Annotated in this window: 55 protein-coding genes, 2 tRNA genes, 3 pseudogenes and 2 riboswitches (1 of these 62 running past the window's edge); of the genes and pseudogenes, 50 read left to right on the forward strand and 10 right to left on the reverse strand. The window is 36.6% G+C overall.

The genetic code is table 11. The features are described from left to right. Positions 1–111, reverse strand: a 111-nt coding sequence (locus K5Q12_RS07200; protein WP_220742643.1) for a helix-turn-helix domain-containing protein, incomplete at its 3' end; no start/stop codon positions are given. 288 nt (positions 112–399) lie between these two features. Between K5Q12_RS07200 and K5Q12_RS04670 the strand changes: the two genes are divergently transcribed. Next, a complete protein-coding gene (locus K5Q12_RS04670) occupies positions 400–1,158 on the forward strand; it encodes a helix-turn-helix domain-containing protein (protein WP_220742559.1) in 759 nt (252 codons plus the stop codon). Between the two features lie 33 nt (positions 1,159–1,191). Here the strand turns inward: K5Q12_RS04670 and K5Q12_RS04675 are convergent, their stop codons facing one another. From K5Q12_RS04675 to K5Q12_RS07250, 3 genes are all read right to left on the reverse strand, one after another. Further along, complete coding sequence (locus K5Q12_RS04675; protein WP_220742560.1) at positions 1,192–1,782, reverse strand: site-specific integrase; 591 nt, start codon at positions 1,780–1,782, stop codon at positions 1,192–1,194. Between the two features lie 190 nt (positions 1,783–1,972). Then, positions 1,973–2,182 carry a hypothetical protein gene (locus tag K5Q12_RS04680; protein ID WP_220742561.1) on the reverse strand — a complete coding sequence of 70 codons (210 nt, stop codon included), beginning with the start codon at positions 2,180–2,182 and terminating at the stop codon, positions 1,973–1,975. An 85-nt stretch (positions 2,183–2,267) separates the two neighbouring features. Beyond that, positions 2,268–2,450 (reverse strand): hypothetical protein, encoded by a 183-nt coding sequence (locus K5Q12_RS07250; protein WP_246570496.1) that lies wholly within the window; start codon positions 2,448–2,450, stop codon positions 2,268–2,270. Positions 2,451–2,859: 409 nt separating this feature from the next. Between K5Q12_RS07250 and K5Q12_RS04690 the strand changes: the two genes are divergently transcribed. Together K5Q12_RS04690 and K5Q12_RS04695 are read left to right on the forward strand one after the other, a co-directional pair. After that, positions 2,860–3,120, forward strand: coding sequence for a SemiSWEET family transporter (locus K5Q12_RS04690; RefSeq protein WP_220742562.1), 261 nt, complete (start codon positions 2,860–2,862; stop codon positions 3,118–3,120). Positions 3,121–3,260: 140 nt separating this feature from the next. Further along, positions 3,261–3,923, forward strand: a pseudogene (locus K5Q12_RS04695) (IS6 family transposase). 84 nt (positions 3,924–4,007) lie between these two features. Here the strand turns inward: K5Q12_RS04695 and K5Q12_RS04700 are convergent. Beyond that, a complete protein-coding gene (locus K5Q12_RS04700; RefSeq protein WP_220742563.1) occupies positions 4,008–4,637 on the reverse strand; it encodes an NAD-dependent epimerase/dehydratase family protein in 630 nt (209 codons plus the stop codon). A gap of 217 nt (positions 4,638–4,854) precedes the next feature. Further along, a riboswitch (THF riboswitch) is annotated at positions 4,855–4,952 on the forward strand. A gap of 45 nt (positions 4,953–4,997) precedes the next feature. On the opposite strand from K5Q12_RS04700, the gene K5Q12_RS04705 reads away from it, so the two are divergent. Together K5Q12_RS04705 and K5Q12_RS04710 are read left to right on the forward strand one after the other, a co-directional pair. Continuing rightward, positions 4,998–5,567: a folate family ECF transporter S component gene (locus K5Q12_RS04705; protein WP_220742564.1), complete on the forward strand. Its 570-nt coding sequence runs from the start codon at positions 4,998–5,000 to the stop codon at positions 5,565–5,567. A gap of 92 nt (positions 5,568–5,659) precedes the next feature. Continuing rightward, positions 5,660–6,142, forward strand: coding sequence for a DUF805 domain-containing protein (locus K5Q12_RS04710; RefSeq protein ID WP_220742565.1), 483 nt, complete (start codon positions 5,660–5,662; stop codon positions 6,140–6,142). Positions 6,143–6,170: 28 nt separating this feature from the next. On the opposite strand, the gene K5Q12_RS04715 is transcribed toward K5Q12_RS04710, so the two are convergent. Continuing rightward, positions 6,171–6,851 carry a DUF6198 family protein gene (locus K5Q12_RS04715; RefSeq protein WP_220742566.1) on the reverse strand — a complete coding sequence of 227 codons (681 nt, stop codon included), beginning with the start codon at positions 6,849–6,851 and terminating at the stop codon, positions 6,171–6,173. A gap of 157 nt (positions 6,852–7,008) precedes the next feature. Between K5Q12_RS04715 and K5Q12_RS04720 the strand changes: the two genes are divergently transcribed. The 10 genes and pseudogenes from K5Q12_RS04720 (at position 7,009) to K5Q12_RS04770 (ending at position 17,841) form a co-directional block, all read left to right on the forward strand. Then, positions 7,009–7,779, forward strand: a complete 771-nt coding sequence (locus K5Q12_RS04720; protein ID WP_220742567.1) for a (S)-acetoin forming diacetyl reductase — start codon at positions 7,009–7,011, stop codon at positions 7,777–7,779. Positions 7,780–8,140: 361 nt separating this feature from the next. Continuing rightward, complete coding sequence (gene adhE / locus K5Q12_RS04725) at positions 8,141–10,843, forward strand: bifunctional acetaldehyde-CoA/alcohol dehydrogenase (RefSeq protein WP_220742568.1); 2,703 nt, start codon at positions 8,141–8,143, stop codon at positions 10,841–10,843. Between the two features lie 132 nt (positions 10,844–10,975). Then, positions 10,976–13,351, forward strand: a complete 2,376-nt coding sequence (locus K5Q12_RS04730; RefSeq protein WP_220742569.1) for a YhgE/Pip family protein — start codon at positions 10,976–10,978, stop codon at positions 13,349–13,351. A gap of 52 nt (positions 13,352–13,403) precedes the next feature. Beyond that, positions 13,404–13,892, forward strand: a complete 489-nt coding sequence (locus K5Q12_RS04735) for an RrF2 family transcriptional regulator (RefSeq protein WP_220742570.1) — start codon at positions 13,404–13,406, stop codon at positions 13,890–13,892. Positions 13,893–13,966: 74 nt separating this feature from the next. Beyond that, positions 13,967–14,437, forward strand: a complete 471-nt coding sequence (locus K5Q12_RS04740; RefSeq protein ID WP_220742571.1) for a MarR family winged helix-turn-helix transcriptional regulator — start codon at positions 13,967–13,969, stop codon at positions 14,435–14,437. Positions 14,438–14,583: 146 nt separating this feature from the next. Next, positions 14,584–14,943: pseudogene (locus tag K5Q12_RS04750) on the forward strand (DUF1304 domain-containing protein). Positions 14,944–15,189: 246 nt separating this feature from the next. After that, positions 15,190–15,552: a hypothetical protein gene (locus K5Q12_RS04755; RefSeq protein ID WP_220742572.1), complete on the forward strand. Its 363-nt coding sequence runs from the start codon at positions 15,190–15,192 to the stop codon at positions 15,550–15,552. 133 nt (positions 15,553–15,685) lie between these two features. Further along, complete coding sequence (locus tag K5Q12_RS07255; RefSeq protein ID WP_373306135.1) at positions 15,686–15,970, forward strand: EAL domain-containing protein; 285 nt, start codon at positions 15,686–15,688, stop codon at positions 15,968–15,970. A gap of 22 nt (positions 15,971–15,992) precedes the next feature. Continuing rightward, complete coding sequence (locus tag K5Q12_RS04765; RefSeq protein ID WP_220742573.1) at positions 15,993–17,264, forward strand: chloride channel protein; 1,272 nt, start codon at positions 15,993–15,995, stop codon at positions 17,262–17,264. Positions 17,265–17,439: 175 nt separating this feature from the next. Further along, on the forward strand, positions 17,440–17,841 hold the full coding sequence (locus K5Q12_RS04770) for a helix-turn-helix transcriptional regulator (protein ID WP_220742574.1): 402 nt from the start codon (positions 17,440–17,442) through the stop codon (positions 17,839–17,841). Positions 17,842–17,869: 28 nt separating this feature from the next. On the opposite strand, the gene K5Q12_RS04775 is transcribed toward K5Q12_RS04770, so the two are convergent. Further along, complete coding sequence (locus K5Q12_RS04775) at positions 17,870–18,202, reverse strand: lactoylglutathione lyase (protein ID WP_220742575.1); 333 nt, start codon at positions 18,200–18,202, stop codon at positions 17,870–17,872. Positions 18,203–18,302: 100 nt separating this feature from the next. On the opposite strand from K5Q12_RS04775, the gene K5Q12_RS04780 reads away from it, so the two are divergent. The 19 genes from K5Q12_RS04780 to K5Q12_RS04870 all read left to right on the forward strand — a co-directional run bounded on the left by K5Q12_RS04780 (position 18,303) and on the right by K5Q12_RS04870 (position 38,426). Further along, positions 18,303–19,859 carry an ABC-F family ATP-binding cassette domain-containing protein gene (locus K5Q12_RS04780; RefSeq protein ID WP_220742576.1) on the forward strand — a complete coding sequence of 519 codons (1,557 nt, stop codon included), beginning with the start codon at positions 18,303–18,305 and terminating at the stop codon, positions 19,857–19,859. A 1-nt stretch (position 19,860) separates the two neighbouring features. Next, positions 19,861–20,601 carry a biotin--[acetyl-CoA-carboxylase] ligase gene (locus K5Q12_RS04785; protein ID WP_220742577.1) on the forward strand — a complete coding sequence of 247 codons (741 nt, stop codon included), beginning with the start codon at positions 19,861–19,863 and terminating at the stop codon, positions 20,599–20,601. A 206-nt stretch (positions 20,602–20,807) separates the two neighbouring features. Next, positions 20,808–20,975, forward strand: a riboswitch (Lysine riboswitch). A 78-nt stretch (positions 20,976–21,053) separates the two neighbouring features. Beyond that, a complete protein-coding gene (alr, locus tag K5Q12_RS04790) occupies positions 21,054–22,166 on the forward strand; it encodes an alanine racemase (RefSeq protein WP_220742578.1) in 1,113 nt (370 codons plus the stop codon). A gap of 31 nt (positions 22,167–22,197) precedes the next feature. Beyond that, entirely contained in the window at positions 22,198–23,295 is a 1,098-nt protein-coding gene (locus tag K5Q12_RS04795; protein WP_220742579.1) for an aspartate-semialdehyde dehydrogenase, read from the forward strand. Positions 23,296–23,312: 17 nt separating this feature from the next. After that, complete coding sequence (locus K5Q12_RS04800; RefSeq protein WP_220742580.1) at positions 23,313–24,260, forward strand: ElyC/SanA/YdcF family protein; 948 nt, start codon at positions 23,313–23,315, stop codon at positions 24,258–24,260. Positions 24,261–24,563: 303 nt separating this feature from the next. Continuing rightward, complete coding sequence (locus K5Q12_RS04805) at positions 24,564–25,301, forward strand: amino acid ABC transporter ATP-binding protein (RefSeq protein ID WP_281418946.1); 738 nt, start codon at positions 24,564–24,566, stop codon at positions 25,299–25,301. 45 nt (positions 25,302–25,346) lie between these two features. Beyond that, complete coding sequence (locus K5Q12_RS04810; protein WP_220742581.1) at positions 25,347–26,213, forward strand: transporter substrate-binding domain-containing protein; 867 nt, start codon at positions 25,347–25,349, stop codon at positions 26,211–26,213. Beyond that, entirely contained in the window at positions 26,213–26,854 is a 642-nt protein-coding gene (locus K5Q12_RS04815) for an amino acid ABC transporter permease (protein ID WP_220742646.1), read from the forward strand. Before K5Q12_RS04810 ends, K5Q12_RS04815 begins: the two co-directional genes overlap by 1 nt. A 9-nt stretch (positions 26,855–26,863) precedes the next feature. Next, positions 26,864–27,523 (forward strand): amino acid ABC transporter permease, encoded by a 660-nt coding sequence (locus K5Q12_RS04820; RefSeq protein WP_220742582.1) that lies wholly within the window; start codon positions 26,864–26,866, stop codon positions 27,521–27,523. A gap of 104 nt (positions 27,524–27,627) precedes the next feature. After that, positions 27,628–29,262, forward strand: a complete 1,635-nt coding sequence (locus K5Q12_RS04825; protein WP_220742583.1) for a peptide ABC transporter substrate-binding protein — start codon at positions 27,628–27,630, stop codon at positions 29,260–29,262. 71 nt (positions 29,263–29,333) lie between these two features. After that, positions 29,334–30,251 (forward strand): ABC transporter permease, encoded by a 918-nt coding sequence (locus K5Q12_RS04830; RefSeq protein ID WP_220742584.1) that lies wholly within the window; start codon positions 29,334–29,336, stop codon positions 30,249–30,251. Between the two features lie 11 nt (positions 30,252–30,262). After that, positions 30,263–31,294: an ABC transporter permease gene (locus tag K5Q12_RS04835; protein WP_220742585.1), complete on the forward strand. Its 1,032-nt coding sequence runs from the start codon at positions 30,263–30,265 to the stop codon at positions 31,292–31,294. A 14-nt stretch (positions 31,295–31,308) separates the two neighbouring features. Further along, positions 31,309–32,361, forward strand: a complete 1,053-nt coding sequence (locus K5Q12_RS04840) for an ABC transporter ATP-binding protein (protein ID WP_220742647.1) — start codon at positions 31,309–31,311, stop codon at positions 32,359–32,361. Further along, a complete protein-coding gene (locus tag K5Q12_RS04845; RefSeq protein WP_220742586.1) occupies positions 32,361–33,296 on the forward strand; it encodes an ABC transporter ATP-binding protein in 936 nt (311 codons plus the stop codon). Before K5Q12_RS04840 ends, K5Q12_RS04845 begins: the two co-directional genes overlap by 1 nt. Before the next feature lie 113 nt (positions 33,297–33,409). Then, positions 33,410–35,302 (forward strand): M13-type metalloendopeptidase, encoded by a 1,893-nt coding sequence (locus K5Q12_RS04850; RefSeq protein WP_220742587.1) that lies wholly within the window; start codon positions 33,410–33,412, stop codon positions 35,300–35,302. Positions 35,303–35,405: 103 nt separating this feature from the next. Continuing rightward, a complete protein-coding gene (locus K5Q12_RS04855) occupies positions 35,406–37,178 on the forward strand; it encodes a 6-pyruvoyl-tetrahydropterin synthase-related protein (RefSeq protein ID WP_220742588.1) in 1,773 nt (590 codons plus the stop codon). Between the two features lie 106 nt (positions 37,179–37,284). Further along, positions 37,285–38,178: a sodium:solute symporter gene (locus K5Q12_RS04860; protein ID WP_220742648.1), complete on the forward strand. Its 894-nt coding sequence runs from the start codon at positions 37,285–37,287 to the stop codon at positions 38,176–38,178. A 54-nt stretch (positions 38,179–38,232) separates the two neighbouring features. Beyond that, positions 38,233–38,315, forward strand: a tRNA-Tyr gene (locus K5Q12_RS04865). A 39-nt stretch (positions 38,316–38,354) separates the two neighbouring features. Beyond that, positions 38,355–38,426: transfer RNA gene (locus tag K5Q12_RS04870), tRNA-Gln, on the forward strand. Positions 38,427–38,461: 35 nt separating this feature from the next. On the opposite strand, the gene K5Q12_RS04875 is transcribed toward K5Q12_RS04870, so the two are convergent. The 3 genes from K5Q12_RS04875 to K5Q12_RS04885 all read right to left on the reverse strand — a co-directional run bounded on the left by K5Q12_RS04875 (position 38,462) and on the right by K5Q12_RS04885 (position 41,018). Beyond that, a complete protein-coding gene (locus K5Q12_RS04875) occupies positions 38,462–39,886 on the reverse strand; it encodes an aspartate ammonia-lyase (protein ID WP_220742589.1) in 1,425 nt (474 codons plus the stop codon). 170 nt (positions 39,887–40,056) lie between these two features. Further along, positions 40,057–40,740, reverse strand: a complete 684-nt coding sequence (gene rpiA / locus K5Q12_RS04880; RefSeq protein WP_220742590.1) for a ribose-5-phosphate isomerase RpiA — start codon at positions 40,738–40,740, stop codon at positions 40,057–40,059. Further along, positions 40,737–41,018 carry a GNAT family N-acetyltransferase gene (locus K5Q12_RS04885; protein ID WP_220742591.1) on the reverse strand — a complete coding sequence of 94 codons (282 nt, stop codon included), beginning with the start codon at positions 41,016–41,018 and terminating at the stop codon, positions 40,737–40,739. The genes rpiA and K5Q12_RS04885 overlap by 4 nt, the downstream gene beginning before the upstream one ends. Before the next feature lie 215 nt (positions 41,019–41,233). Between K5Q12_RS04885 and K5Q12_RS04890 the strand changes: the two genes are divergently transcribed. The 16 genes and pseudogenes from K5Q12_RS04890 to dnaB all read left to right on the forward strand — a co-directional run. Further along, on the forward strand, positions 41,234–41,773 hold the full coding sequence (locus K5Q12_RS04890) for a dCTP deaminase/dUTPase family protein (protein WP_220742592.1): 540 nt from the start codon (positions 41,234–41,236) through the stop codon (positions 41,771–41,773). A 17-nt stretch (positions 41,774–41,790) separates the two neighbouring features. After that, positions 41,791–43,158, forward strand: a complete 1,368-nt coding sequence (gene radA / locus K5Q12_RS04895) for a DNA repair protein RadA (RefSeq protein ID WP_220742649.1) — start codon at positions 41,791–41,793, stop codon at positions 43,156–43,158. A 252-nt stretch (positions 43,159–43,410) separates the two neighbouring features. Continuing rightward, complete coding sequence (gene gltX, locus K5Q12_RS04900) at positions 43,411–44,907, forward strand: glutamate--tRNA ligase (RefSeq protein ID WP_220742593.1); 1,497 nt, start codon at positions 43,411–43,413, stop codon at positions 44,905–44,907. A gap of 457 nt (positions 44,908–45,364) precedes the next feature. Continuing rightward, positions 45,365–46,417 (forward strand): alcohol dehydrogenase AdhP, encoded by a 1,053-nt coding sequence (gene adhP / locus K5Q12_RS04905; protein WP_220742594.1) that lies wholly within the window; start codon positions 45,365–45,367, stop codon positions 46,415–46,417. A gap of 153 nt (positions 46,418–46,570) precedes the next feature. Continuing rightward, positions 46,571–47,107, forward strand: coding sequence for a hypothetical protein (locus K5Q12_RS04910; RefSeq protein WP_220742595.1), 537 nt, complete (start codon positions 46,571–46,573; stop codon positions 47,105–47,107). A gap of 357 nt (positions 47,108–47,464) precedes the next feature. Beyond that, positions 47,465–48,328: pseudogene (locus K5Q12_RS04915) on the forward strand (SAM hydrolase/SAM-dependent halogenase family protein). 24 nt (positions 48,329–48,352) lie between these two features. After that, a complete protein-coding gene (locus tag K5Q12_RS04920) occupies positions 48,353–48,913 on the forward strand; it encodes an ECF-type riboflavin transporter substrate-binding protein (RefSeq protein WP_220742596.1) in 561 nt (186 codons plus the stop codon). Positions 48,914–48,966: 53 nt separating this feature from the next. Then, on the forward strand, positions 48,967–50,658 hold the full coding sequence (locus K5Q12_RS04925) for an ABC transporter ATP-binding protein (RefSeq protein ID WP_220742597.1): 1,692 nt from the start codon (positions 48,967–48,969) through the stop codon (positions 50,656–50,658). A gap of 17 nt (positions 50,659–50,675) precedes the next feature. Then, the gene (locus K5Q12_RS04930; protein WP_220742598.1) at positions 50,676–51,500 is read left to right on the forward strand and encodes an energy-coupling factor transporter transmembrane component T family protein; all 825 of its coding nucleotides are present in this window, start codon (positions 50,676–50,678) and stop codon (positions 51,498–51,500) included. A 49-nt stretch (positions 51,501–51,549) separates the two neighbouring features. After that, the gene (pepV, locus tag K5Q12_RS04935; RefSeq protein WP_220742599.1) at positions 51,550–53,001 is read left to right on the forward strand and encodes a dipeptidase PepV; all 1,452 of its coding nucleotides are present in this window, start codon (positions 51,550–51,552) and stop codon (positions 52,999–53,001) included. A 165-nt stretch (positions 53,002–53,166) separates the two neighbouring features. Further along, on the forward strand, positions 53,167–53,463 hold the full coding sequence (rpsF, locus tag K5Q12_RS04940; RefSeq protein WP_220742600.1) for a 30S ribosomal protein S6: 297 nt from the start codon (positions 53,167–53,169) through the stop codon (positions 53,461–53,463). 33 nt (positions 53,464–53,496) lie between these two features. Beyond that, positions 53,497–54,039 (forward strand): single-stranded DNA-binding protein, encoded by a 543-nt coding sequence (gene ssb / locus K5Q12_RS04945; RefSeq protein WP_220742601.1) that lies wholly within the window; start codon positions 53,497–53,499, stop codon positions 54,037–54,039. Between the two features lie 40 nt (positions 54,040–54,079). Then, complete coding sequence (rpsR, locus tag K5Q12_RS04950) at positions 54,080–54,364, forward strand: 30S ribosomal protein S18 (protein WP_004904499.1); 285 nt, start codon at positions 54,080–54,082, stop codon at positions 54,362–54,364. Between the two features lie 141 nt (positions 54,365–54,505). Continuing rightward, entirely contained in the window at positions 54,506–56,536 is a 2,031-nt protein-coding gene (locus K5Q12_RS04955) for a DHH family phosphoesterase (protein WP_220742602.1), read from the forward strand. 35 nt (positions 56,537–56,571) lie between these two features. Next, entirely contained in the window at positions 56,572–57,024 is a 453-nt protein-coding gene (gene rplI / locus K5Q12_RS04960; RefSeq protein WP_220742603.1) for a 50S ribosomal protein L9, read from the forward strand. A gap of 2 nt (positions 57,025–57,026) precedes the next feature. Further along, a protein-coding gene (dnaB, locus tag K5Q12_RS04965; protein ID WP_220742604.1) for a replicative DNA helicase crosses the window boundary here: on the forward strand, positions 57,027–57,671 show its start. Its footprint extends 822 nt past the window's final position; the window shows 645 of its 1,467 coding nt (coding positions 1–645); its start codon is at positions 57,027–57,029; its stop codon lies off the right edge, out of view.

Raw genomic sequence — 57,671 nt, forward strand, 5'->3', positions numbered from 1 at the left:
TGTCTCCCAATTAGATATGGTTTTATTAGAGACCAACAATTTATTAGCCAAATCCATTTGTGTTAGAGACATTTTTTTCCTCTTTTCCTTTATCAAATTATGGAATATCACGACTATCCTCCCTGTACTTGTTATGACATTAAACATAATACTGTGACATTATTTTAGCAATGGAAAGTCCTTACCAATCCTTATGATAAAGGGTCTTATCATGATTATGATATTTAAATCTAACAAAACTTGATTTGATATTCTTTCATTGCAGTTAATAAACATTATGGTAGATATAATCAATCTTATTCGTTCTAAATACTTTCATATCAACATGCAAAAGGATACTTGCTCGACCTTTACGTGTCTATTTCGTATACTTAATTTCAAGTACAAGGAGAAATTAATATGGAACTCGGTCAAAGACTCAAGGAATGTCGAATTGCTTTAAATAAAACTCAGCAACAGATGGCTATGGACTTACATGTCACTAGGCAAACTGTATCCCATTGGGAAAATAACGATACCTATCCCAGTTTGGATATGTTGGTGACGTTAAGTGATTATTTAGGCTTTTCTTTGGACACCACACTAAAGGAAGAGGGAACAGAAATGATTGACAGCATTAATAAGGAGTTAGTAATGGGGAAGAAATACAAGAAATTTGTTTTGCTAATCGGGGGAATAGCAATTGCTTTTTTACTATTTATCAGTATTTTAACTTATGGTAGAGCGACTCAAAATGGGTTAATCGATCGGTTTAATCCATTTTTAAAGGAAACTTATGGATATGCATTACTACCTGAACAGATAGAAACCAAAAAAGCTAAGGTTCCAGAAACAATTGTTCATAAAGATGGCACAAAGACAACTAAAAATATTATTACTGATGTAGCAAAGCCAGTAGATGCCTTTGTTCTAAGCAATATTTTTGGTGAGGGAGAATGGTTAAAATTTCAAGTAGGCATGATTCCAAAAGGACAGAACTATGCCGTCGTATTACACAAAGGATCTTATGTTAAACGGGCCAAATTGATTACTAAAAATGAAGTCCCATCACTATATCGAAATAATATTGGAAACTCAGATCAGTATATGAAGTACGATAAAAATAATATGGGTCCTCGTAATTCATTTAATCCATTTTCCAATACAAGTGGACTATAACAATAAGAGTTAAATTAATTTTATTGATAACATTTAGCCAAAATTAATTTGATCTAAAATGGTTTCACGGCTCGCTTGATCTAAACCTAAATAAGTTAAAGTCATGGCTTCACTAGAATGATTTAATAATTGCATGACTAAGCCAATATTGTAATTTGACTGTGTATAGACACGATAAGCGCCAGTTTTACGCATGGTATGTGTTCCGAGATAGTTGATACCTAATAGATCACCCACCTTAGCCATAACTTTGTAGAATTGTTTCTCGGTAATATGACGCTCTGAGTGCTGAATTGAAGGGAAAAGCCACTCAGAAATCAGATTTTGTTGCTGAAGCCAATCATAGTAAGCCAGTAAATCAGTGTGAACAGGTTTCAGGTAAAGAGTGTTGGCTTTACCTGTTTTTTGATCGTGGATAAATGTATTTTGCTTAATCGTTCCATCTGCGGTGAATACATCAGACTTTTTCAGCTGCATGACATCACTGACCCGCAGTAGGGTTGCTTTACCCAGTTGAAAAATGGTGTAATTACGCCGACCAGCTCGAAAACTATCCAATAGTGTCTCCTGGACACTTGTTAGGACGTTAGAATCTTTGATTGGTAAAACAAGTTGTTGCACCATAACCTAGTCACCTCTTTTTTAAGCATTAGAATCAAACCATTACAGGCGTTATTTTAAGTATAAGCTAAAAAACAGCCCCTAACAAACCAAGTTGATTTGTTAGGGGCTGTTTTATTAGGTTTTTTAAGGGGTTATTTGTTAATTATGGACCCTAAATTAATTTATATCTGAATAAGCTAGATTATGTTAACTAACTCTTCAACCCATCACGATGACCAGCCATATATTCCGTATTTTTTTTATCATATGATCGCAAGGAATCTTGCACCTTTTTACCTAACTGATAAAAGAATATACGTAAAAAATGCTTCCGATTATCGTCATAGATGTGTTTCTCGATGGTACCATCTTTAAATCCTTTTAAATAACTTTTATTATTAAAATTTTTTTCTATAGACACAATTATTTTCCCCAAAAGATTTTGTTTTAATTATACACCTATGTATATGTTATTAACGAAAAACATATATATTTCATAACAAGCATTAGTCCTTATCAAAATTTAGTTTATAAGAATTATACCCATCAATAAATTCACTAATTTCAGAAGCCTTATTAGAAAATAATTTGTTCAAAATATCAATAGCCAACCTTGGATATGTCGCAAAATATCCATGTTGATCATAATCTGTCTGAGCCTTCTGTACACCCATTTCAAAGTCAGTCATACTAGTTTGTTTATTTTTCTCATATTCCCAAGAAGCATAGGCTGACTTGATATCATCATAGTTGCCAGCCTCATAATTTTTTTCACATAATCATGCAAATCTTTAAACATCATTATTCCCCCATTCACTTTTAGAACCCTCATGATAAAAAGCAATATCAGATGGGTTCTTTTTATTATAAGTCTCAACAATAGCTTTTCGAAAGCCTTTTACATAAACCTTATAAATTATAGTGGACTAAAATAACAATAACAAGGTCAATCATTTCGATTAAAACATCTGCCACCACAACAGTTAAGCTCGCCCGTGGTTATTAAATTTATAGACCCCATAGTCGTTGATACCAGAATACTATTCACTATATTTAATTAAGTATATACTTAATTAAACAGTTCAAGGAGGAAAATAAGTGAAAAACATAATACATAGAAGTATTGGTTCTATTGGTGCATTTATTGGTATTGCTGTTTTTTTAGCGTACATACCACAGATATTTGCTAACTTAAGCGGTGACAAAGGCCAACCTTGGCAACCTGCTATAGCAGCTTTTTCTTGTTTATTATGGGTAATTTATGGTTGGACTAATGAACCAAAAAAAGATTACATATTGATTATTCCCAACATAGCTGGAGTTCTATTTGGGACATTAACTTTTATAACATCTTTTTAGAATAACTAAATTAAAAAAGGAAATCTTTATAAAAAATAAGGATTTCTTTTTTAATCCAATAATTTTTAAATACCTTTATTTATGGTTCTGGTGCAAAAATTTTCAGTTTAAATTATAATTAGCCTAAAAATGAGGTATCTGTGGTGGAAAATTATTTTAAAGGTCGACATTTCCAAAAAGACATTATTTTGGTAGCCGTTGGCTACTATTTTAGGTTTTCATTGAGCTACCGTGACATTGTCGAAATCTTACGTGATCGTGGAATTACAGTTCATCATACGACCGTTATGCGCTGGGTTCACCATTATGGTCCGCTATTCAAGTTATTGTGGCGGAAACAGCGATGCTCACATAGTCAGAGTTAGCGAGTTGATGAGACCTATATCAGAATCAAAGGTCGTTGGTGTTATTTCTATCGTGCCATTGATAGTCATGGATTAACGCTAGACTTTGAGTTACGTAAACATCGTGATTATCAGTCAGTTTATCATTTTTTGAAACGCCTATTAACGACCTATGGTCGTCCTAGTTGTTTGGTCACTGATCAGTATGGTGGGACTTTGAAAGCAATTAAGGATGGCTTATTGGCGAAAGGAAATCACCAATGTTCTAAATATCGAAATAATTTAATTGAACAAGATCATCGGTTCATTAAGCGACATCGGGTTCGCTCAGCTGATTTTCAAACCATCCGAACAGCTACCAGAACTTTATCGGGTGTTGAAGTTGTCCATGCAATTCAAAAAGAAACCCGAAGAAATGTTAGTCTCTTCGGGTTTTCAGTAACCACTGAATTGAAATAACTATTGATGGTGTAAACTTCCAATGGTTAAGAAAAACAGTTAATATACTTTTGTTTTAAATTTTGCACCAGAACCAAATAGACATCATATTGTTCGCTTTTCTAGTGGGCTATTTTTCCCAATTAAAATTTTTTCAATTTCTCTGGCAAATTGTTTTCTAGGCACAGGGCGTAAATTGTAGAAGTAACGAATACTTTTAAGTTTAGACAAAATTAATCCAGGATAATATGAGCTTTTTCTATCTTTATCATAAATAACACCGGGATAGATAGTATAAGCACGATCTGGAATAGCACTGTACATATAGGTTTCAACGTCATGTTTAGCATCAAGATATGATTTCATAAAGAAAGGACCAGTGTTTGCAGAGATAAACAAAAATTTGGGTTTAGTCTCTGTTACTAATACATCAATCAGGTGTTTAGCTGGCTCAAAACTACTGTTTTTATAGGTCTGATTTTTAGAGATACTGGGGAACAGAATGCCAACAGCATCGATAACCCAATCAGCATCAGCAACAATGTTACGCCACTGTTCAGGTTTGCTGAGATCAACAGCGTGATAGGTTGTGGGGTCATTGTTATTAGATTGGTGTGAATGTCTTGATAAACTATGAACCTCAAATTTATCTGGAGAAAGCTGTTTTATAATGCCTTGACCTACAAAACCTGTGCCGCCAGCAATAATCACTTTTTGTTTTTTTGTCTCAGTCATAGTACTATCCTCCATTTTTTTAATATTAAAACAATCATCGTTAATTCTAATCTAATTATATCAATGTTAGGATTAAAACACGATTGATATACGTTATGTGTTTCTGAAATAACCGTTAAACAACTGCTATTGAGACCGTATAAAGAATAAATTTTAAGAAAATACATAATGTTCGTGTTCAATCGTGCTACAATTAGCAAGTCGAAAGACAAATAAAACAGGGGTAGATATTTGTGCGTTAAGTGTGAAGGAGACGGAATGTGAGCCTTCAACGAAATGTCATTGACATGCGATGCAAATATCACATTCACCAATAAATATATTATTTGCGGTGAACACTCCACTCGGAGGTTCAGAACAATGGAAGTTCAGAAAGATTCAAGATTATGGCGTATTCCAAAGTTGGATACACGTCAGTTTGTTGTTTTAGCATTCTTGATGGCATTGTATTTAGCAATTAGTAAGCTAACTGTTGGGACAAACGTGTTAAAAATTAGTTTTGTTTTTATTGTTATGTCACTAATTGCCAAATGGTATGGTCCAATATGGACTGTGTTTACTGCAATTGTCTTAGATATTGTTAACAGTACAATAGTTAATCCAAGTGGGCCGTTTTTTATCGGTTTTACATTTTCGGCTATTGTTACTGCTTTGATTTACGCGATTGGATACTATCATCAATCGCACTTGAGTTGGTTTAGGGTTATTATTACGCAAGGTTTAGTTGTTCTGATTGTGAATATCGTTTTAAATACCATTTGGCTATTTATTATGTACTCCCACGTCCACACTGTTGATACATTTGTCACGTTACTTGGACCAAGGTTTTTAAAATCAGCAATTCTTTATCCTATTGAAGTCATCATTGTTTATGCGTTTTTAAATAATAATGCTGTAAAACAAGCAACACAAAAGATATTTATGTCATAAAATTGGAAACGGCTGACGCCGTTTTTTTATTGTTATCAAAAAAATAGAATGGTAGAATTAAACAAATAATATGAAAAGTATGGGGGAGTTGCATGACAGCATGGCAAGCACTAGGGGATTTTTTCAAAAAATATGCCGTTTTTCAAGGCACTAGTTCACGCAGTGCTTTCAATTGGATTACATGGTTTTGGAGCATCGTGTATTTCATATTAGCTGCTACAATCATTGTAATTGCACTTTTAGGTGCTAATTTTGGTAGCAAAAGTGCTGAACCAATGAACATGTCCTCTGTCTTAGGCACACTTTCTGTTGTGATTGTTGTCTCGTTTTTATTAGCTATCATCATGATAGTGCCAAATATGGCTCTTTATGCACGCCGACTTCATGATGCAGGCTTTTCTGGATGGTGGCAAGCCATTCCAGTCCTTATTGCTGTGGTTGCTTTGATCATTGAGGTTATTTTTCATCCAACAGGGATTTTTTTGCTTACTCTACAAATTGGGCCAATGATTGTGAGTTTGTTTTTTAGAATTTGGTTATCATTGGTTGATAATAAAATAAAAAAATTAATTTAAAAAGCTTGGTATTTATATACCAAGCTTTTTAATCACCTCGAACATCACCATGCACTAAATGTTTAAAAATGTGTTTATCTGCCCAAGCAATATTTTTACCTTGAAAGAAAAACGACACGATAGTGCCAATGCCTAGGGCAACAAACTGATGACTGAATATAAAAGCGACTAAGGAAATTAAAATAGCAACGATGAAGTTACTCATTTGTGCTTTAGAAGCGTTACCGTGAAAATAATCAAATCGGAGGATATTAGTTAAGTCATCTAGAGGATGTAGTACCCAATTCACGCGCTGATAAATAGAAATAGCGACACCAATATTCCAAATGGCAAAAAAGTCGATTGGTAATCTTATCCACCAAGGCAACTGGTGAATGCCGAAACTAATAAAAAATGCCGAAAATAGGCTTACTAGGAAACTAAACGATAAGCCAAAAATAATGTTTCCTGTTAGTCTAGCCCAATTAAAATTCATAGCTAACACCATATTTAAAAAAGCAATAATCGTGGCAAATGCTGCGAGAAAAATACCAATTTGCCAGCCAGTTAAGTTAGCTAAATTTGCAGCACCAGCGGTCCATGGTGCTGAGCCCATACTTGAAGCAACACTCAAACCATTACCAAAAGAATTAATAATAAGAGAAATAATAAAAAAACTGATTTTTTGTTTTAATCCCAGTTGATAAAATTGACCATCGATGTAGTACATATATGTCTCCTGTAAATACAATAGTTTTATTTTATACCAAAGGCAACAAGCAAGTGTGAAATTATTTCAGAATTATGTTTAATATAATGTTTATTTTTTCACAAAATGTAGTATATTACTAAGTGTAAATATTAAAACACAGGGAAGATACATGAGCATGACAAAAGTAGCATTAGTAACAGGCGCTGGACAAGGCATAGGAAAGGCAATTGCAGAACGATTGGCACATGATGGTTTTAAGTTGGCACTGGTTGGTCGTCATTTAGATAAAGTGCAAAAAGTAGCAAACGAAATTAATCAACAAGGCGGCGAAGCTATTGCGATTAAAGCTGATGTCGCAAAGCGTGATGAAGTTTTTGCGGCTGTTAAGGAAACAAAAGCCAAGTTTGGTGATTTCTCCGTCATCGTTAACAATGCTGGTGTAGCACCAACAACCCCTATCATGGCGGTTACTGAAGACGATATGAACTGGACATGGGGAATTAACGTCAACGGTGTTGTTTGGGGAACACAAGCTGCTACCGAAGCTTTTAAAGCATTAGGACATGGCGGTAAAATTATTAATGCCACATCACAAGCAGGGGTTGAAGGTAATCCTAATTTGACAGTTTACGGGTCAACCAAATTTGCTATTCGTGGTATTACGCAAACAACAGCTAAAGAATTGGCAGAGTTTGGTATTACCGTTAATGCTTTTGCACCGGGTATTGTCAAAACGCCTATGATGTGGGATATAGCTCATGAAGTTGGTCAGAATGCTGGTAAAGACGACGAATGGGGCATGGCACAATTTTCTAATGGCATAGCTCTTGGTCATCTCAGTGAAGCTGAAGATGTGGCTAATGTGGTTGGATTCCTAGCAGGAGATGATTCAAACTATATTACTGGTCAGACGATTATTGTTGATGGTGGTATGGTATTTCATTAATAATATGATAAGAAAGTGGACAAAATATTTTTGTCCATTTTCTTATCATATTGATTTAAATAAACATGTATGTTGTATGGTAAACAGTGCTAAGAAAGAAATTATTTATTCTTTTAACTAGCATATTATGAAAAAATCTACCTTTTAATGGGCGGTTTTTTTTAACCTTTTCTTGCAACAAAAGGGGATGTTTCTTTTGTATTGTTTAATAATACACAATAAGTATTTTATTTTAAAAACGCTTACAAAATCCTTTATATAAGCTTTTTAAGATAAATTAATAAAAAACTTGCTTTTTACAAAGGGGTGTTATATACTTATATTGTTAATAAATGAGCAAACGATAAAAGGAGTATTCACTATGGTAGAAGTAACAACAAAAAAGCCTGCTAAAAAGGTTTTAACACCTGAAGAAAAAGCAGAATTACAAACACAAGCAGAGCAAATGACAGCTAAATTAGTTGAAAAATCTCAAAAAGCGTTAGCTGAATTTTCTACATTTTCACAAGAGAAGGTCGATAAAATTGTTGCAGCAATGGCATTAGCTGGATCAGAAAATTCATTGTTATTGGCTCACGAAGCACACGACGAAACTGGTCGAGGTGTTGTGGAAGATAAAGATACTAAAAATCGTTTTGCATCGGAATCAGTATATAATGCTATCAAGTTTGATAAAACAGTTGGTGTTATTAATGAAGATAAAATTCAAGGAAAGGTCGAATTAGCTGCACCGCTTGGTGTCTTGGCTGGTATTGTACCAACTACTAATCCAACATCAACTACCATTTTTAAATCAATGCTGACTGCTAAAACACGTAATACAATCATTTTTGCTTTCCACCCTCAAGCGCAAAAATCATCATCACACGCTGCGCAAATTGTTTATGAGGCAGCTGTCAAAGCTGGAGCACCAGAAAACTTTATTCAATGGATTGAAAAACCATCAATTTATGGTACGAGTGCCTTAATTCAGAATCCGGGAATTGCATCGATATTGGCTACTGGTGGACCAGCAATGGTTAATGCAGCTTTGAAATCTGGAAATCCTTCAATGGGAGTTGGAGCTGGAAACGGTGCTGTTTATTTAGATGCTACTGTTGATACAGATAGAGCGGTATCTGATTTACTATTATCAAAACGTTTTGATAATGGTATGATTTGTGCAACTGAAAACTCAGCAGTTATTCAAGCACCAATTTATGATGAAGTGCTTCAAAAGTTACAAGATCAAGGCGCTTACCTTGTACCAAAGAAAGACTATAAGAAAATTGCAGATTATGTTTTCAAGCCAAATGCTGAAGGGTTTGGTGTTGCTGGACCTGTGGCAGGTATGTCAGGACGTTGGATTGCAGAACAAGCAGGAGTGAAAGTTCCTGAAGGTAAGGATGTTTTGTTGTTTGAATTGGATCAAAAGAACATTGGTGAAGCATTATCATCAGAAAAGTTATCACCATTGCTATCAATCTATAAAGTAAACACACGCCAAGAAGCCATTGATACCGTACAAGGTTTATTGAACTACCAAGGTGCAGGACACAATGCAGCAATTCAAATTGGTTCACAAGATGATCCATTTATTAAAGAATATGCTGATGCGATTGGTGCATCACGTATCTTAGTTAATCAGCCAGATTCAATTGGTGGCGTTGGAGATATCTATACAGATGCTATGCGCCCATCATTGACGCTTGGTACCGGATCATGGGGGAAGAATTCATTGTCTCATAACTTATCAACATATGACCTACTCAATATTAAGACAGTTGCTCGTCGTCGTAATCGTCCACAATGGGTTCGTTTACCAAAAGAAGTTTATTATGAAGCAAATGCAATCACATATTTGCAAGATTTACCATCAGTTAAGCGCGCGTTTATTGTTGCTGACCCTGGTATGGTGGAATTCGGATTTGTTGGTAAGGTCTTGAGTCAACTTGAGCTTCGTCAGGAACAAGTCGAAACGAACATTTATGGTTCAGTTAAGCCAGATCCAACGTTGTCACAAGCTGTTGACATTGCCCGTCAAATGGCTGACTTTAAGCCTGATACAGTGATTTTACTTGGTGGTGGTTCAGCGTTAGATGCCGGAAAAATTGGTCGCTTCTTGTATGAATACTCAACACGTCATGAGGGTATTTTGTCAGATGAAGTGGGTATCAAAGAATTATTTATGGAATTGCAACAGAAGTTCATGGATATTCGTAAGCGTATCGTTAAGTTCTATCATGCGCGTTTGACACAAATGGTTGCTATTCCAACAACTTCAGGAACTGGTTCAGAAGTAACACCGTTTGCTGTTATCACAGATGACCACACTCATGTGAAGTACCCATTGGCTGATTATGAACTAACGCCTGAAGTGGCTATTGTCGATCCTGAATTTGTCATGACAGTACCAAAGCGTACAGTAGCCTTTTCTGGGTTAGATGCTTTGTCACATGCCTTTGAATCATATGTATCAGTCATGGCTTCAGAGTTCACACGACCATGGGCATTGCAAGCAATTAAATTGATTTTTGAAAACCTCACAACATCTTACAAATATGATCCAAAGCAGCCAACCAAAGAAGGACAGAACGCACGTACAAAAATGCATTACGCTTCAACTTTGGCAGGTATGTCATTTGCCAATGCTTTCTTAGGCATTAATCACTCACTTGCACACAAAACTGGTGGTGAGTTCGGATTGCCACACGGTTTGGCCATTGCGATTGCAATGCCACATGTGATTAAGTTTAATGCTGTAACAGGTAACGTTAAGCGTACACCATACCCACGTTACGAAACTTACACAGCACAAAAGGACTATGCGGACATTGCGCGTTACTTAGGTTTGCAAGGGACAACAGATGCAGAATTAGTTGATTCGTTAATCGCAGCCATTAAAGAATTAGCAAAGTCAGTAGAAGTTGACCAAACACTGTCAGGTAATGGTGTTAAGAAAGCGGATCTTGAAAAAAATATTGATAAGTTGACTGACCTTGTATATAATGACCAATGCACGCCTGGTAACCCACGCCAACCAAGTTTGGCTGAAATCAAGCAATTATTGATGGAGCAACTTTAAACGATTATCTGTTACCAATCGAAAACTTTTCAGAAAGCAAAAGAAATTTTGCTTTTTTGTTTGCATTCTTTTTAATCCGTGTATATAATGTATCCATAGATAAAACAAGTATACGAAAAGAGGCTTAACAAGATGAAATTCTGGAAAAGTGCAGAATGGCAGCGTATTAGTAAACTACGCGGTCTAAAGCTCCTACTAGTTGGAATTGCTATTATACCCAGTGTTTATGCTGTCATTTTTCTGTCATCACTATGGGATACTTACGGTAAGCTTGATAATTTACCAGTGGCCATTGTGAATAATGATCAGAGTGCTAGCATTAATGGTAAAACAGAGAATCTCGGTCAAGATTTGACTGATAAACTGTTGAAGGAAAAACCTTTAAAACTTTCAGAAGTATCTGAAGACAAGGCTAATGAAGGTTTAAAATCTGGCAAATACTACATGACAATTACTATTCCCGAGAATTTTACGGCTAACTCGGGGACATTACTTGACAGACATCCTAAACAATCTAAAATTATGATTGCACAAAATGCGGGACAAAGCTTTATTGCTGAAAAAATGACAAGTTCGGCTGCCACAAAAATTCAAAGTAATGTTAATCGTTCACTACAGAAAGTCTATAATCAAACTATTTTATCGGCTGCGAATACTTCAAAAAAAGGATTTCAGTCTGGATCAGATGGTGCTAATCAACTAAATAAAGGATTAGGACAGTTAGCAGATGGTAATAAACAGCTTAATATAGGTGCGCAATCGCTCACAAATGGTTCGTCAACATTGGCGGGAGGTATTGCGCAATACACAAATGGTGTTACGCAAGCAAACAGTGGTTCTAATCAACTTGTTAGTGGTGCTAGTTCAGCTGCGAAGGGTGCTAATCAATTAGCCTCAGGAACATCACAATTAGCACAAAACACACCAAAACTAGTAGCTGGAAGTCAGCAACTAGCAACTGGTGCTGAAGAATTAGCTAAAAAGTTGCAAGAAGTGAGTGATAGCATCACGACAGGACAGACAAATGGGGCAGTACAAATCAAGCAATTGGAATCTGGTTTAGCAAGCTTAAGCCAACAGGTTAACAATATCCAATTGCCGGAAAATTCAATTGATAGTAATGCGATGACACAGTCTGGAACGGCGTTACAAGACGGATTAACAGGCGCTGGCGTTGATGCGAAAAAAATAGCTTCATTCATGGAAGATCCTAGTTTTCAGGATTTCCTAACAACTCACAAAGATTTTGCGCAACAATTTGGTATTACAGCGCAAAGCCTACAAAGCAATCTTGCAAAAAGTGGGCAAGCTGCAGAATCATTGCAGACTAATTTAAATCAGTTACAAGCGTTACTACCACAGTTAGCTGCATTCAAAAAACAATTACCACAGCTTCAAGCTGGGTTGTCAGCAGCTCAATCAGGTAATAAGCAAGCTATTGATAGTTTGAATGGTAGTTTAACACAAGTAAGTCAAGTACTTTCACAACAATTTGTGCCGGCAGCAAATCAATTAGCCAATGGTGCAGCGCAACTAAATGTTGGTCAACAACAAGTCGCTTCAGCATCATCACAATTAAATAGTGGTGCGAGTCAGTTGGCTAACGGAAATGCACAACTGGTCAATGGTGCTAATCAATTAAATGGTGGCTTAGGCCAATTAGCAGAAAAAAATAGCCAATTGAATAATGGTGTTGGACAGCTCAATCAAGGTGCACAGAAGTTAGCGGATGGGACTCAACAAGCATCTGTTGGACTATCACAAGCACAGACAGGGACAGAAACGTTAGCACAGAAATTGGCTGATGGTGCTATTCAACTAGATAAGGTTCATAACAATAAAGCCAATATTACGGCATTAACGCAACCAGTCAAGAGCCAACAATCTAATTTATCAGATGTTGACAATAATGGGACAGGAATGACCCCCTATATGATGTCAGTCGGATTATTTGTTGGTATGATAACGTTTAGTGCCATTTATGATTTCATTACTGTGGCTAAGAAGCCCAAAAATGGGTTTGCTTGGTGGGCACAAAAGCAAGCAGTTAACGCTCCTGTTTGGATTGCCCAAGCAATTATTATTACATCATTATTACTACTAGTAGATGGTTTACAGCCCAAAAACACAGCGTTATTATATCTTGTCGCCCTTGTTGTAGCGTTTGCTTTCAATCAACTTGTATTATTGTTTAGTATCATGTTTGGTAAATTGGGATCAGGGTTAATGATTATTGTATTGGTCTTACAATTGAGTGCAAGTGCCGGATCATACCCAATCGAGCTTTCAAATGGTTTCTTCCAAGCTATTCATCCTTGGGTACCCATGACCTACTCTGTACATGCATTCCGAGAAGTTATTTCTATTGGTGGCAGTGTTGCAGTTGACTTGACAATTTTGTTAGCTGTCGGTATTGTATCAATGGTACTAACGTGGGCCACATATCAGTGGAAGCTAAAGCATAATTTGTTGATTTGGCATGACAATAGTCAAGTAGTACCTGAATAGATTAAGCTACTTTGTGGATCACATGTTATACCTCAAAGTATTGGAGAAATTTATGAAAATGTCAAAAGCAGTTGAGCAAAGCTTAGTTGTACTAGTCATGTTGGCACTTCAAAAAGATCAGTTACCCATTAAAAGTTATTTATTGAGTAACTGTTTGGAAGTATCAGAATCGTATTTTAAAAAGACTATGCGTAAATTAGTTGTTGCTGGAATAGTTAAAGCTATTGCGAGTAAAGAAGGAGGTTTTCAGTTAGCACGACCAATTGAAAGCATTACTTTATTAGATGTTTATGAAGCTATTGAAGGAGATAGTAGTTTTATAAATTCAACACAACTTGCAGATCGTATTTTCTTGAGTCAAGAGTCTGATAAAAAAGTTGAGGATGTTCAGGAAGCATTAAAAACAGCTACAAATGATGTTTTATCAGCTTTTAATGATGCGGAGCAAGAATTTAAAAATAGTTTGCGAAAATATACTATTGCACAAGTATTAGATGGCATTCAAAAAGATTCGTTTGAAAAAATAGATTGGCGCCAATAAAAAAGCACGCATATGATTACGTGCTTTTTTATTTTTTCTAAACTAATTGTGTTAGATTAAAAAAGAAGGTTATCATGCAAGAGGAAGAATCAATTTACGATGAACTTTGTTTATCAATATATAACACTAACCGTTACTTTCACCGCTTATATGCTTTTGTACTAGACAGATATGATTTATCTTATTTGCAGTATATGAGTTTGTTAGTCATTCATCAACGTGGTGGTGTTAAACTAATGGACATTGGTGACAAACTAGGATTATCCAGTAACACGTTAACACCAGTAATTGATAAATTGGTTCAAAAAAATTGGCTTAAAAAAGAGCAAAGTGCTGTTGATAAGCGAATTAATCTTTTAAAGATTAAAGATAGCCAATCAAAGCTATTAAATCGTATTCTTGTAGAAATTGAATCTTTGCGTAACGACTTAATTGATCGCAGTGGTGTATCAGTAGAAGAAACCTTGCAATCAAATCAGCACTTAAATCATGTTTTACAATTAATGATTCAAGATCATATCGAATCATCTTCACAAAAGGAGTGAGATACATCAAATGGAAGTCATTGCGATTCCAGAACCATGTCCTCAGAAAGATGAGGTGCTTGTTGAAAACATGGTTACCAGTATTAACCCCATTGATTATAAGGCGCGTCATAGTGATGCGTATTAAACAGGAAAAGGAAGAATAAATGTTTGCAAACATTATAACGAGTTTAGTTGCTGTTGAAGCAATTATTATTATGGCTGTTGAAATGTTCGGATCAACCGCACAATAAGCTAAAGCTTTTGATTTCAAAAAGAATGTTGTTCAGATACCTGAGGTTAAGGTATTATTGGCTAATCAAGGTGTTTATAATGGCTTGTTTGGATTACTTATTTTAATCACAATGTTGCTATTGTCTGTACCGCAACAAACCTTGATGCTTCAGTTAGAAATGTTGTTTATTATCATAGTTGCCGTATATGGTAGTTTAACAGCATCACGTAAAATTATAGTCATTCAAGGATTACCAGCAATTATTGCGCTTATTGCGTTGTACCTCAAGTAAAAAACCGACCTTTGTTTGTAGGTCGGTTTTTTTACATCATAATAGTTTTTTTGATTAACAGGTCTTTCATCCAACCCGGTATTTCTTCGTTTGTTTGCCTTTTTCTCTGGGAAAATAGAAACGCATATCAATTAGTGATGTTATTAACAAATATTGAGTATATTTATTAGCTTATTTGAGAGAACCATCGAATAGTATGTTAAAATTTAGATGTTAATGTTACACAGTATACAAAGAAAGTGAACAATGATTTCAATAACTTTTGGTGTCATGACTTTATCAGCCATTGGCATCGGACTGAATTTGGTACTTTTGCCTATTTTAAAATATACAACTAAATACAATGCTGTTGAAAGTTTTGTTGTGGCAATTTTAATTTTTTGTCCGTTACTGTATAATCTGCTGTCTATTGGGAAATTAACATTAAATGGTTTATACCTCTATAGTTTATTAGCAATCATAATTTACACCTATGTTAGTAAGAAAATTGGCTCAGCATTTTTGGAAGAAGTGACCACTGAAATGGGTAATCAAAATTTTCTCCTTTTTGTCACTAGTCAATTGCAAGAGTATTTACAGCGAGATGGCAAACATTTTTTTTGCTATTAATATTGAAAAAGACAAACGGTTCTCAAGTCGACTTTTATTTTTTTAAAGACTATGCAAAATGATGCCAATCGCTTGGTATTAGAAATTACAGAGAGATTATGAAGATATAACTTATCAAGACATTGTACATTTTATCAACTTTGCTAAACGTTTAGGGTATAAGGTTTTTCTCGACGATATAGATAACAAGCTCAACAATAACCTATCATTGTGTGCACTTAATATTGTTGATGGGATAAAATTATCACGTAGCTTCACTCAAAATTTCAATGACAAATGTTCAGCAATGGTAGGTTTGAAATCAAAATTATCTAACTGTGTTTGGGCAATGAAAGGTATAGAAAATCACAAGCAGTATGAACAAGCTTGCTCAATCGGAATAACGTATCAGCAAGGTTTTTTCTTTAAAGGGATGTAAGAATAGGTTATTGGCAAGTACCATGAAAAATTCATTAAAATCAGTTAGCAACAAAAATAAACAAAACATTGTTTTAGCGTTATCAACTATTATTCTCGGGTTGATAATTGGATTGAGTTCATTACTATTATCTTTATTTTTAGAAATGGTTGAGACAGTATTCCTGCATTATCAAGAAACAGCTCACGTCCCTGCACCAATAAACAGCTTACCGATAATCAGACTAACTTCAGTTATCTGCGGTGGTATTCTGGCGGCAATTATTTGGTGGTTCTTGCGTAATAAAACTAGACCAACAGTTAGCATAAAAAAAGCGCTAAATGGGGAAGAAATGCCTTTTTGGCAAACGGTTATTCACGTTGTGACACAGATTTTTTACGTGGGAACAGGCGGATCGATTGGTCGTGAATTGGCGCCACGAGAAGCAGGTGTTTTGTTAGCTCAAAAATGGGAAAAACTGATGGATCGATTCCATTTGACGGAGTTGTCTTCTGAGGATAAAAGATTGCTAATGACAGCAGCAGCAGGTGCTGGTTTTGCGGGGATTTACATTTCGCCAATTACGGGTATGTTTTTTTCAGTTGAGGTTTTATTGAAAAAATTAAGCTTACGGAATGTCTGCGTGAGTTTAACTATGTCTACGATTGCCATGTTAATTGGTTCATTAGTTAAGGGGTTTAAGCCTTATTATCTACTGAATGATTTTAAGTTTTCAATGACTAGTATTGTCTTTGTTATTATCTTAGCCCCTTTGGCGGGATTATCTGGTGGATTGTTCAGAAAATGCTTTCAATGGGCAGAAAAAAGCCACGCTACACAGGCTAATATTTTATGGCAGTTACCTGGAGCAGCTGTTTTAACAGGAATAATAGCCTATTTTTTTCCGGAAATTATGGGCAATGGACGTTCTTTGGCACAACTTGCTATGAATAGTAGTCATTTGAATATGTTAGGTATTCTGGTCATTGGAGCGGTATTAAAAGCACTGGTGACGGTAGCTACAATTCGCGCAGGGGCATCCGGTGGTACACTAACGCCATCTATTGCGTTAGGAGCTGCATTAGGAGTAATAGTAGCGATGGTAATGACATGTGTCATGCCAGGAGCAATATCTACAGGTCAGGGGGCGATATTGGGCGCTGCTGCATTATTGGCAGCGTCACAACAGGCACCGTTTATGGCAATGTTTATGTTAATTGAAATTACACATCTAGATAGTTCAGCAATTTTGCCATTGGCACTTGGAATTATGATTTCAAGTGTTGTGTCAAAACGATTTTTGACAAAACAATGATGTTGTCATAGCGCAACTGAATAAACACTGTTAAATCAAATAAAAAACGGCAATTAGCAAGCTATCCGTGCGCACGGATAGCTTGCTAATTGCGTTTTAAAAAGACACTATTGCTAGTAATTTAAATACTTGTATCAGATAATAAAGTTATTAAAAAGAAGTGGAGTATAAGTTTATGACAGTCATGCTACCGCAACAACTTAAGAAACTACGTTTACAACATAATCTATCTCAAGAAGATATTGCTTCTAAACTATTTGTTTCTAGACAAGCTGTTTCAAGATGGGAATCAGGAGACGCTACACCGGACTTAACCAATTTGGTAAAACTATCGGAAATTTTAGAAACTTCCTTAGATAATTTAGTTTTAGGTTTAGAAAATCAAACTAGTTTAGACCAAGAATCCAAAAAAATTGATCCGACTGAATTTGTATTTGATCCTACAAAAAATGAATATGTGCACAGACATCATCCGATGACTTTTTGGAATTTTTGTGCGGATTATTGGTGGTTGATATTTCCAATTGGCGGATTTCTAAGCTGGTTTATACCAAAAATAGTTGAATCATTTAAATAAAAAAGCAGAACGAATTCGTTCTGCTTTCTTATTTGTTAGCTTCAATAGTAACAATATTACCTTCAGAGTCTTTGATTTTGAATGCAATTTTATTACCAAAGCGTTCTTCAGGGTCACCTAAAATAGGAATAAAGTTATTGCGTAAGTGTTTTTGTAGGTCATTTTGATGATCACGTACAAGCAGCTCTAAAGACTGTATTTGTTTTCCAGGAACGAATGTAATATCTTCGCCATCCAAAATAAGATGACGCCTATCTAATTGCCCAGATTGTGGTAAATCAAATACATCACGCCAGAATCGGTAAGCACGATTGACATCTACAGCAGGAATTGTTTTTATGTTTAGTTTTCGTGGTTTCATAATAGTTATAAGTATAGCGAAATTTAACTAATTTTCAACTTATCAGTGTATGTATAATTATACTCACCCAAAAAAGCCTATATATGGTAAACTTAGACTTATGGCATTATTAGAAGTAAGTGGCCTTAGTATGGCCTACGCAGAAAAAACTTTATATGAAGACGCAGCCTTTGAACTACAGCAAGGCGAACATATGGGAATTGTTGGACAAAACGGTGCAGGTAAGTCAACGCTTATTAAAATCGTGACAGGGCAAGAATTACCGTTGTCTGGCAAAATTGATTGGCAAAAAGGGCTTAAAATTGGATACTTAGATCAGTACGCAGAGATTCCAGATGGTATGAATTTGGTCGCTTTTTTGCATACAGCTTATCAAGATTTATATGATAAACAAGATCGTATTACAGCACTTTATAACGAATACGCAGAATCAATGAATGACAAACTACTAGAACGCGCTGGACGTATGCAAGAAGAATTGGATGCTGCAGGGTTCTACGATGTAGATACGCAAATTGAACGAGTGATTTCTGGATTAGGGTTAGAAGCCATTGGGAGAGACCGTGAACTTGAGCAGATGTCAGGAGGACAACGTGCTAAAGTTATTTTAGCTAAACTATTGTTAGAAAATGATGATGTCATTATCTTAGATGAGCCAACCAATTACCTTGATGTTGCGCACATCAATTGGCTAGAAGATTTTCTACAAAGTTATGAAGGATCAGCAATGATCATTTCGCATGATTTTGATTTCCTTGATAAAGTAACTAATGCAATTATTGATGTTTCTTTTGGTAAAATAACTAAGTTTAGAGGGTCTTTCAAAAAGGCAATGCGACAAAAAGAAGAACGAGCAGAGCAACAGTTGCGTCAGTATGAAAAGCAACAGGGAGAGATTGAAAAAGCACAAAAGTTTATCGCTAAAAACAAAGCGCGTGCATCAACTTCTAAACAAGCAAAGTCCAGAGAAAAAATGCTTGCACGTATGGATAAGGTTGATCCACCATCAGAGACGTTGCAAGCTAAATTTAATTTCCCGTATGTGAATTCCCAGTCTGCCAATGCCTTAACAGTGAGCGATCTATCAGTGGGCTATGTAACACCTGTACTTGAACCTGTTACATTTTCTATCACAACAGGTCAAAAAATTGTTTTTAAAGGCTTTAACGGCGCAGGTAAATCAACACTCATTAAATCTATTCTTGGTATTATTCCTGCACTACATGGTGAGTCAGAATTTTCACCTTCAGCAGTTGTTAACTATTTTGACCAAGATTTAGAGTGGGAAAATGATAGCAAAACACCTTTGCAAGAAATGCAAGATAGATTTCCAACATTAGAACCTAAAGCATTGCGTACCCGGTTAGCAGCAGCCGGAATTAATGCCGAAAATGCTCAGAAACCATTGCAACAGCTTTCGGGTGGTGAGCAAACTAAAGTTAAATTGGCCATCATGGAAATGAAACCAAGTAATTTCTTAATTTTAGATGAGCCGACAAATCATCTTGATGAAGGAACTAAAAACGCATTACGTTCCGCCATCGATAAATTCCCTGGAAATGTCATTATTGTTTCCCACGAAGTTAGTTTTACCAAGGGATTTGGAGATCGCGAATTAAACGTTGCTGCGTTGTCATTTAAAAAGGAAACAGACTAAAATGAATGAACTACTCACACAAACCAACATGCCAGCGAACATAACGGTAATGGATGTAGTCGATTCAACAATGATAAAAGGTCGAGAAATGCTTGAAAAGGGTATTTCTCGGCCTTTTGCTGTTGTTGCAAATAAGCAAACTGCCGGGTACGGTAAATTTGGCAGACAATTTTTTTCGCCTCATGGCAGTGGTATGTATATGACATTTGTTTTTGACATTGCTGGGATATTTGATGCTGGTCTATTAACGACAGGTGTTGCTTCAACAATCGCTAAAGAAATCTTTAAAGAGACCGGCATCCAAGTATCGTTGAAGTGGGTGAACGATTTGTACTATCAAGATCGTAAAATAGCTGGTATTTTGGCAGAAGGTATTTTAGTAGAGGGAAAAGTTAAATATGTTAGTATTGGTGTGGGATTAAATATCTTATCCACTGTTGTTCCTGAAGAATTAAGGGATAAGATTGGTGCTTTGAACATTCATGTGGATAAAAACAAGTTATTACGCAATATTTTCACAGCAATGCAACAAGAATTCAAAGGTTATCAACAAGGTATACATTTACCCTACTATGCCGAGCATGCTTATCTAAAAAAACGAGATGTTTCAGCACATGTTGGTCAACAAATTATTTCTGGAACGGTTAACGGTATCGGTAGCCATGGACAGTTACTAATTACTGACCATAATGGGATTAAACATGAATTATTCAGTGGCGAAGTTACCAAAATTAATTTTTAATTAGTAAAATTTAGTAAAAGACGAATTGATTATTTGTTAATTACAAGTATGGTAATTATAACTAAAACATCTGCTATAAAGTGAGTAAATATATTATTTTGGACTATTAGAGAAAGTATCAAGTGCATGACGTTCATTTAAATCAAACTTATTATCATTGATTCTGTTGACAAATTAAAAAAATTAAAATAGAATGAAAACAATGAGAAAATCATAGAGGTTGCTACAAACAAGAGTCACTTGTGGAGTATGAATAGATACTGTGAAGCAAGTAAAAGGGGATGTAGCCGAAGCGCTGAAACTATTCAATCAGTTAGCTGGGGCATAAGTTAATAGCTTATGAACTGTCGCAGTTGCGGGGTGCTATGACAGATACGATTGTTTTTGACAATCCGTGACTGCCGTGTCTGGTAGCCACGGATTTTTATTTTTATGTGAAAAGAGTGTGAAAAATGGTAGAAGCGATAACGCGACCAACCCGAATAGAAATATCCAAAAAAGCACTAAAAAATAATGTTTCAGTTGTCAAAAAAACATCTGGGGCGGATAAAATTTTTTTGGCGGTAAAGTCAAATGCTTATGGGCTAGGCTTGATTCCGACGTCTAAAGCAGCTGTTGAGGGTGGTGTATACGGATTAGCAGTTGCAATTGTTGATGAAGCGTTGGCCTTACGACACGAACGTATTACTGAACCAATACTCATTTTAGGTATCTCACCAGTTGAATATGCAGAAGTGATGGCAGTACAACATATCATGGCAACAGTTGTGTCGTTAGATTGGCTTAAAGAAGCAACAAAGTACTTAAGTGGGGAACAAAGATTACATGTTTCCTTGGGAATTGATACGGGGATGGGACGTATAGGATTCCGAGAACGTAGCCAACTGGCTGAAGCGATAAGTTATGTTCAAGAACATGCGGATTTGTTCGATTATGTCGGGCTAGCGACTCACTTTGCTGAGTCTGATTCAGAAGATACAAGTTATTTTGAAATGCAATTAAATCGTTGGCACCAATTAACAGATGGCTTATCAAAACCAGAATACTACCATGTAGCAAATTCTGGGGCTGCTATGTACCATGCAGATGAAGTGCCACATGAAGTTATTCGAGTGGGGACTGTATTGTATGGTGTAGAACCATCTCGCGGTCAACTTGCTGATGGCAAAGAACTGCAACCAGTGATGTCGTTACATAGTGAAATTAATTTTGTTAAGAAACTATCAGCTGGTGAAGGAATCAGCTATTCTCATAAATACACAACTTCTGGTGAAGAGTGGATTGGTACTGTTCCTATAGGATACGGTGATGGCTGGTTAAGGAAAATGACTGGCTTTAAATTAATTATCAACGGGGAGTATGCACCAATTGTTGGGCAAGTCGCAATGGATCAAATGATGATCAGATTACCACAAGAATATCCTGTGGGTACTAAGGTCACTTTGATTGGAGAAAATGGTGGTTTGGAAAACACGATTGAAGATGTTGCTCAACACGCAGGTCTTGCACCGTGGGAGATAATGACTGGAATGCAAGATCGCTTACATCGCATTTTAGTCGATTAATTAGTAATCATTCTTGGGAGGGAATCAAAACATGTCAGAAAATCAATATAATGTTGCTATTTTAGGAGCTACTGGAGCTGTTGGCACGAGATTAATTGAACAATTAGAGTCATCAACCATTTCTGTAAAAAACTTAAAATTATTAGCATCAAAACGTTCAGCTGGTAAACAATTAACTTTTCATGGGCAGAAACATATTGTAGAAGAGGCAACACCAGAAAGCTTTGAAAATATTGATATTGTTTTGGCATCAGGTGGTGGTGCAGTCTCGCAAAAGTTTGCGCCTGAAGCAGTCAAACGTGGTGCAGTGGTGGTCGATAATTCGAGCTTTTGGCGAATGAATGACAATGTACCACTTGTCGTGCCTGAGGTTAACGAAGCTGATTTAAAGAATCATAATGGTATTATTGCTAATCCAAATTGCTCCACTACGCAAATGGTAGTGGCATTAGAACCAATACGTCGAGCATTTGGCTTAAAGCGTGTTATTGTGTCCACTTATCAGGCAGCCTCAGGAGCCGGTCAATCTGCTTGGAATGAGTTAGTTGATCAGACGACCGCATATAATAATCATCATGAAATGATGCCAAATATTTTACCAGTGAAAGGTGAAAAAAAGCACTATCCTTTAGCGTACAATTTGTTACCCCAAATTGATGTATTTGAACCAGATGGTTATACACATGAAGAATGGAAAATGATTCATGAGACTAAAAAAATTATGTTCGGTGATAAAAACTCTAAAGCTATTAAAGTAACTGGTACAGCTGTTCGTGTGCCCGTTCTAGTTGGGCATGGGGAGGCAGTTTATTTTGAAACAAATGATCATTCTGGTGCAAAAACTGCTGATATTCAAGCGGTCCTAGATAGTGCCGAAGGTGTTATTTTGCAAGACAATCCAAAAGAGCAGCTCTATCCACAACCACTAACGGCTGAGGGAAAGCGTGAGACTTTCGTTGGACGTGTTCGTGAGGATTTAGAAACGGATGATGCCTTTCATATGTGGGTTGTGTCAGATAACTTGTTAAAAGGAGCAGCCTGGAATACGGTTCAAATAGCTGAACGACTAGTAGCATTAGATTTAGTACGCGTACCTGAGGGTGGAGCTGATAAATTCTCGACGATGTAACGTGTTACAATACAGTTATGGAATTTATCATCTTACTCACTTTTACAATTATATTAATGTTTGGTATGCAATACCAAATTAAAAGAAATCCTGCAACGCTGTCAGTTGGCACTTATGGGATTTTTATTATACTTATTTTTATTGGAATGATTGCACTTGCATTCAATAGTCCTCTGGTGGGTATGTATCATATTTTCGTATTAAGTTATTTTTTTGCTAGTATAGTGGGGATTTTTTTACTTTTAAGCATTGGGTGGTACAGTTATAAAAAAACGAAAAAAAGCTATATTCTGAGCTTAATACTAGTCTATTTAGCTATCAACATCATGTTGTTTAATTATCATGACGTCTTTTTTTCTTTGATGATGTTACCCAGTTATTTTTTGATACAATTTGTCCGTTTTTTGATTAGCAGCATTGTTTACGGTATGGTCATCAAAGCACCAAAAAAGGGGCCATTAGTTGTATTAGGTGGTGGTCTGGTGAATGGCTACCAAATTGGAGATATTGTTGACCAGCGTATAGCAGCTGCTGTCAACGATGCTAAAACAATTAATCCGTTTCCGACAATTGTTTTTTCAGGGGGACAGGGGGAAGACGAATTGATTAGTGAAGCGGAGGCAATGAGAGACTGGGCAGTTAAAAAGTATCAAGTGCCGTTTAGTAAAACGATGTTGGAAAATAGATCGCGTAATACGTATCAAAATTTGCAATTTTGTCATGAGATGCTGCCAGAGCAATCATTTACTTTTTATACGAGTAATTATCACGTGTTGCGCGGGGCGTTACTGGCACAAAAACAAAATATCAATGTGCAGGGACGCGGTGGCTATGTTAACTGGCAATACCGTATTCCGGCATTTATTAGAGAGTTTGCTGGTACTATGAGTATTTATAAATGGCGACAAGTATTTTGTGCTTTTTCTTGGGTGGTTATTGTCTTTATAGGCTTAATTTTTAAATAAAATAGAAATGATTAACCACAACATAATTAAAATATGATGGCGTAAAGTAGTTTGTTGTTATATCAGAGTGATACAATCAAAAATTGATAGAATAATAATAATTGTTAAAAATAGCACATGATAATGTCATGTTTCCTGTCATGAATTTAGACTAATCTTATCAAAACAAGTAAAATATTTATTAGAACAGAATGGGGTTTACAGACTGCAATTAAGAATATTCTTAATTGTGCTGTCGCCTTTTTTTGTATCAGAGCTAATTGCTCCGTATGGAAGAGTACAAGAATAAGGAGAAGTTTACGCATGCCAATGATTGAGTTTAAGAATGTCGAAAAATACTACGGAAAATTTCACGCGTTAAAAAATATTAACCTGAAAATTGATGAAGGTGAAACCGTTGTTTTAATCGGACCATCTGGGTCAGGGAAATCAACACTTATCAGAACAATCAATGGTCTAGAAGAAATTCAAGAAGGGCAATTGCTAGTTAATGGGTTTGATTTGCATGATCCAAAGACTGATATGAACCGTATTCGCAAAAACGTTGGGATGGTTTTTCAGCATTTTAACTTGTACAATAACAAATCAACCATTGAAAATGTTATGTTAGCACCACGTATTGTCTTGAAACGTAGTGAATCTGACAATAAGCAAACAGCAATGGCGCTATTAGAAAAAGTTGGTCTTGCAGATAAAGCTGCAAATATGCCTTCTGAATTATCTGGTGGTCAAAAGCAACGTGCAGCAATCGCCCGTTCTCTTGCTATGAAGCCCAAGGCACTATTATTTGATGAACCAACTTCGGCGTTAGATCCGGAAATGATTGGGGATGTTCTCGATGTTATGAGGGATATTGCTAAAGATTCTTCTATGACAATGTTAGTTGTGACGCATGAAATGAGTTTTGCCAAAGCAGTGGCTGACCGAGTGATTTTCATGGCGGATGGTGAAATTTTGGAAGACAGCTCGACTAAAGAATTCTTTGAAAATCCTAAAGAAGAGCGTGCCAAGAAGTTCCTTAGCCAAGTTGCAGATCATTAAAAAGTAGAGGAGGGTGTTTAGCGTAAGCAAAACACGCATTTTATTATGGAAAAAGCTAGAAAGAGACAGTTTGGCATTATAGCAACAATTGTTTTAGCTGCCGTTATTGTCCTCGGATTAATGTGGGCAACAGCCACAGCTAAGAAAAATGCAGAACATCAAGATACATTAGCCCGTGTTGAAAAGTTGGGAAGAATTGTTTGGGGCGTTAAAGCCGATACTAAATTATTTGGCTTGATGAACACAAAAACAGGGATACCCGAAGGGTTTGATATTGATATTGCAAAAGCATTGACTGTTCAAATCTCAAAACAGACAGGTGTGCCAATGTCCGCTGAGTTCGTACCCGTATCGTCTTCATCCAAAATGCAATTAATCAAAAATACAAACATAGATGGCTCGGTTTCAACAATGACAATTACGCCAGAACGTAAAAAAATAATAGATTTTACTGATCAATACTTTGATGCAGGACAATCAATTTTAGTCAAAAAAGATTCTGGCATTAATTCCATTAAAGATATGAATGATTCAAAATATACAGTTATTGTTGTTGTTGGTACAACAGCAGCCACTGAAACTAAAAAATTTGCACCAAAAGCTAAAATATTAGCTGTTCAGGATTATGCTACAGGTATGCAAGCTTTGAAGAGTGGTCAGGGTCAAGCGATGTCTACAGATAATGCGATTTTATATGGATTTGCGACTGAAAATCCTGATTATCATATTGCAGGTAGCACATTTACACATGGACCTTACGGTATAGCATTTGATAAAAACCAAGGACCAATGATACGTGAAGCAAACCAGGCTTTAGCAACGATCAAAGAAAATGGCGAATACAATAAGCTAATTAAAAAGTGGTTTAGTGATGTCCCTGGTCTTGATTGGCATAGTTTGGAGGCAAAATGATGGCACTATTAGAAAACAATTTTCCGACTTTTATGCAAGGGTTCGGGTACACATTATTATCTAGTATTATTGCACTGATTGGGTCAATGATTTTAGGAACAGGATTTGCCATTATGCAAATTATGCCTCAAGTATGGATACGTAAAATCGGCAATATTTATGTTCAAATTTTTCGAAATATTCCTTTATTAGTAATTACTTTCTTTTTTTTCTTAGTCGTATCTAAGTACGTTAAGATGAGTGGATTTACATCAGGTACTGTTGCTCTCATGCTATATACATCTGCTTTTATTGCTGAAACAGTACGTGCGGGTATTTTATCAGTTGATGCAGGTCAGATGGAAGGTGCAAGAGCAAATGGTTTATCTTTTGGACAAGCTTTGAGATTTATTATTTTGCCACAAGCATTTCGTGTTGCTTTACCATCTTTGGGGAATCAGTTTATTAATTTGGTTAAAAATTCGTCAATTTTGGCGTTTGTCGGTGGATTGGATTTAATGTATCAAGGGAACATGATTGCAGCCACTACATTTGAAACGTTTAGTACGTATATCGTAGTTGGTATTTTCTACCTGATTATTACTTTGCCACTCAGCTACTATATGCAACACCTTGAGCGTAAGCTCAAGCACGCAGCTTAAGGAGGAATTATGGTTACATTAGGAATTTTTAGTGCCTTTACACCACAAAATATCCTTTACTTGTTGGGTGGATTGGGCATCACGGTTGGGGTATCTATTATCTCAGTGATTTTAAGTTTAATTTTTGGGTCAATAGTCGGCATTATTCAGTTTGAAAGGTTACCGTACTTTTCAAAATTCGTTGGTACAATAAACAACGTTATCAGAAATTTGCCACTGTTGTTAATTATTTTCTGCGTTTATTTTGCCCTACCTAAAATTGGGATTCACTTACCAATTTTTTGGGCAACAGTTGTTGCTATGAGTACATTTGAATCAGCTATGTTGGCTGAAATTGTTCGTGGCGGATTAGAATCTATTGATAGAGGCCAATTTGAAGGCGCTCGCGCTAATGGATTATCAAATATGCAAACAATGTTCTATATTGTATTGCCACAAGCATATAAAAAAATGATTCCACCCATTATTTCTCAGTTGATTTCTTTGGTTAAGGATACAAGTTTGGCAATGGGAATTGTATTAGCTGAAATGACTTATCGAGGACAAATTGTTTATGCACAAAATTCAACTTATATTATCCCTGTCTTGATTGCAATTACGTTAGTGTATTTCATTTTGAACTATGGTTTATCATTAGTTGCTCGTTGGGCAGATCGAAAATTAGCTTAGAATATTAATAATATAATTTGTAAATGAGAAAAATGAGTGATAAACTAATTATTACAGATTAACATTAAAAATATATTGATATATATCTTAGGAGGATATATAGTATGGAAACTTGGAAAAAGGTAGCTATCGGTGCCGCCGCGGTTGTTGTCGTTGGTGGCGGAACCCGTGCAGCTGGTTTATGGGGTGGAGACAAAAGTTCATCTAAGGATACATTAAACTTTTCTTTGCCTACAGACATTCAAACACTGGATATCTCAAAAAATACGGATCAGTATTCTAACCAGATTATTGGTAACACCGGTGCAAACTTGTTACGTGTAGATAAGAAAGGGAAACTAGCACCCGAACTAGCTAAGTCAGTTAAGGCCTCTAAAGATGGGCTAACATATACTGCTACCTTACGCGATAATTTAAAATGGTCAGACGGTAGTAAGCTAACAGCACAAGATTTTGTGTATTCTTGGCAGAGAATTGTAAACCCAAAAACAGCTTCACAGTATGCATATTTAGCTACTGGTGTTAAAAATGCTGATGATATAATGAAGGGTAAGGCTGATGTCAAAACATTAGGCGTTACAGCAAAGGGAAATGTTATTACTTTCCAGCTCGATCATCCGATGCCACAGTTTGAATATTTACTCTCATTCAGTAACTTTATGCCACAAAAAGAATCGTTTGTAGACAAGCAAGGTAAAAGTTATGGTACGACCTCTGATAAGCAAATTTATTCAGGGCCATACAAATTTGCAGGGTGGAATGGAACAAATGGTTCATTTAAATTAGTTAAAAATGATAATTATTGGGATAAAGATGCTGTCAAGACCAAGACAGTGAATTATCAGGTAATTCAAAAACCTGAAACAGCAGTACAAATGTATAAACAAGGTAAATTGGATGAAGCTGATTTGCTAACTACTGATTTATATCAAGCAAACAAGAATCAAAAAGGAATTGTCAAAGTACCTGAAGCTCGAACAGATTATATTGAGTACAACCAGACAGGCAAAAATAAATTCTTGTCAAATGACAAAATTCGTGAAGCGCTTAATTTAGCAACAAATCGTGACGAATTAGTTAAAGAAGTAACAGGTGGTGTGTCAACAGCAGCTACAGCATTAGTACCTGCTGGATTGGCTAAAACAGCCTCAGGTGAAGACTTAGCAAAATACGTTGCGCCAGGATATACCTATGATAAGTCTAAAGCTGCAGAGCTTTTCAAAGAAGGATTGAAGGAGTTAGGTACAGATAAAGCTACTCTGACTATTGAAGCAGCCTCAGATGCACCAGTTAACAAGACGATGGTTGATTATTTGCAGGGATCATGGCAAAAAGCATTGCCTGGTTTAACTGTCAATGAAAAATTTGTACCATTCAAACAACGTTTGCAAGATGCACAAACACAGAACTTTGAAGTATTATTGACAGCTTGGGGTGGTGATTATCCAGAAGGTTCAACATTCTATGATCTGTTCAAGAATGGTAGTTCTTACAATGACGGTCAGTTTACTAATGATGCTTATACTGCCGCAGTTAACAAGGCTGAGACAACCGATGCGTTGAATCAGGCAGGTCGAGATCAAGATTATAAGGATGCTGAGTCAGCTTTGTTTAAGAATTCTAACTATAATCCATTAGTTTCTAAAGCACATTACTCATTACAAAATAGTAACGTTAAAGATGTTATTCGCAGTACAACTGGATTAATCGAAGATTTCAAATACGCTTATCGTAAATAAGAAAGCAAAAATTGAGCTAATAGCCAAAAGAAATCTGTAGGCTATTAGCTTTAATTTTGAGGAAGAAGAGTATGTGGAAATATATTTTAAAGAGACTTGTACTGATGGTCTTTACGTTATTCTTGGTGATCACGGCAACATTTTTCTTAATGCAAATAATGCCTGGGACCCCGTTCAATAATCCTAAGTTAACCCCACAGGCATTAGCTCAGCTGAAAACAACTTATGGTTTGGACTTACCCCTTTGGCAACAATATTTAAGTTATCTAGTGGGGGCAGTTCATGGTGATTTTGGAACGTCATTTCAATACCAAAATCAATCTGTTAGTATGTTGATAGGGCAAAGGCTACCTGTTTCAGCCCACTTGGGTGCACAAGCACTAGTTGTGGGTATAATTGCTGGGCTAATCATGGGAGCAGTATCGGCAAGGAATAAGAACAACAAAATTGACGGCACCTTAGGCATCTTGTCAACACTTGGGATATCTGTTCCTAGTTTTATTTTAGGTATTGTATTTGTTTACCTTTTTGGATTTAAATGGCCTATTTTTCCAGTATCAGGATGGGGAGATTCGTTTTCACAAACGATTTTACCAACCTTAGCTCTGGCGGCTAGTCCAGCAGCCATTACGACACGATTTGTGCGATCTGAAATGATTGAATCATTGAGTTCTGACTACGTTCAATTAGCAAAAGCTAAGGGATTAAGTGACAAGGAAATTGTTAATAAACATGCTTATCGAAACTCAATGATTCCGGTATTGACACTTGTTGGACCAATGGCAGCAGGTTTATTAACAGGATCAACATTGATTGAACAAATATTTTCAATTCCAGGTATTGGACAACAATTCGTTACATCTATTCCATCAAAAGATTTTCCAGTTATTATGGGAACAACCATTGTCTATGCAGCAATGTTAATGGTTATGATTTTGATCACGGATATATTGACAGCAATTATTGATCCACGTGTTCGTTTGCAATAAGGAGGCTTATGATGACAGCAAATACTGAAGACTTTGTCATCGTTGGTGCAAAAAATTCTGATGCCAACGAACATATTTCAAAGCCAGCTTTATCGTTTTGGCAAGATGCATGGCGTCGACTCAAGTTAAATAAACTAGCAGTTATTTCAATGTGGTTTTTAATTTTAATTTTAGCGTTTGCTGTGATATCAAACATTTTTGTACCACAAAAAGATGCCAATGCTTTTAATTCTGATAAAGTTGGTGTTTATAAAAATCTACCGCCAAACTCTGGTTTACCTATTCCAGGATGGGATGGTAAGATTAAAGCGCCCGGAGATAATGCATCAACAGATGTTTATGAATCACAAGGTGTTCCTGATGGTGAAAAGTTTATTTTGGGAACAGATAATATTGGCCGTTCCGTAGCTAAACGTGTGACTGTTGGTTTGAGAATTTCCTTGTTAGTAGCAATTGTTGCTACTTTAATTGACCTACTTATCGGTGTTGCTTATGGGGTTTTTGCCGGTTGGAAGGGTGGCTGGATTGATAATACTATGCAACGTATTATCGAAATTTTGTCTTCCATCCCTAATTTAATTATTGTGACGATGCTAGGTCTATTATTAGGTAATGGTATTCTCTCAATTATATTGGCTATTGCCATGACTGGTTGGCTCGGCATGGCAAGACAAGTTCGTAATATGACACTATCCTTAAAAGAACGAGATTATGTGTTAGCAGCACAATCTCTAGGTGAAAGTTCATTTAAAATTGCGATTAAACATTTAATCCCTAATATGGCGGGAACCATCATTGTGCAGGTCATGATGACGGTGCCAACAGCAATCATGTTTGAAGCTGTTTTGTCAGCAATTAACCTAGGTGTTAAACCGCCAACCGCATCTTTGGGATCTTTGATTTCAGATGCGCAAGCGATGTTACAATTTTACCCATACCAGGTGTTAATTCCATCTGCAATTTTGGTCGTAGTATCATTAGCATTTGTGCTGTTGGGTGACGGATTGCGTGATGCATTTGACCCACGCGCGAGTGAAGATTAAGGAGTCTGCAAATGATGAGTAATCCTATTTTGAAAGTTGAAAATTTGCATGTTAACTTCAATACTTATGCAGGGACAGTGCAAGCCATACGAGATGTTTCATTTGATTTGAATAAAGGGGAAACACTGGCAATTGTTGGTGAATCAGGTTCAGGAAAGTCAGTTACAACTAAGACATTAATGGGACTTAATGCCAAAAATGCGGTTATACCGGAAAATTCTCGTCTAATATTTAAGGATCGTAATTTACTTGATTTAAAAGAAGAAGAATGGCAATCTGTACGTGGCAATGAAATTGCCATGATTTTCCAAGATCCGATGACTAGTTTAGATCCGACAATGAAAATCGGGATGCAAATTGCTGAACCGCTCATTAAACATCGTCATATTAAAAAAGAAGCAGCATTAACACGTGCTTTGGAATTGATGAAAGGGGTTGGCATTCCTAATGCTGAAGAGCATATTAATGATTATCCTCATCAATGGTCTGGTGGTATGAGGCAAAGAGCTGTGGTCGCAATTGCGTTAGCAGCCGATCCAGAAATCCTCATTGCTGATGAGCCCACTACGGCTTTGGATGTAACGATTCAAGCACAAATTCTGACTTTGATGAAAAAATTACAGCAGGAAACCGAGAGTTCAATCATTTTCATTACCCATGATTTAGGTGTTGTGGCAGGAATGGCAGATAGGGTTGCTGTGATGTATGCTGGCAAAATTGTTGAGTATGGTACAGTGGATGAGATTTTCTTTAATCCACAACATCCATATACTTGGGGATTGCTTAATTCTATGCCCACAACAGATACTCAAGTAGGAACACTTGAAGCTATCCCCGGAACGCCACCAGATTTGTTGGAACCGCCTAAGGGGGATGCGTTTGCTGCGCGTAATGTTTACGCACTTGGAATTGATTCTAAACAGGAACCACCTTTCTTCAAAGTGAGTGAGACGCACTTTGCAGCAACATGGTTATTGGATGAACGTGCGCCTAAAGTGATCCCACCCGTTCAGATACAAAAACGCTGGGCTCATTGGCTTGAAATGCAAGGACAGGAGGCTTATTAATGACTGAATCAATCCCTAAAAAATTAATTGAGCTAAAAGATTTGCAATTATATTTTAACCAAGGAAAAGCAAATGAAGTTCGTGCGATTGACCATGTTAGTTTTGACATATATGAAGGCGAAATATTTGGTCTTGTTGGTGAATCAGGTTCGGGGAAAACAACGATAGGACGTTCAATTCTAAAATTATATGAACCAACAGCTGGAGATATTTTATTTGAAGGTAAGGACATATCGTATCTAAAAGGAAAGCAATTATCGGATTTTAGAAAAAAGGCACAAATGATTTTTCAAGATCCGCAAGCAAGTTTGAATGGGCGTATGAAGGTGCGTGATATCATTGCTGAGGGTATTGATGTTAATAAATTGGCTACATCGAAATCTGATCGTGACCAAAAAGTTCAGAAGCTTCTGGATTTAGTCGGGTTAAACAAAGATCATGCGACACGTTATCCACATGAATTTTCAGGTGGACAGCGTCAGCGTATTGGAATTGCACGTGCATTAGCAGTTGACCCTAAATTTATCATTGCTGATGAACCAATTTCTGCACTAGATGTTTCAATTCAAGCTCAAGTTGTCAATCTAATGAAAGAGTTACAAAAACGTCATTCATTGACTTATTTATTTATCGCACATGATTTATCTATGGTTAAGTACATTTCTGACCGCATTGGCGTTATGCACTGGGGTAAGTTACTAGAAATAGGATCAGCCGATGCCGTTTACAACCATCCACTGCATCCGTATACAAAAAGCTTGTTATCAGCTATTCCGGTTCCTGATCCAGAAGTTGAAAAAGCTCGTCAACATATAGATTATGATACGCATATCGAAACTGATGGTAAAGAAAGAACGATGATAGAAGTTAACGAAGGACATTTTGTTTTAGCAACTGCTGAAGAGGCAGCTGAATATAAAGCACAACAAATTTAATTGAAAAAGCTACATTGACACAATTACATTGTCAATGTAGCTTTTTAAACTAAACAAAATAACGATGACGCGTATAATTATAAGCAATAGAAGATAAACAATGAGGAAATGTTATGATACGTAAACAAGATGACTTCTACGAAGCAATTAATGGTAATTGGGAGAAAACAGCAGTTATTCCAGAAGATAAAGTTAGAACTGGCGGTTTTAGTGATTTAGCTGACGATATTGAAGATTGGTTATTACAAGTTACTAAAGATTGGCAGGCAAGGAAGAATCTTCCTAAGTCAGTTATTTTAAAGAATTTTATAGCTTATCATCGTTTGGCTAGTGATATCAATGCACGAAAAGAATTAGGTGTAAAACCAGTTCAAAAAATTTTGAAGACTTATCAAAACTTTGAGTCATTCTCAGATTTTGCTAACCATATTGTTGATTTAGAAAAAGATGGGTTACCAAATATGTTACCACTGTCTGTTGCGCCAGATTTTAAAGATGCACGAAACAATGTATTGTGGGCTGGCGCATTTAGATTGGTTTTACCAGATACGACTTATTATGAACCTGGACATGCACAAGGAGAGGCGTTACTTGGTAAATTTCGTAACGCGCAAACAGCATTGTTATCAGAATTTGGCTTTTCGTCGACAGAAATTGACCAGTTAATCACGGATTATTTGGCGCTTGATGCAAAGGCTGCTACGGTTGTTTTGAGCCAAGAAGAAGGTCACGAATATGCTAAATTATATCATCCCTATGAATGGCATAAATTTACTGAATTGGCTCCTGAGCTGCCTTTAAATGATATTTTGCAGCAGTTAATTGGTGAAATACCCGATCAAATAATTGTGCCAGAAGAACGTTTCTGGGCAATTGCCAATCAATTTTATTCACAAGAATCTTGGCCATTGCTAAAATCTTATCTCATTGTGAAAGTGGTGAATCAGTTTACCGATTACCTCTCTGAGAAAGTTCGAGTTTTAGGTGGTCAGTATGCACGTGATTTAACTGGGTTACCAGAAGCTATGAAAAGTGATAAAGCTGCCTTTTATCTTGCTGCTAGTCCGTTTAGTCAAGCAATTGGTTATTATTATGCGCAACAAAAATTTTCGCCTGAAGCGAAGGCTGACGTTGAACATAAGGTGACAACTATGATTGACATATTTAAACAGCGATTACAAACGAATCAGTGGCTCAATGAACAAACAATTAGCAAGGCGGTTACTAAATTAAATACAATTGTGCCACATATTGGTTATCCTGAAACGCTTCCGGAAAGATTATCTCGAAAAATTGTTGATCCTAGTGCCAGTTTGTTGGAAAATGCATTGAATTTCAAAAAAATAGAGATAGAACACCACTGGTCTCAATGGCATCAACCTGTTGACCGTGATGAGTGGCATATGCCAGCACATTTAGTAAATGCGTATTATGACCCACAACAAAATCAAATTGTATTCCCTGCTGCTATTTTACAATCACCATTCTATAGTCTATCTCAATCGTCATCAGCGAATTATGGCGGTATTGGTGCTGTGATTGCTCATGAGATTTCACATGCGTTTGATACCAATGGGGCGTCATTCGATGAATTTGGAAGCTTGAATAATTGGTGGACTGATGATGATTTTGCTGCATTCAAATTGAGAACGAACCAAGTGGTACAACAATTTGATGGTCTGGAATCCTACGGTGCCAAAATAAATGGAAATTTAACTGTTTCTGAAAACGTTGCCGATCTTGGTGGCTTAGCAGCAGCATTAGCAGCAGCAAAACAAGATGATGATTTTTCGGCACAAGATTTTTTTGAGAATTGGGCAGCCATTTGGCGTATGAAAGCGCGTCCGGAATATATGCAATTATTAGCTGCCTCTGATCCTCACGGACCAGCAAAATTACGTGTGAACGTTCAAGTGAAGAATTTTGACACGTTCTTTGCCACCTTTAATGTTCAACCAAAAGATGAGATGTGGTTAGACCCAGCAAAACGCATTCAAATTTGGTAAGTGCATATATTAAGTAATTTATAATTACCGACTTCAATAGTGGGTTATATCTTGGATAGCATGTATAATTTATCATGATAAATTATGTTATTTGGAGAACAAAATGAAGCGTATAAAAAATGTGGCATGGTGGCAAGTGGTGGCTTTATTTACTGCTTTGGCTATTATTGCTTTATTACCACAGTTGCATAAGCAGCTAATGTACATTAATTCTTGGGATGTCCCTTTTCATCTTTCACGTATGTATGAAATTAAAAAGGGATTTGAAGTAGGAAAATGGGTACCCGATGTTTCTGCCTATACATTTGGACAAAATGGGTATGGCGTTAACTTGTTTTATGGCTATTCATTCACATACATGGTGGCGTTGGTTTATTTTTTAACAAACCAGGCTGTCGCTGCGGTGCTAATAAGCTATGTTATCCTGTTAGCAGGTGCCATGTGTATTAACTTTTATGCGACCAAGCAATTTTTCATTGGTGAAAATGCTAAACTCAAGGCATTGTATTTTAGCATATTGTACGTCATAGCCCCAGTCACCTTTGGCCAAATGCAGGTACGTGGCATACCAGGAGAGCTGGTTGGTATTTTATTGTTCCCAGCAGTTTTAATTGCGTTTTATGGCATGATGTTTCGTAATCAAAAAAACTATATTTTTGCGGGTGTTATGACTGCCATTGTGGTCACTAACCACGTATTGTCGGCATTTTTACTGGTTATTATATTAACTATACTATTTATAGTTTATATCTACCAACGGCGAGTAAACTTAATGAATGCAATTGAGTTATTGAAATCAATAATCTTATCTTTTGCGTTATCCGCTTTTTATGTCTTACCTTTTTTAGAACATCTATTGTATGATCATATTGCTGGTGCCAACAATATTTGGGGGACAGTTGATGTTTGGGGATCTATTGCTTCATCATTAGGTAACCAAGCGACACTAAACTGGACAGCTATCTCTGTTGGTGTATTTGTATTTGTGATGACACTAAGTATTGCTATCACATTGTTTTGTCTAAGAATGTTTACTGGATATATAGCAAAGATAGGTTTTGTTCTATTGATTAGTATCATGATGGTTTTTTATTTTCCAACAAACATTTTTGCTAAAACGCCATTGCATGTCTTTCAAATGATGGCACGTTTTTACCCACTTATTATGACGCTATCATTAATTTTTGTAATAGAAGGTATGGACAATTTATACCAAATTAAATGGTTAAAGCTCAAGACAGTTACTGTACTAGTTGGTTTAGGAGTAACATTAGCGATTTCGAGTGCATGGCAGATGCAATTTGCAAGTTACTATCACAATACGGTACCGATGGCAAACTATCAAAAAAACAAGCAGATATTTCCTAAACTAGTTTCTAATAAGGATTTTACTTATCAGTTAACACATTACTATCAATTACCACTCGGTAGTAAAGATTACCTTGGTAAGGGCCGTGTTAAATTTGATAATGGCTATCAGGTTGCCAGTTGGGGGGATGTTAAGGATGCTAGTCAAATATATGTAGATGGGCGTTTAAGCAAGTTAAAGTTAACCCATGACCAATATAGATTCAATGTTAAAAATATACCCAGTTATGCTAGTCATATTTTATTACCAATGACTAACTACAAAGGTTGGTACGTTACTTCAGAGTCTGGCAAAAGGTTACCAGTCACTGTTGAAAACGGGAAGATGTTAGTTTCGGTAAAAAATGTACAATCAATAAATTTGGTTTATCATAAAACAACATTACATTTATTAGGCATTATTGTATCGGTCACGACGATTTTATTTTTAATAGTTTTAATTTGTTTTAAAAGTATTTTTTCAAAAAAAATTAATCTTAAAAGCACTGATAATGGTTGTGAGATATAACTGTATATCAGTGCTTTTTAAAACTGCACATTATCATAAAAGTAAGGTAATTATAATTTTTTTCTGATACAATAATTAGTATTGATTTTAGAGAGAAGCAAAAATGATGCATGAACATACAGTCCTGTTACTAATACAAATGCTACTCGTTATCGTGATGTTGACGATGATTGTTGTGGTAGTAAAAGCCTTTATTTTTAAGAAAAAGCCGATTTTTGAACGTTTTAGTTTAGGACTGGTTATTGGTTTTTTTACTGACTTTGGCGATACTTTGGGTATTGGCTCTTTTGCAACAACAACAGCAGCATTTAGAGCTACAAATTTTGTTGAGGATGACCGTCAATTACCTGGTACTCTGAATGCAATGCATGCTATTCCAGTTATTATTGAAGCGCTTTTCTTCATTACTGCTGTGAAAGTTGAATTGCTGACTTTAATACCAATGACAACGGCTGCAGTTGTAGGAGCGTATGTTGGTACTCATGTGACAAAAAATTGGCATGCACCTACGGTTCAACGGGTTATGGCAGGTGCCTTGTTTATTGCGGTGATCATTATGATTATCCGAATGGTAACAACGCCTGGGGCGGATAATGCGATGTCAGTTCATGGCTTACATGGTTGGTGGTTAGCTTTAGGTATAGCATTTAATTTAGGTATTGGAATATTAATGACAATGGGACTTGGTAATTACGCACCGGAATTGATTTTCTTTTCATTGATGGGAGTCAATCCTGCCGTTGCTTTTCCTGTTATGATGTTAGATGCGGCTCTGATTATGCCGACAACTGCATGGAATGTTATCAAAATGGATCGTATCTCTTGGCGGGGATTTGCTGGCGTTGCAATTGGGGGCATTATAGGCGTTATAGTTGCTGCTAAGTTTTTCACTAGTTTAGATACTCAGTTGCTAAAAATTCTAATTATAGTTGTATCACTATGGACAGTGTTTGGTTTATTACGTGATTCATTCAAACAAAATTCGAAAAAAATACACTAAAAAGGTTGCTAAGTGAAAAAAAATTTGTTATGATAATATAGTTGTTTGAGATATGGGAGTGTAGCGAAGTCTGGCTAAACGCGACGGACTGTAACTCCGTTCCTTCGGGTTCGTAGGTTCGAATCCTACCGCTCCCATAGCCGATCTAATAGTTAGCGGCTAAATAAATTAACTATTGCCCCTTCGCCAAGCGGTAAGGCAGCGGTTTTTGGTACCGCCATGCGCTGGTTCGAATCCAGCAGGGGCAATACAAAAAAAGCAGTCACAATAATGTGACTGCTTTTTATATTTTTGGTGCATGTAATACCAGCCCATGTTCTGGAGTGCGGGCATTAATGACAATATCTTCTGCCTTGAATATATGTTCTAATTCGTCTGGAGTAAAATAGGCATGTTTTTCGGCTATTTGTCTGAGAGATTTTCCAGTTTGTAATGATTCTTTAGCTAGTTTAGCTGCTGTTTGATAACCAACAATCGGAGCCATAGCTGTAGCGAAACTAACAGAGAGGTCGATATCTTGTGCTAACCTCTGTTTGTTACTTGTAATACCATCTATGGCATTAACGCGTAGTGTCCTCATGGCGCTAGTCAGATGTTCAATGGTAGCAAAAAGTGACTTAAAAATAATGGGCTCAAAAGCATTCAGTTCTAATTGTCCCGCCTCGGCCGCTGCGGTGATGGTTGCATCAAACCCAAACACTTCAAAAGCAACTTGGTTAACTACTTCGGGAATCACGGGATTAATTTTTCCTGGCATAATAGACGAACCAGCTTGTTTAGCTGGCAAGTTAATTTCGAGAAATCCTGATCTTGGGCCTGAACTCAGTAGACGTAAATTGTTTGACATTTTTGATAAGGATACGGCTAGCGTTTTTAATGTGCCTGAGAGTGTCACAAAAGCGTCTAAGTTTTGAGTAGCATCAAATAAATCATGCGCTTGTTTAAGTGGTAGTTTAGTTATTCCTGCTAAATTAGGAATAATATGAACTTGGTAATGGTAGCTTACGTTTATACCAGATCCAATTGCAGAACCACCCATGTTGAGCGTGTATAACGTATCACGAGCAGCAGCTATACGATCCATATCGCGAAGTAATGGTTTCAACCAAGCATGAAAGCTGTTACCTAAGGTCATAGGAACAGCATCTTGTAATTGGGTACGCCCCATTTTGTATGTACTAGAAAATTCATCTGCTTTATTACCTAATGCATTTACTAAGGATCGTAATTCATCAAGTAACGGTACTAGTAAACGTATTAATGCAATTTTTCCAGCACTAGGATAGGTGTCATTGGTGCTTTGACCCATGTTAACGTGATCATTTGGATTAATGAATTGATAATCACCGCGTTTTCGCCCGATTTGTTCTAAGGCAGTATTGGCAATAACCTCATTAACATTCATATTTGTTGAAGTGCCAGCACCTCCCTGTATATCACCAATTGGAAAATCTTCAAGGTTAATTGGCTGATTGAGTAGTGTTCGTGTGGCGCTAACAATATGTTTTGCTATTGAGCGCTCTAAGTTACCTGACGTTGCGTTAGTTTGAGCTGCAGCCTGCTTGATTTCAAGAAATGCACGGATTAGTTCCCGATGAGTTTTGGTTTGCGAGATAGGAAAATTTTGTAATGCTCTTTCTGTGTGAATGCCATAATATGCTACTTGTGGTATGTTTAATTGTCCTAAATAATCAGATTCAATGCGCATAATTGTCTCCTTTTAAAATTATAGGTACATTTTAGCGCTTAAATTTGCTATACCAATTAAACATGTTATCTATTATGACATTATATTATCAAGGTTGATAAGTGGTTTTTTTCTTTTTGAATTGATATACCAAAAAGCAATGAAACGATTGTTTCATTGCTTGGACGTTACTATTTAACATCAATAACATTGACTGAATGATCATCGGTACCAACAATAACGTGATTGACAACGTCTGTAAATAAACCATGTTCGACCACACCCACCATTTTAATCAATTCATCGCCTAGTTCACGAGGATTCTCAATGATTGGTAGATGTAAATCGATTAGAAAGTTGGCAGAATCTGTACGTACAGGGTTGCCGTTTTGATCTAACCGCCAAGTTGGATGAAAACCACTAGCAGTGAATCGTTTGAACAGTTGATCGGATCCGTATGGGATAACCTCAACGGGTAAATATTGATTTAATTTATCAACACGTTTGCTGGCATCGACTACCCATATATTTTCTCTTGAATTAAATGCAACAATTTTTTCCCATAACAAGGCAGCACCACCACCTTTAATTGCAGAAAAATCATCAGAAATTTGATCTGCACCATCAATTGTTAAATCAATTTTATCAATGTCATCAACGTTGTACATTGGAATACCAAGTTGAGCTGCATTACGCCTTGTTTTTTCCGAAGTTGCCACACCAACGATATTCAGTTGCTCATTAGCTACACGTTCCCCAAGTGCTTCAATGAAGTGAGCAATAGTTGAACCAGAACCAATACCGACAACCATGCCATTTTTGACGAATTCTGCTGCGCGTCTACCAGCAATTATTTTTTGTAAATCTTGGCTCATGAGTGATATTCGATCTCCTGATATTTGTCTGGATTATTAAGAAATACTTTACGTGCAAAAGAGCAAACGGGTTGTACTGTCTTATTGTTAGCTTTTGCTTCGTCTACAACGGCATCAACTAATTTTAAAGCAATACCTTGACCTCTTAAAGATGGATCAACAACAGTAGAGTCTATCGCATAGGTTTTTCCATTGTTGATGACTGAGTAAACAATTTGAGCAACGACTTTATCGTTTTGCTCTAAATAAAATCGACCAGGTTCATGTTGAAATAACATAATTACCTCCATTGGATAACAGTCCTTTATGCTAGTTTTCAGGTTAGTTTTATTAGTCTCATTATACAATAGGATTGACATGTTTTGTAAAATTGCACCGAATGACTTTTGGACTATACTTTGTTTAAAAATCCGGTCAATTTAACGTATAATATAATGAAGAATAATTAATGGAGGAAACTCGACCTGTTAAAGATAGGACGGGAAAACTACTAATGCGTGGATTTGAAATTGTTTCATCTAAAACTAATCAGGAACTCAATTTACCAAAAAGAAGTACACAAGCTGCGGCAGGCTATGATTTTGAAGCCTCAGAAGATACGGTAATTCCAAGTGCCTTTAGTAATCCTTTTTTTAAAGGGTTGACTGTTTTAACATTAGGTAAATTAAAAAATGTAAGAGACAATGAAGACTTGCAATCTATGCTCAAGCCGGTACTTGTACCTACAGGTATCAAAGCTTATATGAATGAAGGAGAATACTTACAACTTGTTTCACGATCAAGTGGTCCCATTAAGAAACGTATTATGATGCCTAATGCTGTTGGGATTGTTGATGCTGATTATTATAACAATCCATCCAACGAGGGAGAGATATTTTTCCAATTTATTAATTTTGGTATTAAAGATGTTGTTATTAAAAAAGGAGAGCGTATTGGGCAAGGAATTTTCTTACCGTATTTATTAGCGGAAGGTGATGAGAACACTGAAAAAGCTCAGAGATCAGGTGGATTTGGTTCTACAGGACAAAATTAAATTGAAGGAGAAATACTATCGCAAAAGTAAAAACGCAATTTATTTGTTCTAACTGTGGCTTTATATCTGCGCGCTATTTAGGCAGATGCACCAATTGTGGCGAATGGGGAACTTTTGTTGAAGAAAAGATTCAAGCAGAGACAAATGATCGAAAAAGCCGTGTGAGTTTGGATGGACGTGCTGCTAAAGTTGAAAAAATTAACGAAGTTACTTCACAAGAAACCTCACGAGTAGCTACCAATTTAAAAGAATTGAATCGTGTTTTAGGTGGGGGGGTTGTACCTGGATCGATGGTACTGATTGGTGGTGATCCTGGTATCGGAAAATCAACTTTGTTGTTACAAGTTTCGGGCCAATTAGCACATGAAGGGCGCGTTTTATATGTTACAGGCGAGGAATCAGCAACTCAGGTTAAACTGCGTGCAGATCGCTTAGGTGTAGGTAATGATAGTTTTTACTTATATCCAGAAACCGATATGACAGCGATTAAAACACAAATAGATAAATTAAATCCAGACTTTGTTATTATTGATTCGGTTCAAACCATGCAAGAGCCTGATGTTACTTCAGCAATTGGATCAGTATCTCAAATACGTGAGGTTACGGCTGATTTATTGCAAATTTCTAAAACTAACAATATTTCTGTATTCATTGTTGGGCATGTAACGAAAGACGGGGCTATTGCAGGTCCTAAAATTCTTGAACATATGGTTGATACAGTTTTGTATTTTGAAGGTGACAGTAATTATAAATATCGTATTTTGCGTGCGGTTAAAAATCGTTTTGGTGCAACAAACGAACTGGGTATTTTTGAAATGAGAAATGGTGGTTTGATTGAAGTTGCCAATCCTTCAGAAATTTTCTTAGAAGAACGTCTAGCTGGTGCAACCGGATCTGCTATTGTTGTTGCTTTAGAGGGATCACGCCCAATACTAGTCGAATTACAAGCCTTAGTTACGCCAACTGTTTTTGGGAATGCGCAGCGCACCGCTTCAGGATTAGACCGTAATCGAGTGTCATTAATTATGGCAGTTCTGGAAAAACGTGCAAATTTGCTTTTACAAAACCAAGATGCCTATTTGAAAGCTGCTGGTGGTGTAAAGTTGGATGAACCAGCTATTGATTTAGCAATTGCAATTGCTTTAGCAAGTTCGTACCATGATAAGGAGTCGCGCTCAAGTGATGTTTTTGTTGGCGAAATTGGGCTTACTGGTGAAGTGAGAAGTGTAGCAGATATTGAAGGTAGACTGAAAGAAGCGAAAAAATTAGGATTCAAGCGTGCAATCGTTCCAAAAAATAACTTGCATGGCATAGATTTACCAAATGGTATACAGGTTATTGGCGTATCAACTTTGAGTGAAGCATTGAAAATAGCACTGGATTAATATACTTTTTTGAAATTTTAGGTAAAGTTGTTTCACGTGAAACAGGTAATCATATTGATGACCATCATTTTCAGTTGGCAAGTCATATTTTGACACGGCAGGTATAGTTAGCCTGCCTTTTTATTAAGCAGGGACATTGGAAATTTGGTCAATTAATGTTGTACAATAGAATAGATAAAATACGGAGAAATCGTATAATTGAGGAGGAAATGTATTTATTATCCATCACGGCCAATAAATACTCTAGATAACATGACAGAAGATATTCGTGTTCGTTACGCACCGTCACCCACAGGTCACTTGCATATTGGGAATGCACGTACAGCTATTTTTAATTGGCTGTTTGCACGCCACTATAATGGACAATTTATTATTCGTATTGAGGATACGGATTCAGCAAGAAATATTGCAGATGGGGAAAAATCACAGTTAGATAATTTAGCTTGGCTAGGTCTAGATTGGGATGAATCACCTGAAAAGCCTGGAAAGTATGGTCCGTATCGTCAATCTGAACGAAATGAACAGGGTATTTATCAACCATTTATTGATGAATTATTGGCTAAGGGGATGGCTTATAAGTCTTATAAAACATCAGAACAATTAGCTTCAGAACGCGAGGCACAACAAGCTGCTAAGCAAGCGCCACATTATATTTATGAATATGAAGGAATGACTGCTGAAGAGCGTGAAGCTAAGTATGAGGAATTTGAGGCACAGGGTCTCAAACCAGTTATTCGTTTCCGCGTCCCAGAAGATCGTACTTACGCATGGGAAGATATTGTTAAGGGACACATTGAAATTAGTGGTAAAGAAATCGGTGGTGATTGGGTTATTCAAAAAGCTGATGGTATGCCAACTTATAACTTTGCTGTTGTTATTGATGACCATTTAATGGCAATTTCACATGTACTTCGTGGCGATGATCATGTATCTAATACGCCTAAGCAAATGATGATTTTTGAAGCTTTAGGTTGGGATATTCCTCAATTTGGACATATGGCTTTGATTATTAATGGCGAGACAGGCAAGAAATTGTCCAAACGAGATGAAAATGTTTTGCAATTTGTGGAACAGTATAAAGAACTTGGCTATCAACCACAAGCAATGGTTAACTTTATTGGACTATTGGGTTGGTCACCTAAAGGTGAAGATGAAATTTTTTCACTTGATGAATTCAAGCAAATGTTTGATGAAACACGTTTATCCAAGGCAAACGCTAAGTTTGATCAAAAGAAACTGGAATGGATTAATAATCAGTGGATGCGTCGTGATTTAGATAATGTCATGCCACAATTAATTCGTGAACTGGTTTCTGCTGGCCTTATTAGTCAAAGTGAAGCAGATAACAAAGTTGATTGGTTATCTCAAGTGATTAAAGTTGCAGGTGTTGAAGGAATATCATACACTCGGGAAATTGTGGATTTGGTACGTAAGCCATTTTTCGAACTTAATGACATTACCGATGAAATGATAACTTATCTCACATCTGAAGATGGTCGCAAAGTATTTGAAGCATGGGAAACAGCTTATTTAGCCATGCCTGAAACAGCTACTGCAGAAGATTATATGAACACGATTCGTCATATTCAGAGTACGCTTGAAATAAAGGGACGTAATTTGTGGAACCCTATCCGTATTGCAACAACACATGAGGTTCAAGGACCAAACCTACCTGAAATGTTAGTTGTATTAGATCGTTCAAAAGTAATAGCGACAATGAATCAGGTTAAGGCAACTTATTTAGTATAGAAAAGTGACAGCCCTTTTTACAAGGCTGTCACTTTTTGTTAGTGGTCAACCAGATGTTATAGAATACGGGTACTTACACTATAAAAGATAAGGTAGTTGGCAACAGTGAAATGGTGGATTATGCGAATACTAATGTTTTGAAAGAATTAAAAGGTAACGTTCCTGATTTTAAACTAAAACAAGAGCCCCTCCTTTTAGGATCATCCGTTTTGAATGAAGGTGAGTATTGATGATTAAGTGGTTGATTTTAGTCTCAGTATATTAAAGATGTTGTAGGGTAGTATAAACATTTTATTAAGTAGTAGTCCTAGTAACGTACACATTTTTGTGTATGTTTTTTATTTGTGAATAACTATTTTAAGTTAACTTATATATTTTAGTAAGACTTTACAAAAACAATATAAACAGGTACAATCATCTTGTAAATAAGTTCACAATAAAAGGAGAAATGAATATAATGAAAGCAGCAATTGTACGTGAAGTAAATGATGGCTATGTTGATCTAGTTGATGATTGGCAACCTCGAGCATTGGGTTTTGGGGATGCTTTGGTTGATGTTGAATATGTCGGTCTTTGCCATACTGATTTGCACTGTGCTAATGGTGATTTTGGTAATCCAAACGAAATTGGTGAACGCAATGGTCAATTCCGTCGTGTTATCGGTCATGAAGGTGTGGGACGTGTTTCAAAGTTAGGCGAAGGTGCCAGTGATTATCTTAAAGTTGGTGATCGCGTATCAATTGCTTGGTTCTATGATGCTTGTGGTGTTTGTGACTACTGTGTTTCAGGTAATGAAACGTTCTGCCGTAAGGTTCGTAACTCAGGGTACACGATTGATGGGGCGATGTCACAACAAGTTGTTGTCAACTCAAAATATGCAGTGAAAGTCCCAGAAGGTTTGGATCCTGTTGAAGCAACGTCAATCACTTGTGCCGGTGTGACAATGTATAAGTCACTTAAAGTTGGTGAAACAAAACCAGGTGAATGGGTATCAGTTCATGGTGCTGGTGGTTTGGGTAACTTGGCTGTGCAATATGCTCACAACGTATTTGGAGCACATGTAGCCGTTATCGATGGTAATGACGATAAGTTGGCCGCTGCTAAGGCTAATGGTGCTGAAGTACTTGTTAACCGTAAAACCGAAGATGTGGTTGCTAAGGTTAATGAATTAACTGGTGGCGTCCATAACGCACAAGTAACTGCTGTTAATGATGCAGCTTTCTCGCAAGCTGTTAATGTTTTGCGACCAATGGGTAAGCTAGTAGCTGTTGCTTTGCCACAAGGTGATATGGCGCTAAATATTGCTAAAACAGTATTAGACGGCATTGAAGTTCGAGGATCACTTGTTGGTACTCGTGCTGACTTGAAAGAGGCTTTCCAATTTGGTGCTGAAGGCAAGGTTAAGCCAATCGTAGAAACAGTTGATTTCAAAGATATGAATGATGTGATTGATGAGATGAAGGCTGGTAACATTACTGGACGTAAAGTCTTTGACTTCACAACTCTGTAAAGTGAGTTAAGCAGACAAAGAACTGATAGGTTGTGTGTTTTTGGGGTTACCATAGTCGTTTATAACTTGTTGTGTTAGAATTGGGGAAGAAATGTATTGGAGGAACGTGTCTGGAGATAGGGTCGACCAAGTCACTTCAAACACAAATTTGTCATGTCATACTTTATGCAACAACTTTTTAACGGACAACGCGATCGAATTTTGCGTGTTGTAGATAGTGAAAATGAAGAACAAACAACAGCGGGGTTTATCCATATTTTTGATGAACGACGTGTGTTTGACTTTGATTACGCTAAAGAGGTAACAGAAGGTCGTATCACGCGTGAAGAGTTTGACGAAGAAGGAGAAGCAAATAATACTTTCAGCGTTAATTTTATGCCCCTTGCAGGTGAAAACGAAGAATTGCCAGAAGGTCTATTTGAGTCATGGGCAGGTCTAGTTGGACGTGAGTATGCATTGATGCCACATGTTCACATTAATATGTACCAACAGCCTTTGCGTCCTGAAATAGAGGTGATTGACAAATCTGTTTTTGAGGAAAGGCTACTTGAACTCGTAAGTCGTATTTTGGGTTCTTCAGTAGTTGGCTTTAAAGAAAACTCGCTCACAATGTTTCCTAGTTTTTTGGTACAAGAGCAACCAGATGTCAAAGAACAGGGTCCTTCAACACAAATTATTTTGCCAGATTAATAAATAAGATTTACATTGACAAAAAATAAGAATTGTCTTAAAATCAAAACATGTTAATAAATCGATGAAGCAAAGACATTGATTTACTGAATATAGGACATTATTGGCCTTATTTTTAAGATTAATATGATTCAGTATTTTGATGACGTACGTAAATGCGGTGATCAATAAAAAACCAACTTGTACTGGTATTAACCTAAGAAATTAAAATCAGTGGTCGTACTGGTGAATAAAAAATGGTGCTATAACATTTACGTTCCTGTTAGTCATAATCATGATTAACAGGTTTTTTTATTTAATCGGTTAGAAATATGGAGAATGTCAAATATTCGGGGATCATTTTGGATAAAATAGAATATGACAAATAATCATCTGGTGTTACAAACTGATTTTGGTTTACAAGATGGGGCTGTCAGTGCTATGCGAGGGGTATCCCACGCAGTCGCTGATAATATCATAATAAGTGATTTAACACATGGTATTAGTCCGTTCAATATTTTTGAAGGATCTTTTCGATTACTTTAAACAGTGGGATATTGGCAACCTGATACGGTTTTTGTATCAGTCATTGATCCTGGAGTGGGGTCTAATAGACTATCTTTAGTCGCAAAAACAAAAGCTGGTCATTATATTGTGACACCGGATAATGGCACGTTAACACATTTAATATCGCAAGATCTAATAGAAAGTGCTCGTGTTATTAATGAAGATACTCATCGTTTACCCGGCTCTGAAAAGTCATCAACGTTTCATGGTAGAGACATCTATGCTTTTAATGGCGCTCGGTTAGCAAGTGGACAAACTACTTATGAGGATTACGGTCAAGAATTGAAACCAGAAGAGTTAGTGACCTTACCGATTAGACCTGGAAAGTATCAAGTTGATGAATCAAATAATGAGACGTTAGTAGGAAATATTGATATTACTGACGTTAATTTTGGTTCCCTATGGTCAAATATTCCATTAGAAACATTTGAAATATTTAAGATAGGTTATGGGGAATTATTACATGTTCAGATTAAAAATGATGAATTAGTGATGTTTGAAGCTGATCTGCCGTATGTTCATACATTTGCGGATGTTGATCCTGGACAACCATTAATTTATATTAATTCAGTGTATACTGTGGCTTTTGGTATCCATACTGGCAGTTTTGAACAAATGTACCATGTTGGTGCAGGACAAGATTGGTCTGTTACTTTAAGTAAAGTTAACAAATGATAACAAACAAGGAGATGTTAAATAATGACTAATAAAAACAGTGGTTTTTCAGTTAAAGCTGTTGTTGCAACAGGGATTGGCGCAGCAGTATTTTTCGTTTTAATGAAATTTATTGCAATTCCCACAGGTGTTCCTAATACAACGATAAACGTCGCTGAAGGATGGTTGGCGTTAATAGCTGGATTATTTGGACCAGTCGTAGGTTTGTTGGTGGGATTCATTGGACATACATTAAATGATGCTGTGACTTATGGTTCACCATGGTGGTCTTGGGTTATTGCGGATGCTATTTTTGGGCTCCTCTTAGGATTAGGGAAAAAATATTTGGCATTAGAATATGGTGACTTATCAACTAAAAAACTCATACAATTCAACATCTGGCAAGCTATTTCAAATGTTATTGTGTGGTTTGTGATTGCCCCAATTGGTGATATCTTGATCTACAAAGAAGCCGCACAAAAAGTATTTCTTCAAGGTGGTGTTACAGCGGTAGTCAACACGATTTCTGTTGCCATTATCGGCTCATTGTTATTAGTTGCTTACGTTAAGTCTCGCCCTAAAAAGAGTAGTTTAAGAAGTGAATAATGTCAAAGCAAGATTTGTCTTGCGTACATAATTTTAAAAATTAAGGATATTTTATGGTTGCCCCACTCATTGATTTTCAGCATGTTACATTTAAATATCATGCCCAAGCGGAAGCTACATTACACGATATTAGTTTTCAAATTTATCCAGGAGAGAAGGTTTTAATTGCAGGAGCTTCTGGTTCTGGTAAAACGACCTTATTGCGTTTGTTAAATGGTTTAATTCCACAAGCTTATGCTGGTGACATTACTGGTAAACTAGAACTGAATGGTAAAAATATTATTGATCAAACGTTATTTGATTTATCATTGCAGGCCGGGACAGTGTTGCAAGATTCAGATGCACAATTTGTTGGATTGACTGTTGCAGAAGATGTTGCTTTTGCATTAGAAAACGATCATCAGCCAGTTGACAAAATTAAATCAAAGGTGGCTAAATGGGCATCTCGTTTTGGTTTAGGAGAACGTTTAGACTTAGCACCTCAAATGTTATCAGGTGGTCAAAAACAGCGTACAGCCATGGCGGGTGTTTTAGTAGATGATGGGAAGTTATTACTTTTTGATGAACCGCTTGCCAGTCTTGATCCAGCAGCTGGTAATGTTGCTATGACGATGATCAATCGCTTGCAAGTGGAACGTGATTTGACAGTTGTGATTATCGAACATCGCATTGAAGAAGTGCTACGAGCAGACGTTGATCGTATTATTGTAATGGCAGATGGCAAGATTGTTGCCAATGATACACCAACAACCATTATTCAATCTGGTATACTGCCAGAAAATGGGTTGGATGAGCCTTTATTTGTACAGTTGTTAAGAAAAGCTAACGTTGATGTTGCCACGCTAGCTAATGTGGCTGATGTTAATTCAGTCGATGTTCAAGCATATAAGCAAGTAATTGAAGACCTAAAAACACCAGTTATTAAGCAAGTGAAAAAAAATAAAAAATTGGTTATCAAAGACTTAGTGTTCAATTATGACGATAAGCATCCTATTTTTAATGGTTTAAGTACTGCTATATATCAAGGTGAGATCTTAGGTATTGTTGGGAAAAATGGTTCTGGGAAAACGACGCTATCACATTTGTTAACCGGGTTCTTAACACCAGAATCAGGTGACATCTTACTCGATGGACAAAGTTTATTGAGTCAGTCTATTAAAGAACGAGCCGATAATATAGGCTATGTTTTACAAAACCCAAATCATATGATTACTAAATCAACTGTTTATGATGAAGTTGCTAGTGGTCTTGTTTTACGTGAAGTCGATGCGCAAGAAATCGAAACGCGTACTAGAAAAGTTTTAAAGTTAGTTGATTTGGATAGTATGAGGCATTGGCCAATTTCAGCACTGAGTTTTGGTCAAAAAAAGCGCTTAACGATTGCAGCTGTTCTAGTACTAGATCCACAAGTTCTAATATTAGATGAGCCGACAGCTGGGCAAGATGCGACACATACAAGTGAGTTACTAAATTTCTTAAAAGAAATTAATAAAACTGCTAACACAACAATTATTATCATTACGCATGATATGCATTTGCTTGCTAATTTTGTTTCTCGGGCACTGGTTATTGTTGATGGGACACTACTAGCCGATACAACGCCCTCTGAATTATTAGCAAATGCAACATTAGTGGAGGCCGCTAGTTTAAGAACAACCAGTATTTATCAATTGGCATCGCGATTAAATATTGATCAACCAGAAATGTTGAATGCAGCCATTGTACATCATTCAACAACTATTTGATTCATAGTGGGAGTAAAATGAACAATTTATTTGGATATAAACAACGGGATACGTGGCTCAATCGTGCCACTGGTACAGCCAAACTCATTGGTTTTTTGACACTTACGACTATAGGTATGATATCTTATGATACTCGGTTTTTAATAGTATTGAGTTTGTTGTCAGTTCTTTTAATGAAGACAGCAAAAATTCAATATCAAGAATATGCTTTGATGCTTAAATTTGTTTTATTTTTTGCAATTATTAACTTGGTGATGATTACCATTCTAGCACCTCAATATGGTGTGAGATTATATGGGACAAATCACGTGTTATTTGGTAGTGGTTATTGGACAATAACAGAAGAACAACTCTTTTATGAGTTTAACTTATTGATTAAATACTTCTTTTCACTACCATTAGCTATTATTTTATTGTTTACTACAAACCCTAGTGAGTTTGCGGCTGGTCTCAATAAAATAGGAGTGCCATACAAAATAGCCTATGCTTTTGCGATTACCTTACGATACATACCAGACGTCCAGAGTGACTATCGTACTATTAGTTTGGCCCAACAAGCCAGAGGTTACGAAATATCAAAAAAGGCATCTATATTAGCTAGATCTAGGGGGGCTGTACAGATTATTATGCCGCTGGTGTTCACAAGCCTAAATCGTATTGACACAATCAGTCAGGCTATGGAACTTAGACGTTTTGGCCGTGAAAAACAGCGTTCTTGGTATCAAGAACAGGTTTTTTCGAGATTAGATATTTTAATTATTGTAGGTTCCATTATTGTGGGGTTTTTAGGTATTACATTATTATTTGTTAACAACGGACGTTTGTATAATCCGTTTAAATGAAAGGTAAGCTTAGTATTTAGTGTCATTGATACAGTAAGTTAGGCGATAAATGGTTAAAACAGCAGATGAGTGGCAAGAAAATGCCCAGAAATATCAGTTTCAATTGCAAAATGATTTATTACAATTTTTAGCGATACCATCAGTTTTGGATCCTGAAACAGCAACGTTTCAAAAACCTTTTGGTGTTGGTATAGATAAGGCATTACAATTTATTGCGGATCTGGGTAATCGGGACGGTTTTAGCGTGCAACGAGTAGCTGACAACATGGTAGTTGTGATTGACTATGGTCCGGAAAACGCTGAAGAAACAGTGGGTGTGCTCTCTCATGTTGATGTTGTACCTGGAAACGATGCGGCATGGCATGTGACATTACCTTTTAGTCCAAAAATTATTGGTGACCGATTGTATGGTCGTGGTGTTCACGACATGAAAGCTGATTTAATGGCTAGTTATTATGCATTGAAGCAACTTAAAGATGAAGGATTTGTCCCAAAAAAGAAAATACGTTTAATTTTTGGGAGTGATGAAGAATCTGATTGGCGCGATATGCAAAAATACTTATCTGAAGTTGGGGAACCGACATTGGGATTTTCTCCAGATGGGACATTTCCCGTTGTACCTGGCGAGAAGGGTGTGCAAACTATTGAAATAAAGTTTCAAGCTGACGATGATTTTGACCATAATCTTTATCAATTGCTGAAGTTTGAGTCTGGAAACCGTGATAACGTTGTCCCAGGTGTTGCTACAGCTTGTGTTAAGTTGCCTGATAATCAAGACATTAACTTATTTTTGGCAAAATTTGAACAGTATGTAACATCGACACCATTGATTACAGGTGTCGGACAATATGCTGATGGTAATATACGTCTCACACTGTATGGTAAATCTGTACATGGGGCTTATCCCGAAGATGGGCTAAACTCAGCAACTTTTTTGGCAAACTTCTTGATGCAATATCCGTTTAAGAATCAAGCACATGCATTTTTATATTTATTAGGAGAATCAAATCATCAAGATGTGTTTGCTGAACATCTAGGATTAGCTTTTCATGATGCGGTAATGGGTGATTTAACCATGAATATCGGGCAGGTACACTATATTCTTGGCAAATCAGGCTATATTAGAATCCAATTTAGATTTCCAGTGGGCGTTACCGAAACAGCCATTTTGACTCAGGTACAAAGACATATGGGCGGTTTAGATGCAAAAGTTTTTAAAGAATCTAGATTTGGTAGCCAACCACATATGGTAGACTTGAAAGATCCTATCGTTACAACGTTACAAAGTGTGTATGCGCAACATACACATACAGATAAAACGTATAAAATATCCAATGGTGGGTCATACGCGCGTTTGTTGAAACGAGGAGTTGCATTTGGTGGACAGTTTCCTGATGTTGCAGTCATGAGTCATCAACCAGATGAATACGTTGAAATAACGAATATTCCTCGTGCTCAAGCAATTTTTGCTCAAGCGTTATATGAACTCACTAAATCTTGAGTTTAATATTTAGTTTTAACGTAATATATTGAAGACTAGTGGGAAATTTTGTGAAGCTCTTGAAATATGTGGTCGGTTTGTAGTATCATTAATAGTTGTGAATGCATAAATTGCATACACTCCTTGCAGCAAAAGCTGCCAGAGACCAAAAGGAGGAAATAAAACATGGCTACATCATATGAAATGACATACATCGTTCGCCCTGACATGGAAGTAGATGCAAAGAAAGCGCTTGTTGAGCGTTTTGATGGCATCTTGACTAACAACGGCGCAACAATCGTTAAGTCAGCTGATTGGGCAACTCGTCGTTTTGCTTATGAAATTTCTGGTTATCGCGAAGGCGTTTACCATATCATTAATTTCACTGCTGAAGACGACGCAGCTATCAACGAATTTGACCGTTTGGCAAAGATTTCTCAAGATATCTTGCGCCACATGATCGTTAAGCGCGACGCAGAATAATTCTGAAATTCCACTGGTGAAGGAGCTTTAATTATGATTAATCGAGTAGTATTGATTGGGCGATTGACCCGTGATGTGGAATTGCGCTATACTCAATCGGGTACAGCAGTAGGGACGTTTAGCTTAGCAGTTAATCGTCAGTTCACCAATCAGTCTGGTGAACGTGAAGCTGACTTTATCAACGCTGTTATCTGGCGTAAAGCAGCTGAAAACTTTTCAAACTTCACTGGCAAAGGCGCAATGGTTGCCATTGAAGGTCGTTTGCAAACAAGAAATTATGAAAATAATCAAGGTCAACGTGTTTACGTTACCGAAGTTGTTGTTGATAATTTTTCATTGCTTGAATCACGCGCTGAAAGTGAAAAGCGTCGTTCACAAAATAATAGCGGATCATCTAACGATGGTGGATATAGTGGTTCAGACAACAATAATTCATTTAGTGGTGTTGATCCATTTGCTAATGCGAACCAGAGTTCAAATAACCAATATTCAGCACCAAAAAATGATGTTCCTAACCCATTTGCGGCTAGTAATAAAACAGAAATTGATATATCAGATGATGATTTACCATTCTAAATAATATAAATTATAAATTCAAATGAAAGGAGCTTTAATCATGTCAGAACAAAACTCACGTCCACAAAACTCAGAACGTCCACAACGTTCACGTCGTCCACAAGGCGGACCACGTCGTCGTCGTAAGGTTGACTATATCGCAGCTAACCATATCGAATTTATTGACTATAAGAACACAGAATTGTTGGAACGCTTTATCTCAGAACGCGGTAAGATTTTGCCACGTCGTGTAACTGGTACTTCAGCTAAAAATCAACGTAAGGTAACAACAGCTATCAAGCGTGCTCGTATCATGGCTTTGTTGCCATTCGTTACAGAAGATTAATATAGTAGTTTTATCAAAAAGCCAGATGTATCAGGCTTTTTTTATTTGGTTTTGAAAAAACTAACTGTGGTAAAATAAGTTATGTGACTTTTGAACGATATAAAAGTTTTACCATGTAAAGAGAAGGCACAGGGGTTACTTGTGAAGAAGATTTTTAATTTTAAAACGCTACCTATTTTTTTTCAAAGCACAAAACTAGGCACAGTTGCACTATTATTACTTTTTGTTAGTTTGACGAGTGCTTTTTTTGCATTGCTAGTCAACTGGGTTTTCGGACTAATTTGGTTGATTGTCGTGATTATTGGCTTAATATATTCAGGTCAATCACTTAAAGAGGTTAATGAAAATGTTCAGGAGTATCTTTCTGGTTTAGGTTATCGTATTTCCAGAAGTGAGCAAGAGGCATTAATTCGTATGCCAATTGGACTGATTTTATTGAACAATTCAGAAAAAATTGACTGGGTCAATCCTTATATGCAAAATTATTTGGGAAAACGCGATGTTTTGGGGCTGTCTTTAGCAGAATTAGATCCTAGTTTGGCTAAGAATGTTAAAAACTATTCTGATGCTAATGAAACAAATACTATCACCTGGCAAGGTAAGCAATTTGCATTATACGTACAACAAAATTTACGTGTCATTTATATGATGGATATCAGTGAATATGCGGCTATTGAGGTAGAGTACGAAAATCATAGATTGTTTAGTGGCTTAGTATCTGTAGATAATTATGAAGAAGTTACTGAAGGCATGAATGAGTCTGAGACGTCTAAGTTAAGAACTTATGTCACTGGTGCTTTATCAGATTGGGCAACCGCGCATCATATTTATTTACGGCGTTTAAATACTGTTCACTATATTATGTTTGGATATCAGGCAGCCTTACAAGACGCAGAAAAAGATAAGTTTCGTGTTTTGAAAGCAATTCGTGAAGCTACGGCACAACAAAATTCACCGGTTACGTTATCTATGGGTATCGCTTATGGTGAATCAGACATCATTAAGTTAGCTAAAATGGCACAAACAAATTTGGATTTAGCGTTAGGTCGTGGTGGGGATCAAGTTGTTGTAAAATCTAATCAGTCTGTAGCCCGATTTTATGGTGGGGCAACAAATCCAATGGAGAAACGTACGCGCGTGCGAGCAAGAATGATTTCTCAGACTGTGGCAGAATTAATGGAACAGTCTGACAATATAATGATTGTTGGACATGTCCGCCCTGATTTAGATGCAATTGGAGCAGGATTAGGTATCTGGCGAATGGCACAAACCAAAAATAAGCCAGCTTTTCTAATTGTTGATGAAAAATCAGTTTATAGTGATATTAAATTGTTACTAGCGGAAATTAGGAAAAATAAACCAGAAATTGTTGCACCAGGTTCAAACATTAACGATTCTATTGTGGATGAAACACGAGCCATGAAGTTAGTCCGTGAAAATACCTTGTTAATTTTAGTAGATCATGCGCAATCGATGATAACTAGTGCACCTAATTTACTTACTCGTTTAGAGAATCGTGTTGTTGTTATTGATCACCATCGTCTAGCAGAACAAGGATTAAATGAAAAACCACTTTTAACCTATGTTGAACCGTATGCTTCATCTACATCAGAATTAGTTGTTGAAATGTTACAGTATCAAGATCAAAGCTATGCGCCTATAACGAAGTTAGAAGCGACAGCTATGTTAGGTGGCATACAGCTAGACACAAATAATTTCACTTTACGTACGGGATCACGCACATTTGATGCGGCAAGTTACTTACGTGCTAATGGCGCTGATAGTAATTTAATTCAATCTTTCATGAAAGAAAATCTCACTGATTTCAAAGCACGGACGCATCTCGTTAACTTAGCAATTGTAAATAATGGAAATGCTATAGTTACTGGTGAGAGCAATCAAACTTATTCTGGAATCATCACAGCACAAGCAGCTGATGAACTACTCCAGATTAGTGGCGTTGAAGCTTCATATGTTATTACAAAGCGTTCGGATGGCCGTGTAGGCATTTCAGCACGATCGACTGGTAAGCGAAATGTACAGCGTGTCATGGAATCCATGGGTGGTGGTGGTCATCTATCAAACGCTGCAACTCAAATTCCATCAGTGACTACTGAAGAAGCAACACAACAGTTGAATACGATTCTGGAAGATATTGATGATGCAGAATGACAAAAAATATATAATTAATTGGAGGTTTTAGATAAATGAAAGTCGTATTTTTAGAAGATGTAAAGGGTCGCGGTAAAAAAGGGGAAATTAAAGAAGTACCAGATGGTTATGCTAATAACTTTTTAATTAAAAATAAAAAAGCCGAACCGGCAACTGGTAAAAACTTAGGTGCAGTGAAAGGTCGGCAAAAAGCTGAAGAAAAGGCTGCTGCTGAATTATTAGCTGAAGCCAAAGAATTAGAAGCTAAAATGGCAGATGACAATTTTGTTGTTGAACTTAAGGGTAAGTCTGGTGCTGATGGTCGTTTGTTTGGTGCCGTGTCAACTAAGCAAATTGTTGCAGCATTAGAGTCGCAAAAGAAAATTAAAGTTGATAAGCGTAAGTTATTGTTGAATCAACCAATTCATTCACTAGGTTATACTAATGTGCCAATTAAGCTTCATCGTGATGTCACAGCTAACTTGCGAGTACACGTGAGCGAGGGATAAATATGGATAATCCGGGATCATACGAATATAGGCAAGTACCACAAGATGTGGATGCAGAACGTGCGGTGCTCGGGTCTATTTTCTTTGACGTTAAGTCAGATAGTGCAATGGTTGAAGCACAAGCGATTCTTACACCTGAAGATTTCTATCGTCAAGCTAATCAAACGATTTTTAAAGCTATGCAGCAACTTGTTGATGAACAAAGACCAATCGACATGTTGACACTACAAGATAAGTTAAATAGCATGCAACAATTAGAAAATATTGGCGGTATGGTTTATTTGTCTGAAATTGCTGAAGCATCGGCATCTTCAGCTAATTTAAAGCATTATGCCAACATTGTTCGTGAAAAATCAGTATTGCGCCGGATTATTGATACTTTAACGCGAAGTATGTCATTAGCTTATGATTCTGCTGAATCAAGTGAGAATATTTTAGATACTTTGAATCGTAACATTGATTCATTAGCAGAAAATCGCGGTGATGAAAATTTTCAAAAAATTAAAGATGTTCTACAAGAATTTCAAACCAATTTAGATAATGCTGTGGAAAACGATAATAGTATAGTTGGTTTAGCCACAGGTTATCCAGAACTTGATCAATTAACACATGGCTTTAGAGAGGATCAAATGGTTGTTCTGGGAGCC

Source organism: Leuconostoc palmae (assembly GCF_019656075.1).
GTDB lineage: Bacteria > Bacillota > Bacilli > Lactobacillales > Lactobacillaceae > Leuconostoc > Leuconostoc palmae.

Bases quoted from the DNA above. Each gene is read 5' to 3' on its own strand.
- K5Q12_RS04670 (WP_220742559.1), top strand. From the start codon at position 400: ATGGAACTCGGTCAAAGACTCAAGGAATGTCGAATTGCTTTAAATAAA.
- K5Q12_RS04675 (WP_220742560.1), bottom strand. From the start codon at position 1,782: ATGGTGCAACAACTTGTTTTACCAATCAAAGATTCTAACGTCCTAACA.
- K5Q12_RS07250 (WP_246570496.1), bottom strand. From the start codon at position 2,450: ATGACTGACTTTGAAATGGGTGTACAGAAGGCTCAGACAGATTATGAT.
- K5Q12_RS04700 (WP_220742563.1), bottom strand. From the start codon at position 4,637: ATGACTGAGACAAAAAAACAAAAAGTGATTATTGCTGGCGGCACAGGT.
- K5Q12_RS04705 (WP_220742564.1), top strand. From the start codon at position 4,998: ATGGAAGTTCAGAAAGATTCAAGATTATGGCGTATTCCAAAGTTGGAT.
- K5Q12_RS04710 (WP_220742565.1), top strand. From the start codon at position 5,660: ATGACAGCATGGCAAGCACTAGGGGATTTTTTCAAAAAATATGCCGTT.
- K5Q12_RS04715 (WP_220742566.1), bottom strand. From the start codon at position 6,851: ATGTACTACATCGATGGTCAATTTTATCAACTGGGATTAAAACAAAAA.
- K5Q12_RS04720 (WP_220742567.1), top strand. From the start codon at position 7,009: ATGACAAAAGTAGCATTAGTAACAGGCGCTGGACAAGGCATAGGAAAG.
- adhE (WP_220742568.1), top strand. From the start codon at position 8,141: ATGGTAGAAGTAACAACAAAAAAGCCTGCTAAAAAGGTTTTAACACCT.
- K5Q12_RS04730 (WP_220742569.1), top strand. From the start codon at position 10,976: ATGAAATTCTGGAAAAGTGCAGAATGGCAGCGTATTAGTAAACTACGC.
- K5Q12_RS04735 (WP_220742570.1), top strand. From the start codon at position 13,404: ATGAAAATGTCAAAAGCAGTTGAGCAAAGCTTAGTTGTACTAGTCATG.
- K5Q12_RS04740 (WP_220742571.1), top strand. From the start codon at position 13,967: ATGCAAGAGGAAGAATCAATTTACGATGAACTTTGTTTATCAATATAT.
- K5Q12_RS04755 (WP_220742572.1), top strand. From the start codon at position 15,190: ATGATTTCAATAACTTTTGGTGTCATGACTTTATCAGCCATTGGCATC.
- K5Q12_RS04765 (WP_220742573.1), top strand. From the start codon at position 15,993: ATGAAAAATTCATTAAAATCAGTTAGCAACAAAAATAAACAAAACATT.
- K5Q12_RS04770 (WP_220742574.1), top strand. From the start codon at position 17,440: ATGACAGTCATGCTACCGCAACAACTTAAGAAACTACGTTTACAACAT.
- K5Q12_RS04775 (WP_220742575.1), bottom strand. From the start codon at position 18,202: ATGAAACCACGAAAACTAAACATAAAAACAATTCCTGCTGTAGATGTC.
- K5Q12_RS04780 (WP_220742576.1), top strand. From the start codon at position 18,303: ATGGCATTATTAGAAGTAAGTGGCCTTAGTATGGCCTACGCAGAAAAA.
- K5Q12_RS04785 (WP_220742577.1), top strand. From the start codon at position 19,861: ATGAATGAACTACTCACACAAACCAACATGCCAGCGAACATAACGGTA.
- alr (WP_220742578.1), top strand. From the start codon at position 21,054: ATGGTAGAAGCGATAACGCGACCAACCCGAATAGAAATATCCAAAAAA.
- K5Q12_RS04795 (WP_220742579.1), top strand. From the start codon at position 22,198: ATGTCAGAAAATCAATATAATGTTGCTATTTTAGGAGCTACTGGAGCT.
- K5Q12_RS04800 (WP_220742580.1), top strand. From the start codon at position 23,313: ATGGAATTTATCATCTTACTCACTTTTACAATTATATTAATGTTTGGT.
- K5Q12_RS04805 (WP_281418946.1), top strand. From the start codon at position 24,564: ATGCCAATGATTGAGTTTAAGAATGTCGAAAAATACTACGGAAAATTT.
- K5Q12_RS04810 (WP_220742581.1), top strand. From the start codon at position 25,347: ATGGAAAAAGCTAGAAAGAGACAGTTTGGCATTATAGCAACAATTGTT.
- K5Q12_RS04815 (WP_220742646.1), top strand. From the start codon at position 26,213: ATGGCACTATTAGAAAACAATTTTCCGACTTTTATGCAAGGGTTCGGG.
- K5Q12_RS04820 (WP_220742582.1), top strand. From the start codon at position 26,864: ATGGTTACATTAGGAATTTTTAGTGCCTTTACACCACAAAATATCCTT.
- K5Q12_RS04825 (WP_220742583.1), top strand. From the start codon at position 27,628: ATGGAAACTTGGAAAAAGGTAGCTATCGGTGCCGCCGCGGTTGTTGTC.
- K5Q12_RS04830 (WP_220742584.1), top strand. From the start codon at position 29,334: ATGTGGAAATATATTTTAAAGAGACTTGTACTGATGGTCTTTACGTTA.
- K5Q12_RS04835 (WP_220742585.1), top strand. From the start codon at position 30,263: ATGACAGCAAATACTGAAGACTTTGTCATCGTTGGTGCAAAAAATTCT.
- K5Q12_RS04840 (WP_220742647.1), top strand. From the start codon at position 31,309: ATGAGTAATCCTATTTTGAAAGTTGAAAATTTGCATGTTAACTTCAAT.
- K5Q12_RS04845 (WP_220742586.1), top strand. From the start codon at position 32,361: ATGACTGAATCAATCCCTAAAAAATTAATTGAGCTAAAAGATTTGCAA.
- K5Q12_RS04850 (WP_220742587.1), top strand. From the start codon at position 33,410: ATGATACGTAAACAAGATGACTTCTACGAAGCAATTAATGGTAATTGG.
- K5Q12_RS04855 (WP_220742588.1), top strand. From the start codon at position 35,406: ATGAAGCGTATAAAAAATGTGGCATGGTGGCAAGTGGTGGCTTTATTT.
- K5Q12_RS04860 (WP_220742648.1), top strand. From the start codon at position 37,285: ATGCATGAACATACAGTCCTGTTACTAATACAAATGCTACTCGTTATC.
- K5Q12_RS04875 (WP_220742589.1), bottom strand. From the start codon at position 39,886: ATGCGCATTGAATCTGATTATTTAGGACAATTAAACATACCACAAGTA.
- rpiA (WP_220742590.1), bottom strand. From the start codon at position 40,740: ATGAGCCAAGATTTACAAAAAATAATTGCTGGTAGACGCGCAGCAGAA.
- K5Q12_RS04885 (WP_220742591.1), bottom strand. From the start codon at position 41,018: ATGTTATTTCAACATGAACCTGGTCGATTTTATTTAGAGCAAAACGAT.
- K5Q12_RS04890 (WP_220742592.1), top strand. From the start codon at position 41,234: ATGCGTGGATTTGAAATTGTTTCATCTAAAACTAATCAGGAACTCAAT.
- gltX (WP_220742593.1), top strand. From the start codon at position 43,411: ATGACAGAAGATATTCGTGTTCGTTACGCACCGTCACCCACAGGTCAC.
- adhP (WP_220742594.1), top strand. From the start codon at position 45,365: ATGAAAGCAGCAATTGTACGTGAAGTAAATGATGGCTATGTTGATCTA.
- K5Q12_RS04910 (WP_220742595.1), top strand. From the start codon at position 46,571: ATGTCATACTTTATGCAACAACTTTTTAACGGACAACGCGATCGAATT.
- K5Q12_RS04920 (WP_220742596.1), top strand. From the start codon at position 48,353: ATGACTAATAAAAACAGTGGTTTTTCAGTTAAAGCTGTTGTTGCAACA.
- K5Q12_RS04925 (WP_220742597.1), top strand. From the start codon at position 48,967: ATGGTTGCCCCACTCATTGATTTTCAGCATGTTACATTTAAATATCAT.
- K5Q12_RS04930 (WP_220742598.1), top strand. From the start codon at position 50,676: ATGAACAATTTATTTGGATATAAACAACGGGATACGTGGCTCAATCGT.
- pepV (WP_220742599.1), top strand. From the start codon at position 51,550: ATGGTTAAAACAGCAGATGAGTGGCAAGAAAATGCCCAGAAATATCAG.
- rpsF (WP_220742600.1), top strand. From the start codon at position 53,167: ATGGCTACATCATATGAAATGACATACATCGTTCGCCCTGACATGGAA.
- ssb (WP_220742601.1), top strand. From the start codon at position 53,497: ATGATTAATCGAGTAGTATTGATTGGGCGATTGACCCGTGATGTGGAA.
- rpsR (WP_004904499.1), top strand. From the start codon at position 54,080: ATGTCAGAACAAAACTCACGTCCACAAAACTCAGAACGTCCACAACGT.
- rplI (WP_220742603.1), top strand. From the start codon at position 56,572: ATGAAAGTCGTATTTTTAGAAGATGTAAAGGGTCGCGGTAAAAAAGGG.